This window comes from Thermodesulfobacteriota bacterium, from assembly GCA_040754335.1.
In the GTDB taxonomy this organism is placed as follows: domain Bacteria; phylum Desulfobacterota_D; class UBA1144; order Nemesobacterales; family UBA2774; genus 2-12-FULL-53-21.
Map to the genome: position 1 here is coordinate 57672 of JBFMCV010000004.1, position 57671 is coordinate 115342.

A 57671-nucleotide genomic window follows, 5' to 3' on the forward strand; every position below is an offset into this window, starting at 1 on the left:
TGCGCTCGGCATAGAGACCGCGCACATCGTAGGAAAATCCATGGGTGGAATGATAGGCCAGTGGCTCGCTATAAAGTATCCCGAAAAGGTCGGTAAGCTGGTCATGGGCTGCTCCTCCGCTTCGAGAGACGAAGTCGGGAACCTTATATTGAGGATGGGCAGGGAGATCGCGTCCAAGGTCGGGATGAAGGCCGTATGGATCATGGCCCTCTATCTCGGCTACACGCGTGAATACATAGAGAAGAACATAGGCTCGCTCGGCGGCGTAGTCGACGCCATAGCCGAGAACCCGGATGCGCTGAAGGGATATATCGGTCAGAGTTACGCCGTGGAAGGGCACGATACGACCGACTTACTTCACAAGATAAAAGCCCCGACGCTGGTAATGATGGGGGAGTCTGACATGACCACTTCGCCCAAGCGCACGAGGGAGCTTGCCGCGCTCATCAGGGGGTCGAAATTAAAAGGGTTTGAAGGGGTCGGCCACGGTTTCTGGAGGGAGAGACAGGAAGAGGCCGACAGTCTCGTCCTCGGGTTTCTGCTCGACGAGTAGCCTCAGTTGAGGTTCCTCTTGTCGATTATCCCGTTTCTTCTTCTAGATGTCACTGAAATTATATCGAGCCTCGTCTGCAGGTCTTTAATGATTACCTCGGCTCTCTTCCTTACGTCGGGCTCCTCGAGGAGCGACTGCTTGTCGAAGACGTTCGGGAAGATGAGCGTCGCGAGCGCGTCCGTCAGGCTTTCGAGAGGGAGCCTCGTGTTGATGTTTATCCTGTGGGCCTTCTGCTTCTCGCCGAGTCCGAAATTCCATCTTGTTATCAGCTCTTCGATTTTGCTTCTGTACGTTTCTTCGCGTGCGCAGAGCATGTTCTCGACTATCTCGACCCGGGCGGTCCTGTAGGGTATCTCTTTCGTTATCTCGAGGATCTTCACCCTCTTCAGCCCGTAGAGGACTATGTTGATCCTGCCGTCCTTGAAGGTCTCCGAGCTTACTATCCTCCCCATCCCCACGACGTCGAACACCTCCGGATTGCCGTAGTAGTTCGACTCCCATCCGGGCTTAAGTAACGCCATACCTATGATCCTTTCCGACCGGCTCACGTCATGTACCATCTGCTTGTATCTGGGCTCGAATACGTGTAGGGGAAGGAGGGTATTGGGGAAGAATACGACCGTCGACAACGGGAAGAGCGGTATCGTTCCCGAAAATTCCGTGAGGTTGCATACGTCTTTAAGGTCGAGTGAGGACAGGTCCATAACACTAAATTCCGGGCATGGAATAAACGCCTTTTATTTAGTATAGCATATGCGTCCCGGTTTTATTCGGCGCACTCTCTTCCGGCCCGGGGCCCCGTTTTGTGGGCACGGTTTTCAGGGAGCCGAATCTTTTTTACGGTAAGCTTATCTAATATGGTGTTATGTTTACATTTTGACAGGAGGCTCGAATATGGGAAAAACGGTGCATATTACAGATGACAATTTCGAGGAAGAGGTGCTTAAATCTGAGCTGCCGGTTCTCGTCGATTTCTGGGCCGAGTGGTGCGGTCCGTGCCGCGCAATCGCGCCGACCCTAGAAGAGATCGCGGCCGACTACGAGGGCCGGGTGAAAATCGCCAAGCTCAACGTCGACGAGAATCCCAAACAGGCTCACGCCTTCGGGATAAGGGCCATCCCCACCATGATAATTTTCAAGGAAGGGAGCCCCGCTGAGAGGCTTATGGGGGCCCTCCCCAAAAAGCACATCACCGACGTGATCGAGAGCGCGCTTTAGCTGGCCCCCCTCCGGGTCCCGCCCGTCCGTAACCCGCGGTGCGTATATCTACATATATAATGACAATCGCAAGATGATCCGTCTCTTCCCGGTTTGAACCGCCCCGGCCGGTCGGTTAGAATTTCAGCGTGGCGAAGAAGAGGATAACCAAGGTCTACACAAAAACAGGCGATGATGGGCTTACATCGCTCGTGGGCGGTATGAGAGTGAGCAAGGCTTCCCCGAGGGTGGACGCCTACGGGGACGTGGACGAGCTCAATGCGGCGCTCGGGCTTGCCCGTACCGTCGTGCTCAACAAGAGGCTCGGCGGTATTCTCGAAACCCTTCAGAAGGACCTCTTTATCGTGGGCGCCGATCTCGCAAGTCCTCCCGGCCTCGACGTTCCGAGGATAAACGATGACAGGATATCGGCGCTCGAGTCTGCGATAGACGAGCTGTTGTCGGGCCTCGAGCCGCTTAAGGAATTCATACTTCCGGGCGGGAAGCCCGGCGGCGCGCACCTCCATTTCGCGAGGACCGTGGCGAGGAGGGCCGAAAGGAAGGTCGCCAGACTTATTGAGGAGGAAGGGGCCGAGGCGGGGAAGAATGTCCTCATTTATCTGAACAGGTTATCTGACCTGCTTTTCGTTATGGCTAGGATAGAGAACAGGGAGAACGAGTTCAGCGAAACGTACGCAGAGTTCGGGAGAAAATGAAACGGGCATCGGATAGGGATTCATACATAGTCAACCCTGAAATAGAAGCATACATCGAGTCCCTGACGCCCGCCGGGGATAAGGTTCTGGAAGAGATGGAGGAGCGTGCGAGGCTGAGCGAATTCCCCATAGTCGGGCCTCTCGTCGGCAGGCTCCTCTTCCAGCTCGCGGTTATGATAAATGCGAAAAGAGTGCTCGAGCTCGGCTCGGGTTTCGGTTATTCGGCTTACTGGTTCGCGAAAGCCGTGGGCGAAGGCGGGTCGGTCGTATATACTGATATGTCGGTTGAGAACGCTCGCGCGGCCGATGACTTCTTCGCAAGGGCCGGCTTGAGACACAGGCTTGATATACGGACGGGTGACGCGGTCAGGATACTCGATGAATCAAAGGGCGAGTTCGACATTATATTCAACGATATAGACAAGGAGTATTATCCGCTTGTCGTTGACACCGCATATGAAAAATTACGGAAGGGCGGTATTTTCATAACCGACAACGTGCTCTGGTCGGGGAGGGTGTTATCTGGTGACAGCTCCCCCGGTACGGAAGGCGTTAGGGAATTTACACGGCTCCTCCTGTCCAAGACCGGTTTCTTCACCGCGATTATTCCGCTCAGGGACGGTATTTCCGTCAGCTTGAAAACGCAGTGATACCGGGATACTTAAATATAGGTGTAATATAACGATAGAGGTAACGGCATGAGCAAAGCTGCAGACATAGTTATGGGAAAGAGCGCTCTCGTGAGGACGCTCAAGGACAGGCTCGCCAGGAAGAACATGGAGCTCATGGCGTACCATGAGCAGAAGGCGAAGCACAACAAGGCCCTGTCCGGGAGCATGCTTGCGAAAAAGAGATCGGATATCGTGGACAAGCTGATAAAACAGGCGCTTTCCGAGCTGGGGTTCAACGATTTCAGGAACGTCTGCGTCGCGGCGCTCGGAGGTTACGGCAGGAACGAGCTCTGTCCGTATTCCGACGTGGACATCATGTTCCTCTATAAGCCGCGCAACAAGACTCTCGCGAAAGAGGCCACGGAGAAGCTCCTGTACCTCCTCTGGGACCTGGGTATCGAGGTAGGCCATTCGGTGAGGACGATCGACGAGTGCATAGAGCTCTCCCAGGAAGACGATACTACTATACTTACGTCGCTCCTCGACAGCAGGTTCGTATGCGGCGACGAGCAGCTCTACATGGACCTGGATAAAAAACTCTACTGTCAGCTCCTCCCCACGATCTCGCATAAGTTTATCCAGAGCAAGATCAGGGAGAACGAGCAGAGGATAAACAGGTTCGGACGGTCGGTGTATCTCCTCGAGCCCAACGTGAAAGAAGGCGAAGGCGGTCTCCGGGATATTCATTACGCCCTCTGGATCGCTCAGGCAAAGTTCAAGGTCAAGAATTTTTCCGACCTTCTTCCCAAGGGGATACTGATGGAGAACGAGATCAGGATATTCGAGAAGAGCCTGAATTTTCTCCTCCTCATCAGGTCCGAGCTCCATTACCTCGCCGGCAGGAGGGAAGACAGGCTCGGCTTCGAATTTCAGGAAAAGGTCGCCAGGTTCCTGGGCTTCAAGGACGGCGAGCTCCCGGCTGTAGAGAGGTTCATGAGGATATACTACCTACGCGGGAACGAGCTCAGGGAGCAGTCGAAGAGGCTCATAGAAAAATGCATCATGGGGCATAAGTCCGGTCTCAGGAGCGCGAAAACGGTCGCTCTCGATAACGGCTTTATCATACAGGGCGGAATGCTTTCGGCATCCAACATCAACATTTTCAAGGACAACCCGGCTAACCTGATGAGGGCATTCGAGTATGCCGACAAGTATCAGGTTAAGCTCAGCAATTATCTGCTCGACCTCATAAGGGAGAACGTGAGCGTCACCAGCATGGACGAGAGCGTGAGGGCCAACCCCGAGTTAAACGCTTCGTTCCTGAGGCTCCTCAAGAAGGGTAAGAACGTCGCCGATACGCTTTTTGAAATGAACAGGCTCCGTTTTCTGGGCTATTATATCCCGGAGTTCGGAAAGATAGTATGCATGGTCCAGCACGACGCCTACCATGTCTACACCGTCGATGTCCACTCCATATTCATGGTGAGGGAGATCGAGAACCTGCTCAACTATAAATACGAGAAAGAGCACCCCCTCCTCACGAAAACAGCCGAATCATTATTGAGCAGACACGTGCTCTACCTCGCGTGCCTCTTTCACGACATGGGCAAGGGGGAAGGGAAGGACCACGCGGAGAAAGGGGCGGCGATGATTCCCAAGATCGCGAAAAGGATGGGGCTTAATGCGACCGAGACCGAGCAGCTCGAGTTCCTCGTCAAAAACCACCTTTTGATGTCTCACTTCTCGCAGAGGAGGGACATACACGACTACAGCCTCATAGTGAGGTTCGCGAAGGCCGTGAAAACGCTCGAAACCCTCTCTCTCATCTATCTGCTGACGTTCGCCGATATAAAGTCGGTCGGCCCCGACGTGTGGACTAACTGGAAGGGGATGCTGCTTAAGGAGCTTTTCATCAGGACCGCAAAGGTCCTCGAAAGAGGAGACTTCAAAGGGGAAGACCCGCTCGCGAGGCAGAAGAGGGTGATCGACGAGGTCGTGAGGATTCTCGGCAGCAAGGTATCGAGGAAGAGCGTAAAGGCTATACTCGAGACCATGCCCGAATCCTATTTCCTCGGATTCTCAGCGAGGAAGATCGCCTACCACGTCGGCCTCATCGAGAAATCGAGGGACGCGGTGGGGATGGACGTGCTTTTTTACCCTCACGAGGAGTACAACGAATTTACCTTCTGGGGATTCGACGAGCCCGGGATTTTCTCCAAGCTCTGCGGGGTCATCAGGGCGACGGGACTTAACGTGCTCGGAGCGCGCATAACGACGAGGAAGGACGGCAGGATTCTCGACGTCTTCTACGTGAACAAGCTCGGCCAGTCCGTGAAAGAAGGGGAGGAGGTATGGGACAAGCTGAGGGATAATCTGGATCAGGTGCTCACCGGGAAGACGGACGTCGAGGTGCTCGTCGCCAGAAGGAGACAGGAGAAGCCCCTTTACAGCAAGGCGATACCGCAGTATCCGACGAGGGTCATGATCGACAACGAATCTTCCGACGCCGCTACCGTAATAGACGTGATTACGTACGACAGGGCGGGGCTCCTCTACGATATAACGAAGACTATAAAGAACCTCGGCCTCTCGATCGAATACGCGAAGATCTCGACCAAGGTCGATCAGGTGGTCGACGCTTTTTACGTGGTCGATTTGAATCACAAGAAAATTACCGATCCGGACAGGATAGAAGAAATAAAAACCGCTTTGCTGGAATCGATGACTTCCGGGTAAGGGTCTGTTCATATATCATTTCAGAAGAAACAAGGGCCGGATATGAGCATATCTCGAGCGGACGCTCAGGACATAAGGGAGATACATTCGGATTTTCTCGTAATAGGGAGCGGTCTCGCGGGCCTGTATGCTGCCCTTTACGCTTCCGGCTTCGGGAGCGTCACCCTCCTCACGAAATCGACGGTCGAGGAGAGTAATTCCTACTGGGCCCAGGGGGGGATAGCGGCCGTGGTCGATCCCGAAGATTCGACGTGGTTCCATATAGAAGACACGCTCAGGGCCGGCAGGGGGCTGAACGACACGGACGCCGTCACGGTTCTGGTTAATGAGGGCAAGGACCGCGTGACAGACCTCATGAAGCTCGGTATGAAGTTCGATACGGGAGAGAAAGGGCTCGAGCTCGGGCTCGAGGGCGGGCATACCAGAAGGCGCGTGCTCCACGCGGGCGGCAGCTCGACCGGTCGGGAGATGGTCAAATTCCTGATCGCCGCGGTCGAGAGCAACAAATCCATAAGAAAGTTCGAAAGCACGGGTGTCATGGGGTTTTTCTCGGACGGGTCCCGGTGCGGGGGAGCGCTGGCTATAGACGGCAATATGAGCCCCGTCGCGTTTATATCGAAGTCCACGATACTCGCGACAGGAGGGGCATGCGCCCTTTACGAGAGGACGACAAACCCCGAAGGCGCGACAGGCGAGGGTATAGCGCTTGCTTACGAAGCCGGGGCGGAGATCGCCGATATGGAATTCGTTCAGTTCCACCCGACGGCTTTTTACAACGAGAGCGGAGCGAGCTTCCTCATATCGGAAGCCGTGCGGGGGGAAGGGGCGCACCTGCTTGACTACGGGGGAAAGCGGTTCATGCATAACTACAGCGAGCTCGGGGAGCTCGCGCCTAGGGACGTCGTATCGCGCGCTATATACATGGAGATGAAAAAGTCGGGCAGGGATTACGTCTATCTCGACGTGAGGCACCTCGATCCGGACTACATCAAAGCACGGTTTTCGAATATCTACTATGCCTGCCTGGCATACGGGACGGACATGACCTCGGACCTCGTCCCGGTCGCCCCTGCCGCTCATTACACGATCGGTGGGGTGAGGACGGGGCTCTCGGGGGAGACGAACATAAAAGGCCTCTTCGCCTGCGGCGAGGTCGCCTGCACCGGCGTGCACGGCGCCAACAGGCTCGCGAGCAATTCGCTCCTCGAATGCGTGGTATTCGCCAGGCGCGCGGTTGACGGCGCAAGGGGTATGCCTCAAGCCCGCTACAGTGCGCCTGCCGCCGATATCGACCCCGCGATCTACCGGGTTTCAGTTTCGGAGGAGGGATTGTTCGGGGAGCTAAAGACCCGGGCTTCGCGTATAATGAACAGACGCGTCGGCATAGTGAGGAACAAGGAAAACCTTGATAAAGCCCTCGCGGAGCTCGGTATGCTGACGGCGGGTCTCGACAAGCTCTCAGGCTACCACAGGCTGAAATTAAAGATGATTCTCGATGTCTCTACGATCATCACACGGTTTTCTCTCCTGAGGGAGGAATCGAGGGGCGTGCATATAAGAGAGGACTTTCCCGCTGAGGACCCCGGATGGAGGAAGCACATTATATTGAGGAAGGGAGAGGAGCCTGCCGCTATACCGGTATGAAAGGTATAGTATGTTACCGGGGGATGATCCGGCGCAGACGTTCGACGCATGAAAAGAATAGAGCTTGATTTCAGCCGCGTAGACCGCATCATAGAATACGCACTCAGGGAAGACCTTGGTGACGGCGACATCACCACGAACTCGCTCGCAACGGAGAAGGAGGACTCGAGGGCTGTCATTCGCGCCAAGGCAAAGGGGGTGATCGCCGGGCTCCCGATAGCCAAGCGCGTCTTTCAGAAACTCGACCCGACGGTCGTGTGCGTGGACAACATCAGCGACGGCGAGGACATAAAGCCGGGCGATATCCTCTCGGAAATAAACGGGGGCACGAGGGCGCTGCTGTCGGGCGAGCGGCTCGCACTCAATATACTTCAAAGGCTCTCCGGTATAGCGACCCTCACGTCGAAATACGTGAAAGCGGTCGAGGGTCTCCCAGTGAAGGTTCTCGACACGCGGAAGACGGCTCCCGGCCTCCGCATACTCGATAAATACGCGGTTTCCGCGGGGGGCGGATACAACCACCGCTTCGGTCTCTTCGACGGGGTCTTGATAAAGGACAACCACATAAAGATCGCGGGCGGTATAGGGGACGCGGTCGCGGCCGTACGCAAGAAGTACAGGCAGAAATACAAGATAGAGGTCGAAACCTCGGATATCGAGCAGGTGAAGGAAGCGCTCATAGCCGGCGCAGATATAATTATGCTCGACAATATGAACCCTGCCGAGATGAGAAAGGCGGTCCGTCTCATAGACAGGAATGCGCTCGTCGAGGCCTCGGGCGGGATTACCCTCAGGAACGTGAGGGAAGTGGCGGAGACAGGGGTGGATTTTATATCGGTGGGGGCCCTTACCCACTCGGCCTCGGCTTTAGATATAGGGCTCTATGTGGTATAATTAATTTTATTAATGATGTAGGTAAGTTGAGGTATGAATGGAAGGCTACGACCAAATATCTGAAGAGATAAAAAGACTTAAGGAAGAAAAGAACGCCGTTATACTCGCGCACAACTACCAGGTGCCCGAGGTGCAGGACGTTGCGGATTTTACGGCCGATTCGCTCGCGCTCTCGCAGATGGCCGCCAAAACAGAGGCGGATATCATCGTATTCTGCGGGGTGCATTTCATGGCGGAGACCGCCTCCATAATCTCCCCGCAAAAGAAAGTGCTCCTCCCCGATCTCGGCGCGGGCTGCTCTCTTGCGGATACGATAAATGCCGACCAGCTCCGGGAATGGAAGAAGGAGCATCCCGGCGCTGTCGTTGTTTCTTACGTTAATACGACTGCAGAGGTGAAAGCCGAGAGCGACTACTGCTGCACGTCTTCAAACGCCGTCAAAGTAGTGAGCGCCGTCCCCGAGGATAAAGAGATACTCTTCCTCCCGGACATGTTCTTAGGCGCTTATGCGGCCAAGGTCACGGGGAGGAAAATCCACGTCTGGCCGGGCGAATGTCACGTGCATGCGGGAATTAGGACCGAGGATTTGAAAGAAATGAAGCACACGCATCCGGACGCCGAGCTCGTCGTCCACCCCGAGTGCGGATGCACGACGAATCTTCTTTACCAGGGCCTGAACGGCTCTTCTGCCAACGGGAACGGCCACATTAAATTCTTATCGACGGGCGGCATGATAAAATTCGCGAAGGAGTCTCAGGCAAAAGAGTTCATCATCGCGACCGAAACCGGGATGCTCTACAAGCTTAGGAAAGACAATCCCGACAAGACGTTCCTACCGGCGAGGGAAAACGCGGTCTGCAAGTACATGAAGATGATTACGCTTGAAAAAGTTCTCAGGTCGCTCAGGGAAGAAGTCTACGAAGTGAAAGTTCCCGAGCACGTCGCTTTAAAAGCTAAGAAGTCCATAGATCGTATGCTAGAGATAACGGCCTAATACCCCTCCGCAAGCCCTCCGGGCCTCCTCGGGTCGGTCGCTCCGTATAGAAAATCCCCTGACTTCATTATGCTCTGCGCGCTCCCCATCGTATCGCCCGTCACCACCTTGTGGCCAATCTCCGTGAGCAATCTTACGGTATCCGCGCTCAGCCCTTTCTCAATTCTCAACTCGTCGGGCAGCCACTGGTGATGCACTCTCACTGCATTTGTCGCTTCTGATACGTTCATCCCGAAATCGATCACGTTCGTCAGTATCTGCAGGACGGTCGTGATGATGAGGCTGCCCCCGACGCTGCCGGTGATCAAAAACGGCTTCCCGCCTTTGAGCACTATCGTCGGAGTCATCGAGCTCAGCATCCTCTTTCCCGGAGCGAGCGCGTTATATTCGCCTCCCGTCAGGCCGTATGCGTTAGGAGTGCCGGGCGTGATCGAGAAATCGTCCATTTCGTTGTTGAGCAGTATGCCCGTCCCCGGAACCATGATCCCGGAGCCGTAATTGAAGTTGAGCGTGTAGGTGTTCGAGACGGTGTTCCCCCATTTATCTATCACGGAGAAGTGTGTAGTGCTACCTCCCTCGCGGGGAGCATGACTGCCCGGGGAGATTTCGCCGCTCGGAGTCGCCCTTTCCGGGTCTATCCTCGCGCTCATGCTACGGGCGTATTCTTTCGAAGTGAGGCGTGAAACCGGAATTTCGTAAAAGTCCGGGTCGCCCAGATAAACCGAGCGGTCTGCGAAGGCAAGCTTCATGCACTCTGCCATTATATGTATCGCCCTTGCGGAATTGTTGCCGTATGTGCCGAGCGGGAACCTTTCGAGCATGTTCAGCATTTCTATTAAGAGCACTCCGCCCGAGCTCGGAGGCGGCATGGAATATATCTCGTACCCTCTGTAACTTCCCCGGACGGGTTTTCTGACGACGGCCTCGTAGGACGCGAGGTCTTCCTTCGTTATGAGGCCGTCTTCCGCTTTCATGAACCCGGTTATCTTTTCAGCCACCTCTCCTTCATAAAACGCGTCCGGGCCCGATTCGGCTATTTGCCTGAGGGTACGCGCCAGGTCCTTTTGCTCGAGCGGCTCGCCCTGGGCATAGCTCACGCCGCCGTCCTTAAAAAATACTTTCATACTTTCGGGAGACGCATTAATCCTGTCCCTGGCGCCGGAAAGCGACCTCACGAGCTCTTCGTCAGCAGGGAACCCCTTTTCGGCAAGCTCTATAGCGGGTCTGAGGGCCCTTTCGAGCGATATAGTGCCGTACTTCTCAAGCGCAAGCGCGAGTCCCGCTACGGTGCCCGGCACGCCCGAGGCGATTATGCTGCGGCGTGACTTCTCCTCGTCGACCTCCCCTTTGTCATTGATATACATCTCCCTCCGCGCCGCGAGAGGGGCTTTCTCCCTGTAGTCTATCGCCGCCGCTTCCTTCGCTCCAGTGAGATAAATCAGCATGAAGCCTCCCCCGCCGAGGTTCCCCGCCCTCGGGTAGGTGACCGCCATCGTAAAACCGACCGTAACGGCTGCGTCAACGGCGTTCCCACCTTCCCTCAGCACCTCTAGTCCCGCCTTTGTCGCGTATTCGCTCTCCGACACGACCATTCCCTCCAGCGCGTACGCGGGATGGAACCGCGCCTCCGGGTCGAACGCCGGATGCGTCTCACCTGCGGCGACCGGCGCATGGTATAAAAAAAGAATCGTCAGGAATATCAGGCCCGGTAAATGAAACAAGCGAGCCTGTGAAAATTTTTCCTTCAGGCTTATCATCGGTTCACGGGCCCTCTCGATGAAGGAATATCCATCCGCAAAAGAGTGCGGCATGCCCCTTCCATTTTCAATAGAGTTTATTCAGTCTGGTTGCTGAAGATGAATTACGGCGGCTGTGCAGACCAAGCCGGAATTACTGGTTCATCATGTTGAAGAATTCCTTGTTCGACTTCGTTCCGCTCATCTTGTCGAGGAGGAATTCCATAGCTTCGACGGTGTTCATCGGGCTCAAGACTTTTCTGAGCAGCCATACCTTGTTGAGCACGTCTGCCGGAAGCAGGAGCTCTTCTTTCCTCGTGCCCGAGCGCTGGAGGTCGAGCGCAGGGAATACTCTCTTGTCGGCGAGCCTCCTGTCGAGGTAGGCCTCCATGTTGCCTGTTCCCTTGAATTCTTCGAATATGACCTCGTCCATCCTGCTGCCCGTATCTATCAGGGCCGTGGCGATGATAGTCAGGCTTCCGCCCTCCTCGGTGTTCCTGGCGGCGCCGAAGAACCTCTTCGGCCTCTGGAGCGCGTTCGCCTCCATACCTCCCGAGAGCACCCTGCCGCTCGCGGGCGTAACGGTATTGCTCGCGCGGGCGAGCCTCGTCAAGCTGTCGAGCAGGATTACGACGTCCTTACCGTGCTCCACGAGCCTCTTCGCTTTTTCGAGCACCATATCGGCCACCTGGATGTGTCTCTGTGGCGGCTCGTCGAACGTCGAGCTGACTACTTCCCCGTTGACCGAACGCTCCATATCCGTTACTTCCTCCGGGCGCTCGTCGATAAGGAGCACTATGAGGGCGACGTCGGGGTGGTTCCTGGTTATAGCGTTAGCTATCCTCTGGAGCAGTATCGTTTTACCCGTCCTCGGCGGGGCCACGATCAAACCCCTCTGGCCCATACCGATAGGGATGAACAGGTCGAGCACCCTCGTGCAGAAATCGTTTGCGTCGTATTCGAGCATCAGCTTCTGGTCGGGGTGAAGGGGGACACGGTTTTCGAAAGCGACTCTTTCCCTGCATACTTCGGGAGAATCGAAGTTCACCTCTTCTATCTTGAGGAGCGCCAGGTTCTTCTCGCCTTCTCTGGGCAGCCTTACCTGCCCGCCCACGGTGTCTCCGGTCTTCAAGTTGAAAGAGCGTATCTGGGATTTCGAAACGTAGATGTCGTCGGGTCCGGGCAGATAGCTGTACTTGGGAGACCTGAGGAACCCGTACCCCTCGGACAGAATTTCTAGCACGCCCTCGGCATATATGACCCCTTCTTTTTCGCTCTGGGCCTTGAGGATAGCGTAGATGATGTCCTGCTTCGTCATGCGCGAGGTCTCGTCGATCTCGAGGTCCCTCGCCATCTTCATGAGCTCCGCGCTCTTCTTGTTTCTGATGTCGTTCAGGTGGAGGAAATGACTTTCTTCCGACAAAACTTCCTTCTCTTCGGGTTTTTCCCGTAATTTGGTTGCTCTAGCCATGTGTTATAAGTCCTTGACTCATTATTTTTTTAGGAATTTACAGCAATTGTCACTTTACGAATTTATGGAAATGAGTGTAAGTTCTCGTTGAGTTGCTATAAAAGTATTAGACAACATTATTATGCCAGTCAAACGTGTGTTTTGTCAAGTGAGATTTTTCGGTAATAATAAATCCCGCGGCCTGGTTTGTTGTCACGCTTATGTTAAACAAACCCGGCTCTTTATGCTATAATCAAAATTTGACGGGGCGGCTCCGGATTCCGCAAATAGAGAAAAATATGTTTTGAACAGAGGGTGTTATGAAACGCATATCTAATTTTACAGTATTTTTGGCGCTCGCTCTGCTTGCGGCATATTACGCGGGGCCTGATGCGCTCTCGGCTGGAGGCTTCAGTGCCGGTAAGGCCCGCGACGGCAGGGGCGATGCGCTCCTGGCCCAAGGCGGAGACGACTCCGACAACGCCACATCGAAGACGCCGCCCAGGTACACGGAAGTCGAGCTCACGTCGCTTGACGGCGAGATATTCATAAACCCCCTCTATACGGGAAAGGTCTCCACGGTGAGGACGATAGACAAGAACGGGCTCATAGGGCAGAAGGTGGACATAGAGGTCAGGATCATGACCGACGGCTGGAGGAAGTTCAGCCTCCCCGGGACTGCCGCGGGCGCCTACGGGGTGATAGTGTCCGGCGACGAGGGCATACTGAAGATTTCGAAACCCGCCGAAACTCCCGCACCCTCGGGAGGAGAGTTGAAATCCATAAAGAAGCTCGTCATAGAGTTCGGGTATCTGAGCACTGTTTTTTCCTTCCCGAGCATGAACATACTCGAGCCGAGCAAGGTCGAGTTGGGCGTTCTCAACAACGCGGATAACAAGTTCATAAACGGAAGCATCGTCGCCATGAAGCCTGACCAGGCCGCGGTCGAGTTCCAGGACCTCCCGGCTACCGTCGTAAATAAAGAAGGGACGATGAGGGTGAGCCTCAAGGAGCCGGGCGGCACTTTTATAAATTCCGATATTCAGGCTTGGGGGTATAACATAATCGTATCCGAAACGGATATAGACACGCCCGCTCCTATCACGGCCGAGGTGTTCGGTCTTCCGGACGACGCGGAAATAAGGTTCGACTTCAGCTCACTCACGGGTCAGGTGATAGACCCGTCTACCAAGATATTGACCGTGGGGGAGATTAACAAGGGGGCTACCGTCTCGACGATTACGACAAAAATCGGAGGCGCTCAGCCCCTTACGGTTACGGTCAGGAGGGTCAGATAGCGGAGTTTAGAGATGCTCTTGCCAATCATTATCCAATGTCTTAGAATTCTTATATACTATATTTAAACACTCGGAAGAGAGGTGATGTAATCATGTCCGGCCATTCAAAATGGGCGAATATCAAGCACAGAAAGGCGGCGGTCGATGCGAAAAGGGGTAAGGTCTTCACGAAGCTTATCCGCGAGCTGACCGTTGCCGCAAAGCACGGGGGAGGGGACCCCGAAGCAAACCCCCGTCTCAGGACCGCCATTGCGGCTGCCAAGAGCCAGAACATGTCTAACGATACGATAGACCGGGCTATAAAGCGGGGTACGGGCGAAATGGGCGGGGAAGAGTACCATGAGCTGTCCTACGAGGGGTACGGGCCCGGCGGAAGCGCGGTTCTGGTCAAGACACTCACCGACAACAAGAACAGGACGGTCTCCGATATCAGGAGGATTTTCACGAAGTACGGCGGGAGCCTCGGGGAATCGGGATGCGTCTCGTGGATGTTCCACATGAAGGGAAGGATCGCGTTCGATAAAAACAAGGTCGACGAGGACAAGGTATTCGAGATCGCCCTCGACGCCGGAGCGGACGACGTCGTTACCGAAGAGAGCGAGCTCGTCGTCATCACCCCGCCCGACGCGTTCGAAACGGTCAAGTCCGCGATACAGAGCGCGGGCCTCGGCTACGAGACCGCGGAGGTCACTATGATCCCTCAGAACAGCATCAAGATAGAAGGCAGGGAAGCCGAGAACATGATCCGCCTCATGGAGGCGCTTGAAGACAGCGACGACGTCCAGAACGTATATTCGAACTTCGACGTTTCCGAAGAGCTCATGCTGAGCCTGGCGTCCTGATATGAAGGTGATCGGAATCGACCCCGGCTCGAGGGTTTGCGGTTACGGGGTCCTCGAGTCCCGGAGCGGGGATATAAGGCATCTGGCGAGCGGGAGCATAACGCCGGGGCACGGCCTTCCCCTCTACCAAAGGTTAAAGATAATATACGAGTCTCTTATAAAAGTGATAGGCGAGCATTCGCCCGAGGCGATGTCCGTCGAGGATATATTCTTTGCGAAAAACGCCAAGAGCGCGATAAAGCTCGGGGAGGCGAGAGGTGTTGCGCTGCTCGCGGCTTCGAATTCCGGGATATCGATATTCGAATACACCCCGACAAAGGTCAAGCTCGCGCTCACCGGGAGCGGGAGGGCGAACAAGAGTGAGGTGCAGAGTATGCTCTCCATGATACTCGGCGTATCCGAATTCGAAACGGAGGACGCTTCCGACGCGCTCGCGGTAGCGCTCTGCCATATAAATCTCTCACGCATCGAGTCCAGGCTGGGCAAGGAGTTCACAGAGCCGCGGAAGAGGAGGAGGCGGTTTACACTAAATGATCTCCCTTCTAAGGGGTAAGGTTGCACATAAGTCTCTCGGGAAGGTGGTAGTCGACGTGAACGGCGTCGGCTACGGCGTCACGGTGCCGCTATCCACTTATTACAGGCTCCCCGAGACGGGGGGCGAAACCGAATTGAAGATCCATACAAGCATGAAGGACTCGTCGATCGAGCTCTTCGGCTTCCATACTGAGGACGAGCGCGCCGTGTTCACGCTCCTTATAAGCGTCGCGGGGGTAGGTCCGAGGGTGGCCACCAATATACTTTCCTACATCACGCCTGCCGAGTTCGCCTCCGCTCTTTCTTCCGGGGAGCTCGACAGGAAGAAAATACCGGGCATAGGGCCCAAGCTCGCTTCGAGACTGACGACGGAGCTCAAGGACAAGGTCTCGGAGCTCGGCGCACACGAAGAATCGGTGAAGAGAACCGGCATACTCGAAGACGTCGTATCCGCCCTCCTCAATCTCGGCTATAAAAGGGCCGAGATCGACGAGCGCGTCTCCGAGATCGAGCGCATCGCCTCAGGCGAGAGCGATATCGAGACTGCGCTGAGGGAATCGCTCAAGGTGATGAGGAAGGTCTGAACTTGTATTTCCAGGCCGGATTTCTATGGAGCTTCTGTTCATTTATAATTAGAAAGACTCTCGATTGACGGAGCATGTAATGGCGGAGAGGCTTCTGAGCCCGAAAGACAGGGAAGACGAATCGCTCCTCGACAGGAACCTCAGGCCCGAGCGGCTTAAAGACTATCTCGGCCAGGCCAAGGTCAAGGAAAAGGTCGAGATCTTCATCGAAGCCGCAAGGAGACGAAGCGAAGCTCTCGACCACGTGCTCCTCTACGGCCCGCCCGGCCTCGGGAAAACGACACTCGCTCACGTCGTCTCGAACGAGCTGGGGGTCAGGATTTACGCCACGTCCGGCCCCGTTATAGAGAGGGTGGGCGACCTCGCTTCAATCCTTACCAACCTCGAGGACAGGGACGTGCTCTTCATAGACGAGATACACCGTCTCAACCGCATAGTCGAGGAATACCTCTATTCGGCGATGGAGGACTACAAGATAGACATCATGATAGGCGACGGGCCTACTGCGAAGTCCATGAAGGTCTCTGTGAACAGGTTTACGCTCGTAGGTGCCACGACCAGGACTGGCTTATTGACGTCCCCTCTACGGTCGAGGTTCGGCGTCGATCTAAGGCTCGATTATTATACCTCGAGCGAAATCGAGGAGATACTTAAAAGGTCTGCAGGCATACTGGGAGTGGAGATTACGCCCGAAGGTGTGGCCGAGCTCGCCTGCCGCGCGCGCGGCACCCCCCGCATAGCGAACAGGCTCCTGAAAAGGGTCAGAGACTTCGCCGAGGTCAGGGCGGACGGGGTGATCGACACCGGCGTAGCGGCCTCGGCGCTCCAGATGCTCGAGGTGGACCCCCTCGGGCTGGATAACCTGGACAGGGCAATCCTCGAGACCATAATCGGGAAGTTCAGGGGAGGGCCCGTAGGCATAGATTCAATAGCGGCCGCCGTGAGCGAGGACAAGGACACGATCGAAGACGTCTATGAACCCTTCTTAATACGGCAGGGACTAATAGCCAAGACTCCCAGGGGGAGGGTCGTCACGCCGCTTGCGTATTCCCACTTGAACATTGCTGCGCCGCGCATGCAGAAAGGGCTCTTCGGGGATTAATTCACCTTATTGAGCGGCAGCTCCCTTATGAACTCGTCCCAGTGCTCTTCCGTGATGAGATCGAGCTCTTTCCTCGGCTTTTCATATCCTCCGCCCCCGGGAAAGAGCTCGTTATAGACCTCGTCCCTGAGCTCGAGCCACATGTCTATCGACTCGTAGTTCTTGAATCTGACGACCGTCTTATACGTCCAGAGCGGCTCGAGCGTATGCACGCGCTGCGTGTAGAGCCTGTACTCGTCGACTATGATCCCCCGCTTCTGCATCTCGCTCCAGAACGGATAGAGCTTCTCCCTGTAAATCTCGAGGAACTTTTCCCTGTTCTCGGGTTTCACCACATAATAGCTCTCCTCGATCACGACCCTGTACCTCTCCTCCGCGGCTCCTGCGAAAGAAGCCGTTACAATCAGCAGCGCCGCCGTGAGGCACATGGACATCGCTCCCTTTTTCATTGTTTTATACGGCCTCCCTTTGAATTCAGGGGGTTTCAACTCCCCCTTTGTTATCGAGACTACCATTATACACTCCGGGCCGAAGCTCCGGCAAACTCCCGGATATGAGGATTTTGTCGCGAATATTATTTGATTTTAGTTTGTAAGTATGGAAAACTTAATACGGAATCTTAAATGCAGCTCATTCGTAATAATCAGAAGCATTGATTTTCATTCAAACCCTAAATCCAACTTATCAGCGGGTCAGCACAGATGACAAACTGGATATATCTATTGTTAGAGGCTCAGACATATAACGGGTCCGGTCAGATAAAAATCACGAACCTAATCACGGACGCGGGTCCTGTCGTGAAGGTCGTGCTGCTTCTCCTCTTGATCATGTCGGTGATCTCGTGGACGATAATATTTTCCAAGGCCTTTGTCCTGAAAAGGGCGGCAAAGAGGTCGGAGAAGTTCCTCGAGCTCTATAATGCGAGCGGCAACTTCGGGAACCTCTACTCCTCGACCAAGCACATCGGAGGGCCGATAGCGGAGGTATTCAGGGCCGGGTATACGGAGATTTTGAAGCTGAGACGGGCGAGCGGGGCGGCTCAGAGCCCCGAGTCGAGGACTAACCCGGAAGTGATCGTGAACGAGTTAGGCGTGGTGGAGCTCGTCGAAAGGGCGCTAAAGAGGACCATGGCTTCCGAGACGGCCAAGCTCGAAAGCTCGCTCATATTCCTCGCGACGACTGGAAGCGCGGCGCCGTTTATAGGCCTCTTCGGCACTGTCTGGGGGATAATGACCTCCTTCATAGGGCTCGCGGGGAGCCAGGGCGTCCCAACGCTTCAGGCAGTCGCCCCCGGCATCGCCGAGGCGCTCGTAGCCACCGCAATAGGTCTTGCGGCGGCTATACCGGCCGTTATCGCGTACAATTATTTCATCAGCAGGGTGAAGAGGATAGACATAGAAATGGAAAACTTTTCGTCGGAGTTCCTCAACATCGTGGACAGGTATATTAAGAAGGTGTAAGACGCATGGGAATGCAGACCGGCAAGAATAACGGACGCTCGGTGATGTCGGAGATAAACGTGACGCCCTTTGTGGACGTGATGCTCGTTCTCCTCGTCATATTCATGGTCACGACCCCGATACTCTACCAGGGGGTGGACGTGAACCTGCCGAAGACCGAGTCCCGTCCCATGCCTTCGCTCGACCGTGAGAGGAAGGTCGTCGTCACGCTCGACGCGAGCGGGGAGATATTCATCGAAAAGGAGCGGTACTCGCTCGACCAGCTCCGGATAGAGGTAAGGAAGCTCATGGCCGAGAGGGGTAAGAGTTTAACGGACGAGGACGTCTTCCTGAGAGCCGATTCAAGCGTCCCTTACGGCACGGTCGTCGAAGTGATGTCGGAGATAAGAAACGCGGGGGTACAGAAGATCGGGCTCATCACGGAGCCTGTTCCGAAGCAATGACCAGCGGTGAGAGGGGAAATGAAACCGGAAGATAAGGATACATCGAGCGGCACGTCTTTTTGGGGAATATTTTTTTCGGTCGCCCTCCACGCTGCCGTGCTTATACTGGTGCTGTTCTGGGGTTTCAGCGGCACGTCAAACCATTCGAGCTCAAGCGGCCCCATTCAGGTATCTCTTTCGGGCATAGGACCCGGAGGAGGGCAGGACTCGGATCCTGCGTCCCGGCCGAAGGCGCCTGAGGCCCCGAAGAAGCCTGAGCCTGTCAAAGAGAATCCCCCCGAGGTCAAGAAGAAGGAAGTTAAAGCCGCCCCCGAGCCTGAAAAAAAAGAGCCGCCTAAAGAACCCGAGAAGGAAGAGGTAAAGAAGGTGGAGGTCAAGAAGGAAGAGCCTAAAGTAGAGCCCAAAGAGGAAGAGAAGCCCAAAGAGGTCGTGAAAGAAGAGCCCGAGAAGAAGGAAGTCATACCTCTCGAGACGGAGAAAAAAGAGGAAGTAAAGAAAGAAGAAAAGAAAGAAGAGCCGAAAAAAGAAGAGAAGAAGGAAGTAGCCGAAAAACCCAAGCCGACGGAAAAACCCAAGACGGAAACTAAGAAGACGACCGCCAGCAAGAAGAAAGACCTTGAGAGTGAAAAGAGCAAGGTCCTTCAGGATATAAAGAGACAGAAGGTGCTCGAGGAGTTAAAGAGCGGATCGCAGGAGAGTACCCAGCCCCAGGAGGAGATAGGGGAGGAGCAGAGGCTCGCCATGGCCGATTCCGGGGAGATGCCCGGGGAATCGGAGCCGGGCCCCGGCGAACCGTCGGAGGGTTCGTCTCTAAGCAGGGAGGGTTCCGGAAGCGGCTCGTCCATTAATCCGGTCTTATTGAACATATATAAAGATAAAGTCCATCAGAGGATAAGCAGGAACTGGAGGATACCGCCTGGAGTGCCTACCGACGGCAGCCTTACGACTATGATATTGTTCAAGGTCGACCAGAGCGGAAGAGTATTCGATGTGAGGGTGAACCAGTCCTCGGGCAACCCGGCGTTCGACGAATACAGCGTCAGCGCGATCTATAAGTCCGCCCCGCTCCCGCCGCCACCTTCGGAGTTCGCCAAAGAGGCGGAGACGAGCGGCGTGCTCGTACCGTTTAAGAACGTGACATACTGATGGTCGTCGATATGGTTCTTGCCGCAAAATTCGTTTCAGAAGTTCAATTGGGTGGTCATTATTGAATCTTATCCTCGTACGTCACGGCGAAACTGAATGGAACAGGACAGGCAGGTGTCAGGGTGTCGCGGATATAGACCTCAACGACACCGGCATGAGGCAGGTAGGGGAGCTCGCGCATTCATTGAAAGACGCCGAGATTTCAGCCGTGTATTCGAGCGACTTGGTTCGGGCGCTCCGCACGGCAACGGAGATCGCGTCCCTCCATAACCTCGACGTCAATATAGACAAGGACCTGAGGGAAATGAACCAGGGGGACCTCGAAGGGCTCCTCTTTGAAGACATAAGGGAGAGGTATGCGGATATTCTCCGGGAATGGAGGGAGAGTCCCGAGACCCTAAGGCTCCCGGGCGGGGAGTCTCTCCTACAGGTGGAGCAGAGGGCATGGAATGTTTTCGAGAAGCTCAACAGTCTCCATGCGGGCGAAACCGTCGTCGCCGTGAGTCACAACCTCACGATCACCGCGCTCCTCTGCAGGATTACGGGCGTGGGCTTGAAGGGCTTCCGTAATTTCAACCTCCGTGCCGCTTCGAAGAATCTTATCGTCTCCGTTAACGGGAATATAGAGGTCAAAGTACTGAACGATGTCTCCCACCTGTCCCCTGCAGAGTCGCTCCCCCCGTTGTGATTCTCACCGTCAATCGCTGTCAGAGGGATCACGGCTCAGGAGGGTTTCTTGTAACTCCCCGCGATTTATGGTGTAATTTCCTGATAACGCTATGAAAGAAGAAATAGAGAGAGTCGTTTTACGGTCTGTAGAAAGCATAGGAAAGAAAATCAACCTTACCGATCTCCCTGTCGAAGTGGAGGTCGACATCCCCAAACGCAAGGAGTTCGGTGATTTTTCCATCAATACCGCAATGGTGCTCGCGAGGAAGATGGGCAAGAACCCGAGGCAGGTGGCGGAGCTCATCATCGAGAACCTGCCTGGAGAGAAAGACAAGCTTTTCAGAAAGGTCGAGATCGCGGGCGCGGGCTTCATAAACTTCTTCGTCAGGGAAGATGCAATAGTAAATAAGCTTGAAGATATAGCGAGGCTCGGAGAGAAGTTCGGCGCCTCAGGCTTCGGGAGCGGTCACAGCGTCCTTGTGGAATTCGTGAGCGCCAACCCCACCGGTTTCCTCCACATGGGGCACGCCAGGAACGCGGTCGTCGGGGACACGATTTCGAATATCCTATCTGCCTCCGGCTACAGGGTCACGCGGGAGTTCTACATAAACGACGCCGGAAGGCAAATGCAACTCCTAGGCGAATCCGTGTTCGCGAGATACAGGGAGCTCTTCGGCGAGGCGGCTGAGATACCGGAGGACGGCTACAAGGGCGACTACGTAAAGGAGATCGCTTCGGAGATAAAAGAGCTCGAAGGCTATTCGCTGCTCAATAAACCGAGGGAGGAATCCCTCGCGTTCTCGAGGGAATTCGCGCGCGAGAGGCTGCTAGCCGCCGTAGGAAATGACCTCGAGGACATAGGCGTACGCTTCGACGTCTGGTACAGCGAAAAGGAAAATATACACGGCTTAGGCAAGAACGGCGGCGCGCCGGATAAGCTAGGCGAGATCAAAAAACGCCTCGCGGACGGAGGCGCGCTCGAGGAAAGGGACGGCGCCTTATGGTTCTCTGCAACTAAATACGGCGACACGCAGGACTGGGTGCTCGTGAAGAGCGACGGGAGCCCGACATACTTTCTCTCGGACATCGCGTACCACGCGGATAAGCTCGAAAGGGGTTTTGAAAGTCTCATCAACGTCTGGGGGGCTGATCATCACGGGCACGTCTCCAGGCTAAGGGCAGCTCTAAGGGCGCTCGGCTTCGACGATAAGAGGTTCAACGTCGTACTCATCCAGTTCGTACGCCTGATGAGGCGCGGCGAGGAAGTATCCATGTCGAAAAGGGCCGGGAGCTACGTTACGATGCGCGACGTGGTAAAAGAAGTCGGGGCCGACGTGATGCGCTTCTTCCTCCTGATGCGGAGCTCGGAGAGCCACCTCGATTTCGACCTCGACCTGGCCAGGAAAGAATCGAGCGAGAACCCCGTTTATTACATCCAGTACGCCTATGCGCGTATAAGGAGTCTGTTCAGAAAGGCGGAGGAGGAAGGCGCCTCGGAATCCGCTTCCTCGCTTCACCTTCTTTCCCGGCCGGAGGAGGTGGACCTCGTCAAGAAGCTCCTTCTATACCCCGATATAGTCAAGGATTCGGCGGAGTCGCTCGCGCCCCACAAGGTTGCATATTATCTCCAGGAGCTGGCCTCTGACTTCCACGGATACTATAATAAATTCAGGATAGTCGACGACGACCGCGATTTGAGCGGAGCGAGGCTTTACCTGGTCAGGTGCGTGCAGACGGTCCTCAGCAACGGACTGAAACTGCTGGGGATATCGGCGCCCGAGAGGATGTGACCTTATGAGCAGGGATAGTTCACAGGGAAGCGGCCGAATACTTTCGTTCCTGTTCGCTTTTACCGTGCTGTTCGTCCTGGTTTTCGGCCTGGGCGTATTCGTAGGCAAGAGACTGAGCCGGCAGGACCTCAGTATAACCAGGAGTTTCGAAGAAGCCCCTCCCGAGCCGTCTCCGACGCCTGTCGAAGAGACTCCGGATGCGGGATTCGAGCAAATGGCTGAAAGCCCTGCTCCCGCCGTAGAGGAAGCGGTTGAGGAGAACGCTCCCCCACCTACTCTACCTCCTACCGAGGAAGACGAAAAAGTTGAAACGGAAACGGGGTCAAAGACTGTAACGGCCCCCGAAAGCGCCAAGCCCCCCGCTCCGGCCAAGCAGGACGATGAAAGGTTGGCCGAGATCACGCGTGAAATAGAGCGCGAGCTCGAGAAAAAACGGCCTCAGGAAACGAAGGAGCCCGAGGCCGCCAAACCTTCATTGCCTCATGTGGATCCCGAAGGTGCATATACAGTCCAGATAGGGTCTTTTCAGGACCAGAAGCAGGCGAACAGCCTTGCGAGCGCACTCCAGTCGAAGGGATACCCGGTGTTTATAAAATCCATGACGTCCCCCGATAATAAAATCTGGTACAGGGTAAGAGTGGGAACTTTCAAGGATCTCGAAACTGCCAAGGCATACGGGGAATCGCTGAAGAGTTCGGAGCCTGGCGTAAAATTGGTTTTTATTACTATTAACAACTGACGCCGCGATGAAGAAGTCCGTACCAGGAATGAGGATCATGATTACAGGACACCCGGTCGTTCGGTTTATAACACGTTTCGCCCCCCTTCTCGTTTTTCTCGTGCTCTCAGGCACCGCGCCGTCATTCCCGGAAAACACGGCGAAGGGCGTGCACATAGTGGAGTTAAAAACGCAGGCGGGGCTCGTAAAGGTGTTCCTGCCCGACGATATATCCGCGGGTGACACAGTTTCAGCCTCCGTAGCGCTTTACCCCGGAGGCGTCACGGCGGAGGCTGTGAACCGTAACCTCGCGATGCTTAAAAGCTGCATTATCGAAACGAGCTTTTTCAAGGTCCCTGCCTCTCAAAAATCCATAAAAATAAACGTCCCCAGGAACTCAGCCGGGACCGAGATGAAATTCACTCTGAGAAACGCTTCGATGAAGGTCCTCGACAGCGTGTCAGTGCCTATAAGTCTTTCCGCAGCCTCGCGCGGGAGCTCGGAGGCGCCGTCGCCATATGACTACCAGTGCCCTCTCGTCGGCCAGGCAGGGAGGGTCGTGGAAATAAAAGGCCCCTTCGACGGTGATTTCGCGACGACTGATTTCAAGATCGGGAATAAAAAGGCGAACGTCATCGCCGAGTCCCCGAGGAAGCTCGTTTTCGAGAGCCCTTCAGACGTAATAGGCTCGGTAGAGGTGGTGCTTGTCGAGCGGAACGTGGAGGTAAGGAGGCCGTTCACGTGCCTGCAGGTGCTGAAGATAGGCGAAGGGGACGCGGTGCCGGTCGTGAGCGGTTCCGCTGCCGGACCTGCGGTTCCGCAGGATAGAGAGATGAGGGCGACTGAGCCGGGAATTGCCGAAAGGGAGCTTCCCCCCGCCACACAGTCGCTCGAGTTCGGGAGCATTAAAGCTGAGGAAAACCTGCCTCCCCCGGAGCGGACTGCCGAAGCGCCGGCCCAAGCCTTGGTCCCGGGCTACAGGAATGAGGAGATGAGGATAATTCTCGCAAACCAGATGGAGTCCCCGGTCTCGCTCGAGGGCTCTCTAAGCGCGGCGCCCGCCGAATCCGAAGTGGCGGAGCCGGCCGCGGAGGAAGAAAGCGCCCCGTCAGCGAGAGAAGGTGAATCTATAGTAGAGGCGCCGATCGAAACGGCGCCTGTAAAAAAACCGGAGCAGGATTCTCAGATTCTCACCCCCACCGGGAGCGATGGCGAAAACGCTTCCGGTATCGTTCCGGGCGGCTCGACGGCTGCCGTGCTCGAAGGTCAGCTCCTGGCCTCGTTCACTGGCGGCGCATTAGAGGACGGCGTTTCTGATGCGGTCAAACAGCCGGAAGCGCAGCCCCCGGCCGAGGCAGAGCCCCGCGGGAAGTTCACCGTGCAGGTAGCGTCCTACAGGGAAAAGCAGGACGCCTATGTACTGGCGGACCGGCTGACCCGGAAGGGGTATCAGGCTTTCGTTTCGGAAGCGAATCTCCCCGGAAAAGGCAAATGGTACAGGGTCAGGGTAGGCCGGTTCGGAACGCGGAAGGAGGCTTCTTCGTTCGGTGAAAGCTTGAAAAGGAATGAGAGCTTTATAAAATCAGTCTACGTAGCCGAGGACGAGTGACCCCGGTTTTATTACTGGGTGCTCTCCCGAAACATCTCTCCTTCTTGCCTGAAAAAGCCAAAACGGATATTGTTATTCCCGGATTTGCCGTATTATTTTAATTCTGGAACGGAGCATTATGACTCATCCCGAAGAAATAACGGAACGGTCTAAAAACAAAAGAAGACCTGAATCGACGACGCTTCTCGGAAGCGGGATCAAGACGTGGTGGCTCCTGCTGATGCTGCCTATCGAGGATTACCTCCTCAAGATCAGGGTACATCCGAACGTCCTTACTGTTTCCACGCTCGTAGTCGCCGTTATCACCGGTCTCTTCTATCATTATGGATGGATCTTTGCGGGGGGCATACTCGTGCTAGCCGGATCGACCTTCGACATATTCGACGGGCGCGTCGCCAGGGCCCAGGGTCTAAGCAGCCAGCACGGTGCCTTCTTCGATTCCTGCCTCGACAGGTTCTCGGAGGCCTTCATATACCTGGGACTGCTCAGCTTCTTCAGGGACTCGATTTTTTCGTACGTCGTTTTCCTCATACTCGTTTCGACTACCATGGTGAGCTATACGCGCGCGAGGGCGGAGGGTCTCGGCGTGAAATGCGAAGTCGGTGTCATGCAGAGGGCCGAGAGGGTCGTTTATCTGGGGGTGCTCTCGGTATTTAATTTCCTCGGCAACATCGTCGCCGGGGCGTTCGGATTCGGCCCCGACGACTATCTCCTCAAGCTTGCGTTGATCTTGATGCTCGTCTTTTCTTCCTACACCGCCGTCCAGCGCATGTTCCACGTGATGACCGAGCTCAGGAAACGGGAAGAGCAGAAGAAAATCGAGCCTGAGACGGTTCCCTAAACCGTCCTCACCACGCATATGCTGACTCGGGCGTGTTCAGACTCCCGGAAATCTGACGGAAACCACGGTATGCCGGGTGCGGATTCCCCGTTTTTATCCGGCTGTTTCTGGGATGCGGTTATTTGCTAGACGGCGATTTCACAGGTATAAATCAGGTGCTTCGGTGCGGGGGCTCAGCCGTCTTAGCCGGATCCCGATATACTCGTTTTTCGAAAATTGACTTAAACTCCGCAATACTTATATGCCTAAACGGAATGACATAAAAACCATACTGCTCGTAGGGTCGGGTCCGATAGTAATAGGGCAGGCCTGCGAGTTCGACTATTCGGGCACCCAGGCCTGCAAGGCGCTCAAGGAAGAGGGATTCAGGATCGTGCTCGTGAACTCCAACCCGGCCACCATAATGACTGACCCAGCTTTCGCCGACAGAACATATATAGAGCCTCTCGTTCCGGATGTAGTCGAAAAGATAATAGAAAAGGAGAGACCCGACGCGCTCCTCCCGACGCTCGGCGGACAGACCGCCCTCAATATCGCCGTCGATCTCGCCGAGTCGGGCGTCCTCGACAAGTACGGCGTCGAGCTGATCGGGGCCAAGCTGCATGCGATTAAGAAGGCCGAGAACAGGGAGCTCTTCAAGGAGGCAATGCTCAGTATAGGTCTCGATGTCCCCAAGAGCGGGATCGCTCACACGATGGCGGAGGCATGGAAGGTAATGGAAGGGCTCGGGTTCCCCGTGATAATCCGCCCTTCGTTCACTCTGGGAGGCTCGGGCGGAAGCGTCGCGTACAACATAGAAGAATTCGAGGAGTTCGCCAAGTCGGGACTCGACCTTAGCCCTGTATCCGAGATACTGATAGAAGAATCGGTCCTCGGATGGAAGGAATACGAGCTCGAGGTCATGCGCGACGGGATGGACAACGTCGTGATAATATGCTCGATCGAGAACTTCGATCCCATGGGCGTGCATACCGGGGACAGCATAACCGTAGCGCCCGCCCAGACGCTAACTGACAAGGAATATCAGAGGATGCGCGACGCGTCGATAGCCATAATCAGGGAGATAGGCGTCGACACCGGGGGCTCGAATATTCAGTTCGGGCTCAACCCGGACGACGGGCGGATGGTGGTCATAGAGATGAACCCGAGGGTATCGAGGAGCTCTGCGCTCGCGTCTAAAGCGACGGGATTCCCTATTGCGAAGATCGCGGCCAAGCTCGCCGTCGGCTACACGCTCGACGAGATACCGAACGATATCACCCGCTACACGCCCGCATCTTTCGAGCCCTCCATAGACTACGTCGTCGTCAAGATACCCAGGTTTACTTTCGAGAAGTTCCCGCAGACGGACCCCTCCCTCACGACGCAGATGAAATCGGTCGGCGAGGTCATGGCGATAGGAAGGACGTTCAAGGAATCGCTCCAGAAGGCCATGAGGTCCCTCGAGATAGATTCCGCGGGCTTCGAGCCCAGGTCATCGGATACGTCTGTCATTACCGATAAATTGAGGACGCCTAATCCGGAAAGGCTCTGGTATATCGCCGACGCGCTCAGGTGCGGGATGAGCATCGAGGAAGTATTCAGTCTCACGTATATAGACAGGTGGTTCCTCCGGAATATAAAGCAGATAGTACAAATGGAAGAGGAGCTCAGATCCACTGCTCGTAAGATGAACGGGAGCCTCTTGAGGAAAGCGAAGGAATTCGGATTCTCCGATATCCGTATAGCCGAGCTCACGAGAAAATCGGAAGACGATATAAGAGAATCGAGGCTCAGGAACAAGATCGGCTCCGTATACAAAATGGTCGACACGTGCGCCGCGGAGTTCGAAGCCTATACCCCTTACCTCTACTCGACCTACGAGCGGGAAGACGAGGCCCCGCCTACGGACAGGTCCAAAGTCGTGATTCTCGGCGGCGGGCCTAACAGGATCGGACAGGGCATCGAATTCGATTACTGCTGCGTGCATGCCTCCTTCTCTCTCCGGGAGGAGGGTTACGAAGCCATAATGGTGAACTGCAACCCCGAAACAGTGAGCACCGATTACGATACGTCGGACAGGCTTTACTTCGAGCCCCTCACGCTCGAGGATACACTCTCAATAGTCGGGAGGGAGAATCCGGACGGGGTTATCGTGCACCTTGGGGGGCAGACGCCTCTCAAGCTCGCCATACCGCTCGAGGAGAGGGGTGTAAAAATCATCGGCACGTCGCCCGATAGTATCGACCTCGCTGAGGACAGGGAGAGGTTCAGGGACCTCGTAGAGGAGCTCGGGCTGAGACAGCCCGAGAGCGGGATCGCGAGGAGTCAGGAAGAGGCTGTCAGGATAGCGAACGATATAGGCTATCCTATCGTCGTCAGGCCTTCCTATGTCCTGGGAGGACGCGCCATGGAGATCGTTTACACCGAGGATTCGCTCAGGCGCTATATAAGAGAAGCAGTGAGAGTCTCGCCCAACCTCCCGGTGCTTATAGACAAGTTTTTAAAGGACGCCAAGGAAGTCGACGTGGATGCGGTGTCCGACGGTAAAACAGTCGTCATCGGAGGGGTGCTCGAGCACATAGAAGAAGCGGGCGTACACTCAGGCGACAGCGCCATGGTGCTTCCCCCTTTCTCGATCGAGGCCCGCGTGATAAAGGAGATAAAGCGTCAGACAAAGGAGCTCGCTCTCGCGCTCAGGGTCAAGGGTCTCGTCAATATTCAGTTCGCGGTTAAAGACAATGTCGTTTATATACTGGAAGTGAACCCCCGCGCGAGCAGGACAGTCCCCTTCGTCAGCAAGGCCATCGGCGTCCCTCTCGCCAAGCTCGGGACCAAGGTCATGATAGGGAAAACTCTCAGGCAGCTCGGGTTTACGAAAGAGATAGTGCCCGCGCACTACTGCGTCAAGGAATCCGTTTTCCCGTTCATCAAATTCCACGGCGTCGACACGATCCTCGGGCCCGAGATGAAATCCACAGGGGAAGTGATGGGAATAGATGCCGACATAAGGATGGCCTTCGCAAAAGCGCAGATAGCCGCTGGAAGCGACCTCCCGCTCTCGGGCACGGCGTTCATAAGCGTGAAGGACGAGGACAAGCCCAAGCTATCGGAGTTTATAAGGGATCTCGAAGGGCTCGGCTTTAAAATTATGGCTACGGCAGGCACGGCGGCGTATCTAAAGGGGATCGGCGTCGGCTGCACGGTCGTGAAGAAGGTTATCGAAGGCCGCCCTCATGTGGTGGATCATATAAAGAACGGCGAGGTGCAGCTCGTCGTGAACACGACTTTCGGGCAGAAGGAGGTGGAGCAGTCCTACTCCATCAGGAGGACGGCGCTTGTACACAGGGTCCCCTACTTTACGACTATTTCGGCTGCAAGGGCCGCCGTAGGAGCGATAGAGGTGCTTATAGGTAAAGGCCTCGACGTAAAGGCTATTCAGGACTATTATTAACTATTGTATAATTGGATACCATGTTTATCTTATCCGTATACGGTTTAATCCGCTTGAAAAGGTTTCCTTTCCCGCCCCTTTAACAGCTCCAGGAGGAATTCTATATGACCATAGAAAGAGTGCCGATGACTCCGCAGGGATTTAAGAAGCTTCAGGAAGAGCTCCGGAGGCTCAAGACCGTGGACAGGCAGGAAGTGATAAAACTGATCGAATACGCGAGGTCTCTAGGGGACCTGTCCGAGAACGCCGAGTATGAAACAGCGAAGCAGAGACAGTCGTTCGTGGAGGGCAGGATTCAGGAGCTCGAGAGCAAGATAGGGAGGGCAGAGATCATCGACCCCGCCGAGCTCAGGGATAAGGACCGGGTCACTTTCGGGGTCAGGGTCAAGCTCGAGAATCTCGATACCGGGGAAACCGTTACGTATCAGCTAGTGGGCCCCGACGAGTCGGAGCCCGATAACGGCCTCATTTCGATCACTTCGCCCATCGGCAAAGCGCTCATAGGAAAGCGAGTAGACGACGACGTACAGGTGCATGCCCCGGGCGGGATCAGGGAGTTCGTCGTTCTCGAGATAAGCTGACCGGCTGCCCGACGGCTCCTCAAGGGTTTCACTCGATCACGACCGACGATTCCACTTTACCCGTCTCCGGGTCGTAAATGTATTCCTCTCCCAGGGGATGAGCGGGGAAATCAGCCGTGGTCTCGAGCTCGATGAACTCTCTCAGCTCGTCCAGACTCTTCGGATAATCTCCGTATAGGCTCTTGTATCTCGCGGCTTTCGCTTGTAATAAAGCTGTGCTTTGGTTTATTTGCTGATCTACGAGAACCGTATTTTTTACGGATTCGATTTTTGGCGCAATAATGAACTTGCCGCCTACAGGCGAGGCCGGGATTCCTCCCTTTATCATCCCCGCCTTTACCATGTCTTCCATGGAGTCTGGAAATTTGCCGTATGCCCTGACGTACTCCTTCAGCGATTCGGTAAGCTCGTCCTCGATTGCCATTGTGTCTATCTCTTTGATATTCCTGAGTGCAAAATCTCTTCTGCCCTCGCTGGGGCTGGTTTCATAGATTATCTCCCAGATCTTTCTCGAGAGCTCGCTGTTCCCTCCTCTGGCATGAGCGGATGCCGCCATGCCTTTCATCGATGCCTTCCTCAACGGAGAGATACCCGGTTTATCTGCGGCTTCCCCGAACAGCTCGGCCGCTTTATCGTAGTTCTTGGGATAGAAATAGTAAATGAAAGCCTCTTCGAGAGGCAGGCGGTAGTTCTCGGGGTTGTTCTTCCTGCCTTTATCGAATAGCTCTATCCCCTTCATTGTTTCACCTAGACCGAAAGGCGGCGGCTCCGCGAGGAACGTACCTCCGTACCGGTATGCGCTTACGAACTTCGGGTCTAGGTCCGTGATAATATCGAAGTAGTGGTAGAGTAGGTCGGGATTCTGCTCTTCGAGTTTTTTACTTCCAAAGTACTGAAGCGCTCTCAGCCAATATATATCCGCGAGCAGCTCGTGGTAACCCATCGAGATTTTCTTGAGTGACGAGGACGAGAGATAAAGGCTTTCGTCCACCGAACGGAACTTTCCTCTTATGTCATCGATCTTGTTCTGGAAGGGGACCGATGCGGCGATTAACAAAGCCAGGATTACTATGGCGAACATAGGCTTTTTCGCGATATATGCTGACATCGGTTATTTAAACTCTTTTCTCTCGAAAATAACTGTCGCGAGTATGAGGAGGGCGAGCGTATATATGACGGCGTATACGGTTGTGTATAGAATCAGGTCGGGGTTGATTACGCCTCCGTACACGGCTTCGCTCCTCACGTCGAATTTCTCGAGGTTCGGAATGATCCTGTAAACCGCCTCTGAAAATAGTGCACTTACCGGACTTTTTACTTCCTCTGCGAATAATCTGACGTCGCTCGAGAAGCGCCCAATCGCGATTGCGAAAAAGGTGAATAACGCGCTCAGCACCGGGGTCGTGAAGCTCGAAAAGACGAGCGCTATGCCGATTACGACCAGGAATTCGAGGTACTCGAAATATACGGCGTTAAAGAACTCGGCGTAGTAATGTCCCCCGTAATAAAAACTTATTAGACCCTCGTATTTGATTTCTATTAACAATACTAGCAGAAAAAGTATAAGCGCCATGCCGAGCGTGATAACGAATAGTGTAAATCCGAGGCCGAGATACTTGCCGAATATGAATTCGTATCTCTTTATGGGTTTCGAGAAAATGTTGTACACGGTTTTTCTCTCCACCTCTTTATAAACGAGGCCTATGCCGAGGAAGACCGAGATCAGTATCCCGATTACGGATATGGCGGTGAGACCCAGGTCCTTGACAATCTTGTTATACTGCTCAGCCGATATGCTCGCGAATATGAGCGAGCTCAGGATCATTATTATCGCGAACAGTATCAGGCTGTAGAGCACCCTGTCCCTGATTGCCTCTATGAACGTATTGTGCGCGACGCTCAGTATTCTTCTCATCACGTTTTGATAGCCTCGATCAAACCGCGGCCTTTTACTTTTCCTTTTGCGGGCTCCCTTTTTTGGCTTCCTCCACGAAAAGCCCTTCGAGGGACTTCCTCAGCGGGTGTATGGACACTATCTCCGCAGACGTGCGCGTGACGGCTTCGAGGACCCTCCGTTTTATGTCTTCGTCGAATTTCAGCACTATGTATCCTGCTCTATGCTCCATCTCGACACTCAGGTCTTTTACGCATTGCTTGATTTCGTCGCCCGCTCCTTCGAGGTGCATTTCGTAGTTAGTGTGTATCTCTTTAAGCAGCTCCCCTATCTTTCCGATCTTTATCACCACACCCTCCATGATTATCCCCACCCTGTCGCAGAGCGCTTCCACGTCCGAGAGCATATGCGAGCTGAGGAGAATTGTCTTTCCCTTTCTTTTCTCTTCGAGTATCAGGTCTTTTATTTCCCTCCGTCCTATAGGGTCGAGCCCGCTCATCGGCTCGTCGAGTATCAGGAACTCCGGGTCGTTAATGAGCGCTTGGGCGATGCCGATTCGCTGCATCATGCCCTTCGAATATTTCCTCATCTGTACTTTTCTTGCATGATCCATCCTGACTTTCCCGAGCAGCTCGTCTATTTTTTCGTGGAGGTGTTTCCGTCTGAGTCCGTGGAGCTCGCCCATGTAATAAAGGAGCTCTTCTCCCGTGAGGTAATCGTAGAAATAAGGGTTCTCGGGCAGATAGCCTATCCTGCTTTTTGCGTCGGAGTTAGAATGCTCTTTGCCGAGCAGCTCTATCTTTCCTTCGGTAGGAGTGACGAATCCCAGGATCGATTTGAATGTCGTCGTCTTTCCGGCGCCGTTAGGCCCGACGAAGCCGAACACCTCGCCCTTGGAGACGTCGAAGGATACGTTCTTGAGGACGCGCGTCTTCTTGCCCGTGAATCCGGTTTTGTAGTCTTTGACGAGGTTCGTGATATTGAGAATCGCTTCTGACATCATCGGACATCTAAATATATGTCAATGAATACGTGGAGGCAATATGTTTAATGGGGTTTTGGAAGGGAGAATGATGAATCTTATCCGTCGCAAGCGGGATCGTTACGCCCGGATTCGAAAGTACCGGTTGTTCCCGACGCTTGGGATGAAACTGTACATTTCGTAACTTTATCTGCAAAGGCTGAAAAATCTTTCCTGCCGTTTACCCGTGCGCTCGTCATCGAGGCTTCCCAACCGAAATCCCCTTGTAATGATTGCACGTCGCTTCCAGCGTCGTCGCTCCATGAGAGACAGTATCCGGCTTTGGGGTCGACGCAATCAGCGGAGGCTGCGGGACTGCCGTCGCTTGAGACCGCATCTTCAAAAGTGGAGTCTATTAGCGCATCCTCTGGATTGTTCGTTCCTGCAGGGTCCCTGAGAGTGCCTGCAGTGCCGAGTACACCGATAAAATTTGTAAAATTTCTGTCACCGTTATTATCCAGATCCTGTTCGAAATACTCGTATTCGGCGTCTTTAAGGGTCTGTAGTGCTTTTCTTGCATTAGCCTCGTTTGAGGAGATACGGGCTTTTAAGAGGTTGGGGATCGCGATTGCCAGAAGAATACCTATTATCGCCGCGACTACAAGAAGCTCGATGAGTGTAAAACCGTTTTCGTCTTTTTTATTTTCCTCTTGGTTCATAGACGATGTCCTCTAATAGATTATTAGCAATATCCATACCATATTGGCCCTAATCTTAACAGCCTAAATAAGCTTGTAATCCACCGAAATCATTGCACAAATCTATACTGAGGCATGGGTCGAAGATGGAACTACACATGAAATCCATTTCGTAGACCGATGACCTTACAATATTTGTCATCGTGATGCAGTTTTTGTTATTCCAGTAATTCTAATAGGGATGTAGCACTTGGCGTTTTTGATCGGATCGATTTTATATTTACTTAGAAATATATAACGGCGGGTTGTTAATAAACCCGCCGTTATAAGTTTTGTCTTGTGAATTGTTAGGGTATTAATCGCAGCCGGGGCTGGTACGATCTGCTTGAAATGTTCCTGCCGCTCCAACTCCTGATGTGCTAAGCGTACACCTTATTGCACCGTCGCCATATACAGAGAAGTCTCTTCTACCAGTCTTGTTGAAGCTTGTCATACTGGTTTGCCAGCCGAAGTCATCAAAATTACCGGCGCCGTTGGCTACTATTGCCGTATCCCACTGAATACAGTATCCGGCCTTCGGATCAATGCAACCCGCACCGACTGCACCTTCGAAGCTGCTGTCAACAAGTGCATCCTCTTCTGTTCCAGTTCCCTCTGGGTCTCGTAGTGACGGAACTGTTCCAAAAGCTCCTATATCATCGATAAAATCCCTTTCACCGTTGTTGTCCAGGTCCTGCTCGAAATACTCGCCCTCTGCATCTCTCAAGGTCTGCATGGACTTCCTGGCATTTGCCTCGTTCGCCGACATTCTCGCCTTGATAAGGTTAGGAATCGCGATCGCGAGCAGTATGCCTATGATTGCCGCTACTACGAGAAGCTCGATAAGGGTGAAACCCTTCTCTCCCCTCTTTACATTCTTTAACGTGCTTAACATAGAAATAACCTCCTTTTCGGAAATGAGTCTTGCGAAGATAGGTTGCAAAGCCCGTGCCACGTGCCGGGGTTTCAGCATATCCCGAGCATAATCTGCCTGAATTTAATGGAAAACGGTCGATTATACTCTTTTGTTATATGTGATGAGGAACTTCAGCTCTGGCCGCTGACTATGAAAATTGTGACACTTTTTGTCGTTGCCTTGACAATGTGACAAAAATTGTCAGCCCGTCTGCTATGACGACGGTTAATCCGGGTATAATGAATGAATATTTATCAATCCGGGGAAGTATGCTATTTTATACTACCAATTTAAAAGGAGGCGGTTCGAATCATGCATAGAGATAAGCATTTAGTTTTCCCGCTGGTGGTTTTCCTCGCTGTCTTCGCCCTGCTTGCCGCGGGATGTACTACAATAAAGACTACTTCCTACTTTACTCCGACCAAGACGAAGCTGCGCGACTATCAGGCAATGCAGTTCGAAACCTTCGAGACCCAGATCGAGGACTTCCCGAAAGCCGCGCTTACGAAGATACCGGATCAGGCAGCCGCTCTCCTCGAATCCGAGAAAAAGTTCAAAGAAGTAAAATTCGGGGAAATTGAAAATATCCCAGCCGAGGATACTATAGTATTGTTAGGGGAGATAAGCGAGTACAGGCCTAGCTCGGATGTTTCATACGAAGGCGGGGCGCTTAAATTCGGCGAAGTCTCTATAGCCATCAAGCTCGCTCTTGTCAATAAAGCGACAGGTGACGAGATCGCGACTGGCGAGGTGAACGGTTTCAGCTCGACGGGCTTTATGGCGAAGGACATATTCGAAAGCATGGCCGAGGAAATCGTCAAGTACATCAACGAGACCTATTGAGTAACCCGTACAGTCTTGTTTAAAATTACATAGGGAGGATGATATGAGAAAATTTGTTCTTTATGTTTTGCTGCTGGCTGTAGCCATAGGCGCATTCAACTTAACGGAGTCCCGCGCGTTAGCACAGAATGCCGCAGGCGCCGCGGGACTATATAAACAGGGCAGGGAGGAGTTCCTGAAATTTACGCCCGAGGGGTTTGACAAGGCGATATCCCTCTACAACCATGCAATAAAGGCTGACCCTAATTACGCGCAGGCTTACGCGGGCCTGGCTGAAGTTTATTCATTCATGGGTTACTACAGGTATCAGGTAAGGGAGGAATACGAAAAGTTCTATAACGACTCGTACGTGAACATGGCGAAGGCGCTTCAGATAAACCCGAACCTCGAGGAGGTGCAGCTCGCGCTCGCCTACAGCTACCTACAGCTGAGCAGGGAAAAAGACGCGAAGGCAGCAGCGCAGAAGATACTCGCCAAGAACCCTAATAACGCGGAAGCCATGTATATTCTCTGGTCGGCAAGCGGGGAGAACCCCGACTCGCCCGAGATAAGAAAGGTGCTCCAGCTAAGTCCGAAGTTCGTCCCGGCGTATGTGGGCCTCGGGAACGCGCTCTTCTTCAAGAAGAGGGCTTACGGGCAGGCGACGGAGAACTTCAGAAAAGCCGCCGAGATCGCACCCTCCGCGCAGATACATAACCTCTTCGGCACGGCGCTCAGGACTCAGGGTCACTACAATGAAGCGATCGACGAGTACGAGAAGGCTATAAAGGAGAATCCGAATTACGCGCCTGCCTACATGAACCTTGGCATCACGTATTACTATCTCAACAAGTTTAACCAGAACATCGAGAACCAGAAAAAAGCTATTTCGCTTAACCCGAATTATCCCGATGCGTACTTCTTTATCGCGCAGGGATACGAGAAAGCCAATAACCCGCAGCAGGCGGTCGTTTACTACAAGAAATTCCTGGATGTGTCCCTGGAACAGGAGATGTACGCGGGCTACGCCGCGCAGGCCAAACAGAGGATCTCCGCTCTCGGCGGCGCGGGCAAGTAGGTGTTACAGACCGGCTCACGCTGAAAAACGGGTGAGCACTGCTTGTAAAGTCTGAGCCGGTGTCGAAATAAATAAAGCGGCGGGGTTTCATTATATGCGGCGGGATGCGGACAGGCCCGAATTAATAGCGCTCTCCTTCGGCATGGAATCGAGCGCGAGCCTCTGGAATGTCGTATTCGAGGGGTTCGATCAGGAGGTCGTGCTGGTGTCGAGGTTCGCAGGCAAGGACGACAGTGTCGTGGGCACGCTCTATGAGTTCGGCGATATAATAGGCAGGAATTACAGGGAATGCAAAGTCAGGGCGACGCGCACGGGAATCGAGATTAAAAAACCGTTCCCGAGGAACGATGTCTCGCTCGTGAACGAATGGACGGGTCTAATGGAAAGCATCCGGGAGGAGATGACCCAGATTCATGCCGGACGCGTTGATACCGGATGCGGCCGCTAAATAACTGTGACGTCCCCGGTTATTATCCTGACTATGCTCCCGTCATCTTTTTTGAGAAGCAGGTGGCCCTCGCCGTCTATTCCCGTCGCGGTTCCTTCGATCATGCTCCCGTCTTCAGTCACGACCCTGACGCGTTTATTATATCCGCCCCACCTCTCTGTCCATTCCTTGATTATGGATGACTTCCCGCGCCTCTTGAATGTCTGATACCACGATTCGAGCTCGAGCAAAAGGTCTCCTGTGAATTTGGCCCTGTCGATGTCCTCCCCGAGGCTCTCTTTTAGAGACGTTGCGTGTTTTGCAATCTCTCCCATCTCGCGTTTGATCTCTGACCGCGTCATGTTTATATTCACGCCGATTCCGACTACTATGTAGTCGACCCTATCCCCCCTGGGCACCATTTCCGTAAGCACGCCGGCAGCCTTTTTACCGTCTATCTGCACGTCGTTCGGCCATTTTATAACCGTGTTCCGTATCCCGGTCTTCTTTATCGTATCAAACAGTGCTATGGAAGCGAGGAAGGTGAGCAGTGGCGATTCCCATGCCGGCATAGACGGCCTGAACAGCACGGACATGTACAGGTTCACGCCGGCCGGGGAGATCCACTTCCGGCCGAGCCTCCCCTTTCCGCTCGTCTGCTTGTCCGCGATGACGGCGGTCCCTTCGGACGCGCCTTGCTCCGCGAGTCTCGACAGGACGGTATTCGTCGACCCCGTTTCGTCGAAGTAGTGTATGACTTTCCCAATAGTCTCGGTCTTGAGGAGACCGTTCAGTTTGCGGATCATCGGTGATGTCATTGTTATTTGCCCCCCACGCTTCCAGGACGTATTCTAACTGTTTTATCGCCTTTGTAGAATCTCCCATCGTGTATATAGTGAGACCGGATTCGGCTATTGCGGACGGCGGTGGAAAATAACCGGAATGTACTTATAATATCTATCGATGAATATTACAAAGATTTATCTCTACTTCACGGTATCGTTTGCGCTCCTGTTTGTTATCTATACCCTTGCCCGGGCCGAGCAGACGGCAGCGCCGAAAGATAGCCCCGTGCTCGAGGTCAGAATAAAGGACGTGGTCTCAAACCCCGGCGAATACAACGGCAAGAAGGTCTCCCTCGAGGGCAAGGTCGCGAAGGTCGACTACAGGAAATCGAGCAAGGGGGAGCCGTTCACTATATTCAAGCTGAAGGATGCCGAGAACAACGAAGTCGGGGTCTATTACGAAGACGAGCGCCTCCCGCTCTCGAAAGGCGACACGGTGAAGATCATGGGAAGGTTCTGGAAGGAGAAGAGTTACTTCCTCTATAAAATCAAGAACGTTATCAAAGCCCGGACAGTCGATATCATATAGAAACAGACGTAATTTCACGCAGTCGCTTTAGTCGGCGTGTTTTCCGTGGCGTGAGTCCGCCCGTTTAAATTCCACTTTCAAACGAACGATTCGTCATATAATATCTTTTTCATGACCCTCCGCGGGAACGGGTTGGCGAGAGCGCTCTTTTTTGTATTCCTCATTCTTTGCGCGAGCCTCGTTTTCCTCAACTTTTACCTGAACGGGAAGTTAAAACAGCTCGCCCCGGCTTACCTCAAACAGTTCTCCAATCTGAGCGGCTTCGATCTTTATGCGGATGAGGCCGGCCTCGATCCACTTTTCAGGATCAGGCTTAACGGTGTGAGAGTCTCGGACCAGTCCCTCCCGCAAAAAGTGCTTGCCGAGATCCAAGCTTTGACGATCGATCCCGGCATAATGTCCTCGCTCCTGTCCGGGAGCATTACTGTGAGGGAGATCGTGATCGACGGCCCGGTTATCAGATACGACGTCGCGAGCGCGGGTAAGATCCGGGGCTTGATCGAAAGGGGCGGGGACGGAAGTAAGGGGACATCCGTCGGGATCGAAAAGATAAGGTTGAACGGCGCGCGTTTCGAGATCAGCCCTCAAGTAGTTTTCACGTCCGGAGCCCTCAAAATTCTGATCGATAAGTCACGCGGCGAATCGAGAGTCGATATAGACGGCGACGTCGCCGTATTCGGGAACGGCATGGACGTTTCGGGGACCGTGAATGTAAAGCCCGGTGAGACGAGCGGGCAAGTAAAGCTCGTGACTGACAAATCCCGGCCGGGCTCGGCTCCTGAATCGTTTGTCTCGTCTCATAACCTGAAGGGAGTCGCCGAGATAACGTTCAAGGCCGCCGACACCATAGATTCGCACGGGCGAATATCGATCCTCTCAGGCGATGCGGTGAGCGCTTCTTCGGACGGAAAGATTGCGGCCCTCGAATACGGGCTCGTATACGACAGGAGCGTAGACACCGCTCATATAAGCAAGTTGAGTTTCGACATATTGAATATAATCTGCGGCGCTCTGGGGGGAGATGTAAAAGACGTGACGGGTGGACTCGCAATCGATCTCGAAGGCTCCGCGTCTTCAGGCGATATGAAACAGCTCTCAAAATGGTTTCCGGATATAAACGCGGAAACGCTCGCTGGAAATATCAGGTCCGATAATTTATCGATCGGCGGCTCGGTGGGAAAGAACGACATCGCGCTCACGGGGAAATTTGTGCTTGACGGCATTGGCTTCACTTATACGGATGAAAGCCTCCGGGTTTCGGGCCTCGGCTGCGAAATGGAAGTAATACAGCATATAAGCGGCAAAGCCGGCTTCTCGTTCACGTCGCGGGGGCCGTGTTCTGCCGAAGAATTCTCCGAGAAAGATGCGGGCATTATAAAAAGCCTGACCGCGGGAGTCGATATCAAGAGCGCCGGATTCTGGAATAGTATAGAAGTCTCGTTCTCTAACCTGGACGGCCAATACATGGACGGAACGGTTTCGGGCTCGCTGAATATATCATCGAGAGACGGGAAGAGTGAAATCAAGGGAAATCTCAAAGGTGCGGGTCTTAATCTCGAGAGAGCGCCTAAATCTATAACTCCTTTCGACCTCGCCGGAACCGCGGAGTCCGTATCGGCTGATATAGAAGGGAATCCGGGGATGTATAAGGCCGGGATTACGTTTGCAGTGAACGATTTTACAGTCAGGTCGAAGACCGGCAGGGAATTCAAGGTGTCGAAGGCCGTATCATCGGTGCCTCTCGCTCTCGAGTACTCGGAGAGCGAACAAGATGGAGAAGCGGGAATTTCTCCCGGGGAGAAGGCGAGAAAAATTATTATCAGGGACAAAGGTCTTTCTTATGAGAATCTCTCGTTCGGCGAGTATTTTATCGAGGGCGGCAAGGTCGATGAGCTCACGTTCTCGCTCGCACTCGGCGGCGACTGGACGCTCGGCATGGCGTCGCGGGGCAGGGGATTTCAGGTGCTCGGCATCGATGTGCACTTGGGGGAGTTTAAAGAGCACATCGACATAGGAGTGAGCGGAAGGAGGGGTTTCAGCGGGACGATCGACGGAACGGGCGGCAGGTTCAAGAGCGTCGACTTCCCCGCGCTCTCGGCCGAATACGTCTTCAACGGGAACTCGATAGATGTACGCAAACTGAGCGCTCGGGTGAGCACGATAGGCGAGCTCAGGAGCGATAATCTCAGGGTCGAATTCGGCGGGGAGGAAGGGGGCTATCCGTATAAAGTCATATTGAAAGACGGGACGTTCTCGGGATACGGGAATAAACTGACTTCGGAAGGCATTGCCGGAAGCTTTACGGTGAATAACCCGAAAGCTGGTACAACGTTCTGGGAGGGCACTGCGGCGGCTGCGAAATCGAACATTTTCTCTCAGGTCGTAGAAGGTCTTAAATTGAATATAACTCCTTCTCCTGACGGGATTATTTTAAAGGATATCGCGGGTAAATTCATGAACGGTGACCTCCGCGGCAGTATAGATATAATCACCTCAGGCGCGGCCGCCCGCATCGCGGCCGACCTCGGACTCGTGAACGCTTCAGTCAAATCGGGCGGCCTCGATATAGCCCTGGGCAGGGGGGGTTTTGATTTCTCGGGCACCCTTCCCGACAACTCCCTCCCAGAAGGCACCGGGAGATTCGGGTTCGATAACCTCAACATAAAAAGAGAGGGTCTCGACGTGGCTTACAGCGGGGGTGCAAACACACGGACGGGCGGTGAAACATTATTCATCGAAGACGGGTTTATAAGGAATAAGGACAAGAGTGAGTTGAGGTTCTCCGGAGAGATGGAAAATGCCCTTGGTAGCGAGAGGAAGCTCGGGATCAATTTCCAGGACTTTCCGCTGACGAGCGCAATTAAATTCCTGTCCCCGTTCATCCCGCTGACGGTCAGGGAAGATCGGATAGCCGGCACCGTTGGTTTCAGCGTCGAATTTTACAGGCCTTTCGATACCGGGGGCGGCTGGAACGGCAGCCTTTCGTTTAAAGGGGCCTCGCTCGCGGCGTTCATGGGCGGCGCCGATCTTTCTTTACGGGGCATAAACGGGACCATAACCGTAAAGGACGAAGGGGAGGCTAAGAACGCCCTCGCGTCTCTCCTGGATGGAGAGTTAAAGCTCGATAGAGCGCTTTATAAAAAGTACCATCAGACATTCAGGGAATCCGACCCCGACGCCGGAGCCGACCATATAAAGATCGACGAGATAGAATACGGCATACTTAAATTCGAGAACGTCGAATGCGCCCTCGAAGCCGATGGAAACAAGGTCGGAATTATAAAGCTCTCGTCCGGTTTCTTCGGAGGGAGCCTCTACGCAAGCGGCGCACTTGAATTCGATAAGCCGGGCGGCTCCTATAATTTCTCGTTCCTGTTTAACGACATCAGCTTAGGCGCTATTTCCAAGCGGCTGTCGCCGTCCCAGGAGTATATAACGGGGAGAGTTAACGGCCTCGTGTGGCTCACCGGCGAGGGCGCCGAGCTCGGCACGATCGACGGCCCGTTCGAGTTCTGGTCCGTGAGCTCCGCTAAAGAGCCGCGTTCCATAGGAAAGGCGCTCCTCGACCAGCTCGGCGCCAAGGAGAGGCTCATACTGGGCTCGTCGCGGAGCTATGATAACGGTGAGATTTCAGGTTATATTAGTGACGGAGTAATTACGTTCAGAAAGTTCAATATTTCTAATTCCATTCTGGGTATTAAGAACTTATCGATTCAGGCGGACCCGGTGAAGAATTCTATTTCCATAGCGCATCTGGTGTCCGTGATAAGAGAGATAGCCAGAAGGTCGCAGTCGGGCGGTCCGACAATTGAAACTCAATAGGCGAGGTGAGATCATGAATAGAAATATATTAAGGGCGCTGCAGTCTTCTCTTTTAATTTTACTGTTCTACACCGTATCCTGCGCGACTATAACCGTAAACGTCTACTTCCCGGCGGAAGAGGTCAGGGAGGCTTATTCAAATCTCGAGGAAGAGTTCCTGGAGCAGGGTCCCAAGGGTGATTCAGGTTCCGAAAAGAAGCAGCCGGAGGGTCCTAAACCCGCGCCATCGCCTGCGCCGCAGAGTATGAAAAAGTACCAGGACGAACCTACGCTTTCTTCCGAGAAGAAATATCTTGTCATAAAGAGAGAGATTTCCCTCGATTTCAGCGAATATGCGTGGGCCCAGGGGAACGTCGCCCAGCAGATAACCCAGAAAATAAGGAGCATGCCCGACGTCATCCAGGCTTATAAGAGGAGATCCCAGCGTCTCGGCGAAATAAACCAGATGCTGTCCCAGGGTCTGGTCGTTGAAGGCAGCCAGGGGTTACTCGTACAGAATGGGAGCCTTACCCCGCAGCAGATGCAGGCGTTTAATGCCGAGAACTCCGACCGTCAGATAATAATCAGAGGCATGGCCAAGGCTATCGTCGAGATCAACAACATGGACCCGACGCCCGAGAATATCGAAAAGGTGCTGCCCGAGGCCGCAAGGCAGTTCGCGAGCGTCAGGCAGAGCGAGAGGTAAGGGCATGGCTGACCGTCGGACGTTAGGTCCGAACGTGCGCCGACGGTCGTAATACAGCTCGCGAAAAAATTCCGGGAGAGGGGGCAGCTCTCCTCTCCCGCTCCGATCCGCAAAATAAATTTCACACATATTGAAGTTCCTCCTCGATTGTTGTCTAATTATTGGTGCCAAGACGGCCCTCTTACCAAAATGCGCCGTCCGGAGGATGAGACATGAGTCCGAGAATTATCCTGCTGTCGTTAGCGGCAGTGTTTATGGTTTTTATGCCGCTCACGGCCGATGCCAATAAATTGTTTATTGCCAATATAGAGGTTGACGACGATGTAGTATTCGAAGGCACCGACAGCTTGTTCAAGGTAGTCGATTTTTTCGACAACAAATCCCTTCATGAATTCTTTCCCGATTACACGGCTGATTCCGCGGTGCTTGCGCGGGTCGATCTTAGAGGCATAGATCTGGAAATAGAGTATCGCCGGAATTCGTCGGAGCTTATCGTCAGGATACCGTCCAAAAATTTCGAGGTAAGCTTCGACGGAGGTAACCGCAACGAGAGCCAGGAACAGTTCGAGGACTGGCTTAAAGGCGATTTCGAATCCCCGGCGGCTCCGGGCCGGAAGCTCACCACGCTCCTGCATATAGTAGTGGCCAACTCCCCCGTGGAACCCGTCGCCGGGAATCCGAACAGCCTGCTGACGAGGATGTTCCTCTCCGATTTCGATGCGGGGATAACGGGGCCGTTCATCAGCTCGAGGACACGCGTCCCCGGGAACCGAAACTTCCTCACGCTCGGCGGAGAGTTCGGGTTTTTCAACGCGGGTCCATACGACGGTCAGGTGCTGAATTTCCCCATAAATTACAAATGGAACTTCAAGGGGTGGCCCAAGCTCTCCTGGATATTCGATCTTCCAATCACTCTCACCCGGACGGAGACGGCCTGGTCTTACATGGGCTCTTTCGGCACGGGCTTCCAGTTCAGGCCTTACAGGTGGTGGGCCCTTACTCCGATGGGCCGTATTGGCGGGGTCGGGTCGTTCGATGTCGGGGCGCTCGCCGTACTGGTCTCGGGGAGCCTGACGAATTATTTCCAGGGCAGCATAGGCTCCACCAACCTCGGCTTCGGAACGATGACCGGGATATCCACCACGATAGACGGGATCAAGGTCGGCGGATACGACCTCAGCTACGAGCTCACGAATTACGTGCTCCGTAACGGCGGAAACCTGACACAGAAGCTCGATTTCAAGGTTCTCGGGAACCCTGCGGCGTTCAAGCTCTTTCTCAACCACACGAAGTTCTGGGGCAACGAGCTCTATCTGGACTCCTTTTTCGACATTGGAGTCGCATTCGTGACGATAAAGAAGGTCGCGGATTCGTTCGTTGAGGCGCTCGACCTCTCCTTCACATTCTCCGCGGGCGTAGATAACGATTACAATAACTACAGCTTCAAGCTGACATGGCGTTTCTGACGCGCGGAACTTGCGCTCTTGTGTAGTTTCATCGAACCCCCTCTCCTCAACACAACAACTGCGGCAAGATCGTATTTTCTTCTATTTCCCTCCTTAGAAAAAGAACGAATGCGAACAAGCGAGCATTCGGACTCAACACCAACAAAGGCGACTGAGTAAATTAACTTCAGACTCATCGCGGCATAAGACAAAATAGGTTAGGGAGGATTTAGTTCTAATCCCGTTCGTACTACCTGTCCGGCGTAGCTTTAGCGCTCGTCTCGGCGTAGGCCGAGCCGTAGCCGGGAAGCCGGAAGCTTGTCGAAGCACACAATGTGCTGATATACGACCCTACCCACTCTTCCGTTTAAGCCGGCAGCAATCCCAAACCGTTCGTCCTGAGCTTGTCGAAGGACGCGCACATATAGCGCGATTCCACGATCCCTTCCAACCCCTTAGCTCAAACCGACAACAGAGACAATTTCGTGTGTCCGCGGCGACGCGCTGCCTTCCCCTATCGGTTCTCTTCAAAATCTACTATTATTTGATCATGGTCTACACAGATAATCCAGCAGGAGGTCAACTGCATGACTGAGAGCGTCAAACCGGGCTTCACACGTTTTATGATAAGCTCGACTCAATACAAGATGTTCAACTTCATGGTGTCGATATTGCTGCTGCTCATCCTCTCCGCCGTGCTCGAGGGCACGGAATACGGATTTATCATCGTCAATACGATGAGCAGCATCGTATTCTTCCTCGGCGTCTACGCCGTCGGCAGGAGCAGGCGCACGCTCATAGTCCTGATAATTCTCGGGCTTCCGTGGTTTTTATCCGAGTGGGCTTTTACGAAGTCTACCCGGACTATTTTCACTAGCATGCTTTTCTTCATTTTCGTTACGATCACGATACTCGAGCATATTCTGAAATCGGATGAGGTGACGACCGATACGCTCTACGGGGCCGTCTGTGTCTATCTGCTACTCGGGATAATGTGGGCGTCGATCTACGGGTTTCTCGAATACGTATCGCCCGGGGCCGTCTTCGAGGGGTATGACAAAGAAATAACTACTAAGATGAGCACTAACGAGCTCATATATTACAGCTACACGACGCTCGCCACAATCGGATACGGCGACATTACTTCCGTGACGCCGGTCGGGAGGATCATCTCCGTGCTCGAGGGGATATTCGGCCAGCTCTACATCGCGTTCCTCGTCGCGAGACTGATAAGCATATATACGACGAACGCGATAAGGAGAAAGGGCTGAATAACGCTTCTAGTCCAGTATCGCTAGGTTGCTTATAAATTTGATCCCCATGACCAGAGCGCCCATCCTGATCCACCAGCCTAGGAACACTATCGGAATAAATAACGCGGCCGGGTAGCGCATCATCCCGCATGCGGCGTACAACGGGTGTACAGGTATCGGAGACAAGGCGCCTCCGAAGAGAATCAGGCTCACTACCCGGAGCGAGCGTCCCTTCGTCCACTTGTGGTTTTGAACATCCGGGAATCTCTTCCTCACGAACTGCCTGTCCCCGAAGCACCTGCCGAGGAAGTAAGATACGGAGGAGCCCGTCACTGCCCCGAGAGCGATCAGAGTAACGAGCCTCCCGGGCTCGTATCCCAGGAGCGTCCCGAGTACGGCGTAGGCCGAAACCGGGAGCGTCAGGGGCGAGCTGCTGGCCGCCGTAATGAGATATAGCATGACGTCGGCGTTCCTCTGCCCGTAGCTTGTGATGAGATTCTCCCCGAAATAAAGCAGCCTCTCCCCGAACAGGAACGATACCGCGGAGCTTGCCAGGAGCATCAATAACGTGATTCCGATGGCGATCCTTATTGAGCCCGGGACCGCCCGGAGCCTGAGAGGGATAATCACGGATTATAAATCAAACATAGCAATCTTTGATTTCGGTTAAGCGGGAGTAAACGTTTGATGAAGGTCGAAATGCGCACAGCGGTAATATTTTCAAAAAATATGGCTCCTGAGAATTGATAAGCTCGTAAAATCAGGGTTCAATATCCCTCATGGGCAAACGTAATATCGTAATAATACCGGGGGATGGCATCGGTCCCGAGATAACGGAGGCGGTAATCAGGATCATGGACGCGTCAGGCGCCGGGGTAACATGGGTGGAACACGCTGCCGGTCTTGCCGCGCTCGAGAAGGGAATGGACGTGCTCCCGGACGAGACACTGGAAGCCATAAAAGAGCACAAGGTCGCCTTGAAAGGTCCCTGCACCACCCCGATAGGCGAAGGGTTCACGTCCGTGAACGTGAAGCTCAGGAAAACGCTCGACCTGTACGCGGCCGTGAGGCCGGTAAGGAACCTTCCGGGGGTGATCACGCGCTTCAGGAACGTGGACATAGTGATCATACGCGAGAATACGGAGGGACTCTACAGCGGCGTTGAGAACGTAGTCTCGCCGGGCGTCGTCATGAGCATGAAAGTCGCGACCGAGAAGGCGTGCAGCCGCATCTCGCACTGGGCGTTCGACTACGCACGCCACAGACACAGGAAAAAGGTCACGGTATTCCACAAAGCAAATATAATGAAGTTGACCGACGGTCTCTTTATCAGGAAATCGAAGGAGGCGAGCAAAGAGTACTGCGATATACAGTATGAGGAGATGATAATCGACGCGGGATGCATGAAGCTCGTCCAGGACCCTGCCCTCTTCGACGTGCTCCTTCTCGAGAACCTCTACGGTGACCTCATAAGCGACCTCTGCGCGGGCCTTGTGGGCGGGTTAGGGGTCGTGCCCGGGGCCAACATCGGAGACAGGGAGGCGGTATTCGAGGCCGTCCACGGCTCGGCTCCCGATATAGCGGGCAAGGGCGTCGCTAACCCGCTCGCGCTCCTCATGTCTGGCGTAATGATGCTCAACCACCTTGCCGACACGGAGGGGCGGGAGGACTTACGCGCATGCGCGGACAAGATTAAAAACGCCTATAACAGCGCTCTTCAGGACGGCGACAGGACGCGCGACCTGGGCGGGAAGCTCGGCACCATGGAGTTCGCCGACGCGCTGATAAAGCGGCTTTGAACCGGGTTCGCTCGGTTTTGGATGTAATTTAATGGAAGCGCGGATGAAGGCAGGGTCACAGGTTCTCCCCGATTACCCTCAGGAAGTTCCCGCCCATTATCTTTCTCACCCTTTCCTCGGAGTACCCTTTCTCAAGGAAGTATTCCGCTATCTTCGGGAGGTCTGAGATCTTTCTCAGGTCTTCGGGAAAGTCCTCCACCCTGGCTCCGTCCATATCGCTCCCTATCCCGACGTGATCCTCGCCGCAGAGCGTTAAGATGTAATCCGTGTGCGCGAATACGTCTTCGAGTGTAGGCATATTATCGCCCGTCCTCAGGAACTGGTTATATAGCACGATCCCGACGACGCCCCCCCTCTCCGATATTGCAAGCAGCTGGTCGTCTTTCAGGTTCCTGGGGTGGTCGGTGAGCGACCTCGCGTTCGAATGGGACGCTATCGGTATGAGTGTGGTCAGCCCTATCGCTTCCCAGAACCCCTTTTCGTTTATGTGAGAAAGGTCGAGAGTGATACGTAGCTCGTTCATCCTTTTTATAAGCTCCCTCCCCTCGTCCGAGAGACCTTCTTCGGTGTTGTTCCCGGACGCAAAACGGTTCTTGTCGTTCCATGTAAGCCCTATTATCCTCACCCCCCGCTCGTAGAATTCCCCGAGCTTATCGGGGCTCTCAATCGGGTCTGCGCCCTCCATCAGCGTAAGGAAACCTATCCTTCCCTCCTTGCCTATCCTCCCCATATCATTCTTTGTCTTTATCTGAAATATTTCGCCTTCATGCTCCCTGTAAATCCTGTCGTATATGCCGAATTGCTCGAGCGCCGCCTCGAGCGTCTTTTCCGGCTTGTGTTTCGGGTGAACGAATACGGTATTGAACACGAGGCCTATGCCGGCTTCCCTCAGCCAGGGAAGAGTTATCATGCAGGGGACCGAAGGGCTTACGAAATCCCTCCCGTAGTGGTTCAGATGGAACGCAATATCCTCGTGAGCGTCGAGAATAAATAAATCCTCAATCATAGTTTTTCGCTCGTTTCTTACACGTTCATCGCTATCCATACGTGGGCCCTTTTCTGTAATTCCGGTTTTCTCCGCGCTTTTCCGCCCTCAGGCTATATATAAAAACCCATGCTCGCGTAGCTGACGACCGATCCGGTATCGGGCTCGAGCGCCTGCCCGTAATCGAGCAGCTTTCCGCGCCGCGCATCGATAGTGGCGAGCGTAGCGTATATAGGGGAAAGCCCGCAGACCTTCCGCCAGTCCTTCTCCTCCTCGACCGACCTGTAAAACCCCTCGGCGTCCATCTTTTCTCCGAAAGACAGGCTCAGCATGTCTCTCTCTCTAATAGTGCCGAGCGTGAGTTCGTTCACAGGCTCCTTATCCCCGAACTTGAGCCCCACGTGTGCCATGTCGGCCCCGGCGATAATAAAGACATCATCCCCCATATCCCTTACGATGCCACCGACCGCTCCGAGGAAGCGGGATATCGTTTCGTCATCTTTAGGCGATCTGCCCTCCCTCACCAGCCTGTGAAATGAATTGCAGAGTATGGGGACGATCCTGAATTTCTTTTTCCCGTTCATTATGTGCTGGAGGAACGCGACCTGGAACTCTATCGAATGCTCGGTGCGGTGAGAGATCTCGCCCTCGTATAAATCCCATCCGCATGCGCTTTCAAGCTCCCCGATTATCTTGCTGTCCGTCTCGGCTTCGCCGAGCGGCGTCCTGAAGCTCTTCCTCGTCAGGATGAACGGGTTTTCCACCTCCGCGTAGTGAGACGTGCCGAAGATTATGAACGTATCGGCTTCGCTTTCACAGAGCAATTCCCTGTAGGCGAGCGCGTATGAGACGCCGCCCCTCCCGTAGTCTATATGCGGGGATATAAGCCCCCTCAATTTCCCTGGCCCGGCTTCATGTGGTATCGTCTCCTCCGCTTTGCTGAAAAACGCCTTGAACCACCTGTCGAGCTCCTTCGGGTCGCCGGGATAAGCCAGACCCGCATGGCTCGAGTCCCTCGCGTCCGAACTGCGGAAATCCGACTCGATGCGGTTCTTATAGTCCCTGAAGTTTTCGCTGTCGAGAAAAAGCGCTTCGTCGAGCTGCCTGATCAGGTTCTCGATATCGTCCGACATGACCAGCTCCCCGAACCTCTCCATCACGAGTGATTGTATGTCCCGCACCGTCCTCGTGCCGTCGAACAGGCTCAATATCTTGAGAGTCTCTATAGAGACGGCGAGTATGTTTTCAGATAAGTTCTGAGGGTCCCTCAGGCATATGATCCTTTCCCCGTCGACCTCGGCGGGGATTACTTCGATATATCTCAGCTTCGGGTATTCACTGGTTTTATTGTTCATGTGTTTTTGGGTTTTCCCCACCCGCCTCCGCCGGGCGTCCTGATTTCGAGAACGTCTCCTTTCCTTACGGTGAACGTGGACTTGGGAGGAATGACCGTCGCCTTTCCCTTGCTCAAGAGTATGTTCCTGCCTTTTTTCCCACACTTGCCGCCTTGGATACCGTAGGGTGCCGACTTCCTCCGCTCCGTTATCAGGGAGACAGTCGCGTCCGTCAGGAACCTGTACTTCCTGACTATACCGTCTCCACCCCTGAACCTGCCTCTGCCCCCGCTCCGTTTCCGCACGGAATATGCGTCGATCATCACGGGTAGTTCCCTCTCGATGGCCTCGACAGGGGTATTGAGCGTGTTTGTCATGTGTGTCTGGACCGCGTTGACCCCGTCCTTGCCTGACCTCCCGCCCATCCCGCCGGCGATAGTTTCGTAGTATGCGAAGCTCCTTCCGTTCCCCGGGTGCACGCCCCCGAAGGTGGTGTTGCTCATCGTGCCCGCGCTCGCGGCGGGGACCATTTCGGGAATCGCTTTTGAGAGGGCGCCGAAAACTATATCGACCACGCGCTGGGATGTCTCGACGTTCCCGCCCACTACGGCCGCGGGGTATTCGGCGTTCAGTATGGAGCCCTTTTCGGTCCTGATGTCTATCACCCTCAGCGGGCCCGAGTTGAGCGGCATACCATCCGGGGCGAGGCACTGGAATACGTAAACCGTCGCCGCGGTGGTCACGCTCAAAGGCGCGTTCAGGCAGCCCTTAACCTTTCCCGACGAGCCCCTGAAATCCACGACCGCCTTATCGCCTTCGATAGTTACCGAAACCCTGAGAGGAATATTCCTGGTTCCCGCCCCGTCGTCGTCGAGTACGTCCTCGAACCTGTAAACTCCGTCGGGGATTTTCCTTATCACCCCTCTCATCATTTTTTCACTGTACCTGAGAAGCTCGTCTCCCGCATCCCTGACCTTTTTAAGCGAGTACTTCGCGATGACCTCTTTCAATCTCCTTATCCCGAGATCGAGCGAGCCCGTCTGGGCCCTCAGGTCTCCTTCCCTCTCCTCCGGGTCGCGCGTCGAGGAGAGTATCCTCCGGAAGAGCCCTCTGTTCAGTCTCCCTTTTCTGTACATTCTCGAGGGGGGGATCAATATCCCTTCCTCGTGTATCGAGGTGGAGAGCGGCATAGAGCCCGGCGTGAGTCCGCCCATGTCCGCGTGGTGCGCGCGGGAGGCGACGAAGAATTCGAGCCCGCCCTCGGCGAATACCGGGGCTATGCAGGTAACGTCAGGCAGGTGAGTCCCTCCCCTGAACGGGTCGTTCAATATGAACACGTCGCCCTCCGATGTGTCGGGTTCCCCTATTATCGCCTTCACCGCGAAGCTCATGGAGCCCAGGTGCACGGGAATGTGGGCAGCCTGCGCGATCATTTCGCCCGAGGCCTTGAATATCGCGCAGGACAGGTCCCTCCGCTCCTTTATATTGGGCGAGAAGCCCGCGCGTATGAGGACGCCCCCCATTTCCTCGGCGATCGAGCTGAGCGCGTTCTGAAATATTTCGAGTTCGAACGGGCTAAGAGGCATCGGATGATCTCAACACTGCGTTTCCCGGCAGTGATTACGGGTTTGTAGCCGGGGAGTCGATTATTGTTCCGGCTCGGGCGCTGAAGGAGTCAGGGTTTCCAGGTTCGAGTACCTGCATAGCCCGGAGTTGTAATATCTCACATACATATTTTCTTTGAGATCGGCCTTCGGGCCTCCCGGAATTATGTGACTGCCGTTTCTGCATTCCTCGACTACTTTCAAAAACGGCACGGGGGCCAGGTCTCCCGTCCCGTATTTGCCCTTTATACTCTTCTCCACTTTCACGGCGGCCGTGCATTTCGATACCGTCTCTGGAGTATAACCGGAGGAGCTTTCGTCGGCAGGCCTGCATTCGCCTGAATCGTAAGGATTCCCGCATTCGATTTTCAAGACTGTGCCCTCGACGGCGTAATCCGAGCCGTTGAGGAGCTCTTCCTCGGAGCATGGGGGAGGGACGGCGCGGACGCTCGCCCCCGTTAAGGCGAACACAGTGAAAATGAGTGGTATTATTATCTTGTTTTTCACGCTGATTATACTAATGTATTGTGGTTTTATTCGTTGTCAAACTTAATCTTCAGAGCCGAATGATCGGCCATGCGAGAGGATAACAGATAGAATGAAAATTCTGGTCACAGGTGCTGCCGGGTTTATAGGCTCTCACCTTGCCGAGAGACTTATAAAAGAAGGTTATGAAGTCAAGGGAGTGGACTCTTTTCTCGATTACTACCCGCGCAGGATTAAAGAGCACAACCTGAAGGGCTTGGCAGGGGAAAAAGGGTTCGAGTTCATCGAAGGGGATATACTCGGCCTGGAACTCGATAAGCTCCTGGACGGTGTCGAAGCCGTTTTCCATCAAGCTGCTATCGCCGGCGTGAGGTCGAGCTGGGGTGTGAGGTTCGACGAGTACGTCAGGAACAACATATCGGGCACACAGCTCCTTCTCGAGGCCTTCAAGGATAGACGCCGTCTCAAAAAATTCGTCTACGCCTCGTCATCGTCCGTTTACGGCGATTCCGACGAGCTCCCGATCAAGGAGACCTCTCCCTTAAAGCCCGTCTCGCCTTACGGTGTCACGAAGCTCTCGGGCGAGCAGCTCGCCTACCTCTATTACAAGGGCTACGGCGTCCCGGTCGTCTCTCTCAGGTACTTCACCGTCTACGGTCCCAGGCAGCGCCCGGACATGGCTTTCCACAAGTTCCTTAAAGCGGTCCTGACGGGCGGGGGAATAGAGGTCTACGGTACGGGGGAGCAGACGAGGGACTTCACCTTCATAGGGGACGCTGTCGACGCCAACCTCGCCGCATTCTCAAAAGGGATTGACGGCGAGGCTTACAACGTGGGCGGCGGAAGCAGAATAAAGCTCATCGAATGCATAAGGATTATCGAGGAAATATCCGGGAAAAAAGCGAATCTCGAATTCGGTGATCCCCAGAGGGGCGACGCCCGGCACACATACGCTGACGTCTCCAAGGCTGAAAAAGATTTCGGGTATTCTCCCCGGGTCGGTATACGCGAAGGACTCACCGAGCACTACGACTGGCTTAAGGACAATTTAGAGCTTTACCGCTGAATCAGCCAATTGCTTCTTTGAGGGTCTCACCCATCTCGGCGGGGCTCGGACATACCCTGACCCCGGCCCTTTCGAGCGCCGCTACCTTGTCCTTGGCGCTTCCGGAGCTTCCCGATATGATAGCACCCGCGTGACCCATCCTTTTCCCTTTGGGGGCGGTGGCCCCGGCTATGAACGCTACAACGGGTTTCGACAAGTGGCTCTTTATGAACTCGGCCGCTTCCTCTTCCGCGCTCCCACCGATCTCGCCTATCATCACGATAGCGTCCGTGTCCTTGTCCTTCTCGAAAAGCTTGAGTATGTCTATGAACGTCGAGCCGATTATAGGGTCTCCCCCTATTCCGACACAAGTGGACTGTCCAATGCCGAGGTTCGAGAGCTGCCATACGGCTTCATATGTCAGCGTGCCGCTCCTCGATATTATGCCGATCCTTCCGGGCGTGTGGATGTATCCCGGCATGATTCCGACTTTCGCTTCCCCCGGCGTCATCACCCCGGGGCAGTTGGGTCCCACGAGACGCGCCTTCTTACCTTTCATGTACTCCTTTACTTTTATCATGTCCTGAGTCGGGACGCCTTCGGTGATGCATATTACGAGCTCGATCCCCGCGTCTATCGCCTCCACCATCGAATCCATCGCGAACGGGGCGGGTACGAAAATGAGCGACGTGTTGGCCCCGGTCTTCTTGACCGCGGCCGCAACTGTATCGAACACAGGGAATCCCTCGACCTCCGTCCCGCCTTTGCCGGGGGTGACTCCGCCCACGACCTTGGTGCCGTATTCCTGGCACTGGGTCGCGTGGAACAGGCCCGCGCTTCCCGTGATACCCTGAACGATTACTTTGGAATTTTTATTCACCAGGATGCTCATTCTTCAGTACTCCTTTTCGGCAGCTCCATATTCAAAACCGTAACGGCGGAGAGGAATCATAACACAGTGTTTTACAGGTTGCAAACACGGGGTCCTCGTGTAATAAATCAGCGCGTATGAGTCATGGATTGTTACATTTTCGTGCTGGCGGGTGCCGTCCGGACCGCCGACGCCGGCTATTCGATGTTCTGGAGCTGCTCCCTGATTTTTTCGAGTTCCGAGCGGAGATCGATCGTGAAGTGGGAGATTTCGGCGTCCTTCGCCTTGGCCGCTATGGTGCCTGCCTCCCGGTTCATCTCCTGGAGAAGGAAATCTAGCTCCTTTCCGATCGACCCCTTCCGCTTCAGGGTCTCCCTGAATTTGCCTATGTGCGCCTTCAGTCTTACAAGCTCTTCGGTAATATCGCTTCGTTCCGTTAGAAAAGCCGCTTCCTGGTATAGTCTCGCCTCGTCTATCTGGCTGTCCTCGAGGATCTTCGATATCCTCTCCTTGAGCTTGGCCGAAGCGGTCTCCATGAAATCCTTTCGCTTTACCGATATCGTGCGCGTGAGACTCTCTATTTTATCGAGCCTCTCCCTGAAGTCCTTCTCGAGCTTCCTCCCCTCGGATTTTCTTGCATCGTCCAGCTTCTGTATCGCCTTCGAGAGAATTTTCTCGATTTCGATAATATCGTTTCCGGTGAGCTGGTCCCCGGTTTTCGCCGTGAATATGTCCTTGACCGTCAGGAAATGCTCGATCCGTATATCTTCCTTAATGCCGAACTCCTTTTTCAGTGTCTCGATGCTCTTCCTCAGCTGCTTTGCGAGATCGAGGTTAAGTACAGGGGGAGCGGCCTTTACTCCTTCGAGTGAAACGGTGATCCTCAGTTTCCCGCGCAGTATCAGTTTCTTCACACTTTCAGTGAGCTCGGGCTCGATCGATGAAACTGATTCCGGGAGCAGGAACTTCAGGTCGAGGAACCTGTGGTTCTCGGACCTCACCTCGACTGTCAGCCTGCCGTGCCTCGTTTCGCCTTCGCTCTTTCCGAATCCCGTCATGCTTTTCATTTCTTTGTCACCTCTTTCAGCTGGCTTACGTAGTCGTGCCTTAGCTTCCTGAACAGTTCCGTCATGCCGGCGCTCCCGTAATCTGGATAAGTCCATTCGAGACTCTTGAAGTCGTCTTTTATATATTTAAGAGTGAGATCGGCATAGACGCCTCTTCCGAGGTAAGGGCGGTGGGAATAACCCTTTCCTGTGGCGAGTATGACGTGCTCCTGCGCTATGTATCCGGGGTCGATGTTTATGGTCCTTTTATTCTCATATGAAAATACCTTTTCCAGTTTATTTGTAAATATCTTAATATCCACGATCTCTTCCCTCTTTATGAGCTCTTTGAACGTGATGATTACCCTCCTCAGGCCGGGCCCCATTTCCTCCTCGTAGTAGCCGGTGTAATCGAAGGGCATTTCAGGGCTCCTGAACTCTGTTTCGCCGATCCCTTCCCCGAGACTCCTCACGCATTCTTCGAGAAGGGAGGACGGGCCGTAAATGACCCCGGTAAAGAGTTTTACAGGCGGAGGTTCGAGTAAGCGGCTCATATCGTCCAGAATCCGAAGGATAGTTTAAACGCATCGCGGTTTCAAGGCCATTTGAGGCCCCGCGCCCTGGGTGTTAGAATCCGTAGACATCGGGCGGAGGGAGCTGCCCCTGCCTCTTTGTCATCGACGCGCGCTCTTTTCTCCGCCCGGCATTGCCTGAAGCCGGCATTACCGCATAAACTGCTCTATATGACCAAGCGGAAATCGATAGTACTCCTGACTTTGCTCGTCATAGCCTCGGTCTCGCTGAGCCTCGGGTTCAAGCGGAATTTCCGCAAGGACATCGGTTTTATAAATGATTACTGTGACAAAATAGTTTACGCGGTGAGGGGCTCCTGGTACCCGTATTCCGGGATTCCTTATGTCGATGTGCCGAGCGAATACCCTCAGGTCGCTACCTACTTCTTCGCGCTGCCTTATGTAATAATAGGCTTTCCGGGCCCTCTCGACACGCGCATGATCGGCGAGCTCGAGACCTTCGTAGAGAGCGGTTTCCCGACAAACCCCAATATACACTCCTCTCCTTATTTGAGGAATAAGCTTTTCATGCGCTATGCCCTGGTCTTTTCGCTCCTTATGGTGCCGTTCCTTTTTTTTTCGATTCTTATAATCTACGAATTAAGGCCGGACAGGAAATATCTCGCCTTCCTCATGCTCCTTCCCGCGGGGATATTTTTTACACACAACAGGTTCGATATTATTCCCGCGTTCCTGGGACTCCTTGCCATATATCTGCTTTCGAAGAACAGGTTCGGGCTTTCGGCGTTCGTTATAGCGATCGGGTTCCTCACGAAGTGGTACCTCGTCCTGCTTATGCCCGTGTTTCTCGCCTACTACTACACTCGAAGAAGAAAAATAAGCTGGCGGATGATGCTCGTGTTCCTTGCAACCTGTTTTGCCTTGATTCTCCCTACTCTCTTCTCGGGCGGCGCCCGGGCTCTTTTCGCCCCTTATATAACGCATCTCTCCCGCGGCTTCGATCAGCCTTCCTTCCTCTACCTCGTATCCCTTTTTCTCGACCGCTGCTTCGGTCTCGGCATCGACAACGTCTATTTCGCGGGAGCGGCGCTCGCGCTTCAGTTCTCCATGGTCCCCGTGTGCGTGACGAGCGGGGTCGATTCCGTGGACAAGGTGGTCAGATGGTCCCTGCTCTCAATTCTCGTGTTTATCGTATTCGCCAAAATAAACTCCCCGCAGTGGATCCTGTGGGTCGGTCCACTGCTGATACTGACGGCCCGCGGCAGGCTGTTCGTCGCGGGAATTATACTCCTCGACCTCCTGACTTACCTCCAGTTCCCTATACTCTATTATTTCCGCGCTTACGGTGATCTGTATTACGATCTTTTTCTCCTTGCGTTTGCACTCAAGCTCGCCCTGCTGATGCTGTTCGCGGCATATATATTCCGCGGCCTGATTGGCGATAATCCGGTCATTTCCCGTTTGAGGGGCCGGAAGGAGAGGCAGGGTGGAACCGGGGGGTATGCTATCTGAATGTGTTAAATTTCTTGATATATCCACTCCGACTACTTATTCTAATTGCTTGGTGGCTGGGAGTGTTTTAGATACGCCTATGAGAAATGTATGTTTCGCGGTGATCACCGCGGCGATGCTGACAGTATTTATTTCCTGCGCGCGGAGGCCCGAGCCCGAAATCCCCGAGAGGAAGGCGCTCGACCCTTCCCCGACGGAGGTCGTCGAAGAGCTGCTCAAGGCCTGGCAGAAAGAGGATTTCAAGAGGGCGTTCAAATACGTCTACGCTCCTTTCACGGACGAGGACGGTTACGTGATACAGATGAAGAACTATTTCAAGGTAAGTCAGATTTCAATTCTCGATTTTCACATACTGGGGACGCAGATATACGACAGGACGGCGATAGTCGTGGTGGAGCTGAAACAAAAACTCAAGTCTCCCAAGACGGGGAGCGTCATGGAGCTCAGTCAGAAAAGCCAGTACGACCTGGGAATTTTCGACGACAAATGGAAAGTTACCTCAGGGATGTGTATCGAGAACTGTGTTGAGAGAGAGCAGGAACTGAAGGTGAATCAGTAGACCATGATAAAGGTATCCGTAGCGGGCGCCGCCGGGAGGATGGGGCAGAGGATAATTTACTGCCTGTCGAGGGACGAAGGCGTAAAGATAGTCGGGGCGGGGGAAGCCGAAAGGCACCCGTCGCTCGGCATAGACGCCGGAATAATAGCAGGCGCGGGGGAGATAGGGGTGCCTATAACGAGCGATATAGCCCGGTCCTCTCTCGATGCGGATGTCATAGTGGATTTCTCGTCGCCGAAATCGACGCTTCGGAACGCGTCTTATGCTTTGGGCGAGGGCAAATCAATGGTGATAGGGACAACAGGGTTCACTGAAAAAGAGGATGCCGAGCTCAAGGAGCTCTGCCGCGGCTTTCCATGCGTGCTGTCGTCCAATATGAGCATCGGCGTAAACGTGATGATAGAAGCGACGAGGATGCTCGCGCGCGCGCTCGGGGACGAGTACGACGTAGAGATCGTCGAGGCCCACCACAGGCATAAAGTCGACTCCCCGAGCGGGACGGCGCTTATGATCGGACAGGCGGCTTCCGAGGGCCTGGGCAGGGACTTCCATAAAGTCGCCAGGTTCGAGAGGCACGGGAGGATAGGCGAACGGAAGCGGCACGAGATAGGCATACAGTCCTTGAGGGGCGGCGACGTGGTCGGAGAGCATACCGTCATGTTCCTGGGCGAGGGGGAGAGGATCGAGCTCGCTCACAGGGCTTTGAGCCGAGATAATTTCGCAAAGGGAGCCATCCGGGCCGTTAAATGGATATACGGCAAACCGCCGGGAATCTATACGATGAAGGACGTGCTCGCGCTCTGATCGTTTTCCGATTAACTCCCACGGAGTGACCCGAAGTCGGCGGCCCCGATATGTTCAGATTCGAAATCCTGAAGAAAGACGGCGTAACAGGCGCAAGG

55 protein-coding genes (2 of these 55 cut by a window edge) are annotated in these 57671 nt (G+C 54.2%); 37 read left to right on the plus strand and 18 right to left on the minus strand.

Going from position 1 to position 57671, the window contains the following annotated elements; genetic code table 11:
• A protein-coding gene (locus tag AB1598_09225; protein MEW6145184.1) for an alpha/beta fold hydrolase crosses the window boundary here: on the plus strand, window positions 1–553 show its 3' portion. Its footprint begins 239 nt before the window's first position; only the last 553 of its 792 coding nucleotides appear in the window; the start codon falls outside the window, past its left edge; the stop codon is at window positions 551–553.
• Window positions 554–555: 2 nt separating this feature from the next.
• Here the strand turns inward: AB1598_09225 and AB1598_09230 are convergent, their stop codons facing one another.
• Window positions 556–1257: an LON peptidase substrate-binding domain-containing protein gene (locus AB1598_09230; GenBank protein ID MEW6145185.1), complete on the minus strand. Its 702-nt coding sequence runs from the start codon at window positions 1255–1257 to the stop codon at window positions 556–558.
• A 190-nt stretch (window positions 1258–1447) separates the two neighbouring features.
• Here AB1598_09230 and trxA point away from each other — a divergent pair, with 190 nt between their 5' ends.
• The 7 genes from trxA (at window position 1448) to nadA (ending at window position 9345) form a co-directional block, all read left to right on the plus strand.
• A complete protein-coding gene (gene trxA / locus AB1598_09235) occupies window positions 1448–1771 on the plus strand; it encodes a thioredoxin (GenBank protein ID MEW6145186.1) in 324 nt (107 codons plus the stop codon).
• A gap of 128 nt (window positions 1772–1899) precedes the next feature.
• Window positions 1900–2466, plus strand: a complete 567-nt coding sequence (locus AB1598_09240; protein ID MEW6145187.1) for a cob(I)yrinic acid a,c-diamide adenosyltransferase — start codon at window positions 1900–1902, stop codon at window positions 2464–2466.
• Window positions 2463–3116 (plus strand): O-methyltransferase, encoded by a 654-nt coding sequence (locus AB1598_09245; GenBank protein ID MEW6145188.1) that lies wholly within the window; start codon window positions 2463–2465, stop codon window positions 3114–3116. The genes AB1598_09240 and AB1598_09245 overlap by 4 nt, the downstream gene beginning before the upstream one ends.
• Window positions 3117–3164: 48 nt before the next feature.
• Entirely contained in the window at window positions 3165–5813 is a 2649-nt protein-coding gene (gene glnD / locus AB1598_09250; GenBank protein MEW6145189.1) for a [protein-PII] uridylyltransferase, read from the plus strand.
• Window positions 5814–5855: 42 nt separating this feature from the next.
• Complete coding sequence (gene nadB / locus AB1598_09255; protein ID MEW6145190.1) at window positions 5856–7457, plus strand: L-aspartate oxidase; 1602 nt, start codon at window positions 5856–5858, stop codon at window positions 7455–7457.
• 48 nt (window positions 7458–7505) lie between these two features.
• A complete protein-coding gene (nadC, locus tag AB1598_09260; protein ID MEW6145191.1) occupies window positions 7506–8351 on the plus strand; it encodes a carboxylating nicotinate-nucleotide diphosphorylase in 846 nt (281 codons plus the stop codon).
• A gap of 37 nt (window positions 8352–8388) precedes the next feature.
• The gene (nadA, locus tag AB1598_09265; protein ID MEW6145192.1) at window positions 8389–9345 is read left to right on the plus strand and encodes a quinolinate synthase NadA; all 957 of its coding nucleotides are present in this window, start codon (window positions 8389–8391) and stop codon (window positions 9343–9345) included.
• On the opposite strand, the gene ggt is transcribed toward nadA, so the two are convergent.
• Window positions 9342–11066 (minus strand): gamma-glutamyltransferase, encoded by a 1725-nt coding sequence (ggt, locus tag AB1598_09270; protein ID MEW6145193.1) that lies wholly within the window; start codon window positions 11064–11066, stop codon window positions 9342–9344. The genes nadA and ggt overlap by 4 nt on opposite strands.
• Before the next feature lie 169 nt (window positions 11067–11235).
• Window positions 11236–12552: a transcription termination factor Rho gene (gene rho / locus AB1598_09275; protein MEW6145194.1), complete on the minus strand. Its 1317-nt coding sequence runs from the start codon at window positions 12550–12552 to the stop codon at window positions 11236–11238.
• A gap of 299 nt (window positions 12553–12851) precedes the next feature.
• On the opposite strand from rho, the gene AB1598_09280 reads away from it, so the two are divergent.
• The 5 genes from AB1598_09280 to ruvB all read left to right on the plus strand — a co-directional run bounded on the left by AB1598_09280 (window position 12852) and on the right by ruvB (window position 16891).
• Complete coding sequence (locus AB1598_09280; protein MEW6145195.1) at window positions 12852–13829, plus strand: hypothetical protein; 978 nt, start codon at window positions 12852–12854, stop codon at window positions 13827–13829.
• A gap of 92 nt (window positions 13830–13921) precedes the next feature.
• Window positions 13922–14671, plus strand: coding sequence for a YebC/PmpR family DNA-binding transcriptional regulator (locus tag AB1598_09285; protein MEW6145196.1), 750 nt, complete (start codon window positions 13922–13924; stop codon window positions 14669–14671).
• Window position 14672: 1 nt separating this feature from the next.
• Entirely contained in the window at window positions 14673–15224 is a 552-nt protein-coding gene (gene ruvC / locus AB1598_09290; protein ID MEW6145197.1) for a crossover junction endodeoxyribonuclease RuvC, read from the plus strand.
• Window positions 15202–15789: a Holliday junction branch migration protein RuvA gene (gene ruvA / locus AB1598_09295; GenBank protein ID MEW6145198.1), complete on the plus strand. Its 588-nt coding sequence runs from the start codon at window positions 15202–15204 to the stop codon at window positions 15787–15789. The genes ruvC and ruvA overlap by 23 nt, the downstream gene beginning before the upstream one ends.
• A gap of 79 nt (window positions 15790–15868) precedes the next feature.
• Window positions 15869–16891, plus strand: coding sequence for a Holliday junction branch migration DNA helicase RuvB (ruvB, locus tag AB1598_09300; protein ID MEW6145199.1), 1023 nt, complete (start codon window positions 15869–15871; stop codon window positions 16889–16891).
• On the opposite strand, the gene AB1598_09305 is transcribed toward ruvB, so the two are convergent.
• Entirely contained in the window at window positions 16888–17406 is a 519-nt protein-coding gene (locus AB1598_09305) for a hypothetical protein (protein MEW6145200.1), read from the minus strand. The two genes, ruvB and AB1598_09305, sit on opposite strands and share 4 nt — an antisense overlap.
• A gap of 186 nt (window positions 17407–17592) precedes the next feature.
• On the opposite strand from AB1598_09305, the gene tolQ reads away from it, so the two are divergent.
• The 10 genes from tolQ to greA all read left to right on the plus strand — a co-directional run bounded on the left by tolQ (window position 17593) and on the right by greA (window position 29581).
• Complete coding sequence (tolQ, locus tag AB1598_09310) at window positions 17593–18351, plus strand: protein TolQ (GenBank protein ID MEW6145201.1); 759 nt, start codon at window positions 17593–17595, stop codon at window positions 18349–18351.
• Window positions 18352–18356: 5 nt separating this feature from the next.
• Window positions 18357–18794 (plus strand): protein TolR, encoded by a 438-nt coding sequence (tolR, locus tag AB1598_09315; protein ID MEW6145202.1) that lies wholly within the window; start codon window positions 18357–18359, stop codon window positions 18792–18794.
• Between the two features lie 18 nt (window positions 18795–18812).
• The gene (gene tolA, locus AB1598_09320; protein MEW6145203.1) at window positions 18813–19940 is read left to right on the plus strand and encodes a cell envelope integrity protein TolA; all 1128 of its coding nucleotides are present in this window, start codon (window positions 18813–18815) and stop codon (window positions 19938–19940) included.
• Between the two features lie 61 nt (window positions 19941–20001).
• A complete protein-coding gene (locus tag AB1598_09325; protein ID MEW6145204.1) occupies window positions 20002–20628 on the plus strand; it encodes a histidine phosphatase family protein in 627 nt (208 codons plus the stop codon).
• Between the two features lie 91 nt (window positions 20629–20719).
• The gene (gene argS / locus AB1598_09330; protein MEW6145205.1) at window positions 20720–22399 is read left to right on the plus strand and encodes an arginine--tRNA ligase; all 1680 of its coding nucleotides are present in this window, start codon (window positions 20720–20722) and stop codon (window positions 22397–22399) included.
• Between the two features lie 4 nt (window positions 22400–22403).
• The gene (locus AB1598_09335; GenBank protein MEW6145206.1) at window positions 22404–23138 is read left to right on the plus strand and encodes an SPOR domain-containing protein; all 735 of its coding nucleotides are present in this window, start codon (window positions 22404–22406) and stop codon (window positions 23136–23138) included.
• 7 nt (window positions 23139–23145) lie between these two features.
• On the plus strand, window positions 23146–24726 hold the full coding sequence (locus tag AB1598_09340) for an SPOR domain-containing protein (GenBank protein ID MEW6145207.1): 1581 nt from the start codon (window positions 23146–23148) through the stop codon (window positions 24724–24726).
• 118 nt (window positions 24727–24844) lie between these two features.
• Window positions 24845–25567 carry a CDP-alcohol phosphatidyltransferase family protein gene (locus AB1598_09345; GenBank protein ID MEW6145208.1) on the plus strand — a complete coding sequence of 241 codons (723 nt, stop codon included), beginning with the start codon at window positions 24845–24847 and terminating at the stop codon, window positions 25565–25567.
• A 241-nt stretch (window positions 25568–25808) separates the two neighbouring features.
• Window positions 25809–29000 (plus strand): carbamoyl-phosphate synthase large subunit, encoded by a 3192-nt coding sequence (carB, locus tag AB1598_09350; protein ID MEW6145209.1) that lies wholly within the window; start codon window positions 25809–25811, stop codon window positions 28998–29000.
• A 110-nt stretch (window positions 29001–29110) separates the two neighbouring features.
• Window positions 29111–29581 (plus strand): transcription elongation factor GreA, encoded by a 471-nt coding sequence (gene greA, locus AB1598_09355; protein ID MEW6145210.1) that lies wholly within the window; start codon window positions 29111–29113, stop codon window positions 29579–29581.
• Window positions 29582–29609: 28 nt separating this feature from the next.
• Here greA and AB1598_09360 read toward each other — a convergent pair whose 3' ends face one another.
• The 5 genes from AB1598_09360 to AB1598_09380 all read right to left on the minus strand — a co-directional run bounded on the left by AB1598_09360 (window position 29610) and on the right by AB1598_09380 (window position 34068).
• Complete coding sequence (locus AB1598_09360) at window positions 29610–30689, minus strand: hypothetical protein (GenBank protein MEW6145211.1); 1080 nt, start codon at window positions 30687–30689, stop codon at window positions 29610–29612.
• A gap of 3 nt (window positions 30690–30692) precedes the next feature.
• Window positions 30693–31496 carry an ABC transporter permease gene (locus AB1598_09365; GenBank protein MEW6145212.1) on the minus strand — a complete coding sequence of 268 codons (804 nt, stop codon included), beginning with the start codon at window positions 31494–31496 and terminating at the stop codon, window positions 30693–30695.
• 34 nt (window positions 31497–31530) lie between these two features.
• A complete protein-coding gene (locus AB1598_09370) occupies window positions 31531–32475 on the minus strand; it encodes an ABC transporter ATP-binding protein (GenBank protein ID MEW6145213.1) in 945 nt (314 codons plus the stop codon).
• An 80-nt stretch (window positions 32476–32555) separates the two neighbouring features.
• Window positions 32556–33155 carry a prepilin-type N-terminal cleavage/methylation domain-containing protein gene (locus tag AB1598_09375; GenBank protein ID MEW6145214.1) on the minus strand — a complete coding sequence of 200 codons (600 nt, stop codon included), beginning with the start codon at window positions 33153–33155 and terminating at the stop codon, window positions 32556–32558.
• Between the two features lie 334 nt (window positions 33156–33489).
• Window positions 33490–34068, minus strand: coding sequence for a prepilin-type N-terminal cleavage/methylation domain-containing protein (locus AB1598_09380; protein MEW6145215.1), 579 nt, complete (start codon window positions 34066–34068; stop codon window positions 33490–33492).
• A 333-nt stretch (window positions 34069–34401) separates the two neighbouring features.
• Between AB1598_09380 and AB1598_09385 the strand changes: the two genes are divergently transcribed.
• From AB1598_09385 to AB1598_09395, 3 genes are all read left to right on the plus strand, one after another.
• On the plus strand, window positions 34402–34932 hold the full coding sequence (locus AB1598_09385; protein ID MEW6145216.1) for a hypothetical protein: 531 nt from the start codon (window positions 34402–34404) through the stop codon (window positions 34930–34932).
• A gap of 43 nt (window positions 34933–34975) precedes the next feature.
• Window positions 34976–35989 (plus strand): tetratricopeptide repeat protein, encoded by a 1014-nt coding sequence (locus AB1598_09390; GenBank protein MEW6145217.1) that lies wholly within the window; start codon window positions 34976–34978, stop codon window positions 35987–35989.
• A 94-nt stretch (window positions 35990–36083) separates the two neighbouring features.
• Window positions 36084–36437, plus strand: coding sequence for a hypothetical protein (locus AB1598_09395; GenBank protein MEW6145218.1), 354 nt, complete (start codon window positions 36084–36086; stop codon window positions 36435–36437).
• On the opposite strand, the gene AB1598_09400 is transcribed toward AB1598_09395, so the two are convergent.
• Complete coding sequence (locus tag AB1598_09400; protein MEW6145219.1) at window positions 36434–37234, minus strand: biotin--[acetyl-CoA-carboxylase] ligase; 801 nt, start codon at window positions 37232–37234, stop codon at window positions 36434–36436. The two genes, AB1598_09395 and AB1598_09400, sit on opposite strands and share 4 nt — an antisense overlap.
• Window positions 37235–37379: 145 nt before the next feature.
• On the opposite strand from AB1598_09400, the gene AB1598_09405 reads away from it, so the two are divergent.
• The 5 genes from AB1598_09405 to AB1598_09425 all read left to right on the plus strand — a co-directional run bounded on the left by AB1598_09405 (window position 37380) and on the right by AB1598_09425 (window position 45013).
• On the plus strand, window positions 37380–37790 hold the full coding sequence (locus tag AB1598_09405; GenBank protein ID MEW6145220.1) for a hypothetical protein: 411 nt from the start codon (window positions 37380–37382) through the stop codon (window positions 37788–37790).
• Between the two features lie 132 nt (window positions 37791–37922).
• Window positions 37923–41612, plus strand: a complete 3690-nt coding sequence (locus tag AB1598_09410) for a hypothetical protein (GenBank protein MEW6145221.1) — start codon at window positions 37923–37925, stop codon at window positions 41610–41612.
• A gap of 13 nt (window positions 41613–41625) precedes the next feature.
• Window positions 41626–42297: a hypothetical protein gene (locus tag AB1598_09415; protein ID MEW6145222.1), complete on the plus strand. Its 672-nt coding sequence runs from the start codon at window positions 41626–41628 to the stop codon at window positions 42295–42297.
• A gap of 212 nt (window positions 42298–42509) precedes the next feature.
• Complete coding sequence (locus AB1598_09420; protein MEW6145223.1) at window positions 42510–43763, plus strand: hypothetical protein; 1254 nt, start codon at window positions 42510–42512, stop codon at window positions 43761–43763.
• Between the two features lie 566 nt (window positions 43764–44329).
• Window positions 44330–45013: a potassium channel family protein gene (locus tag AB1598_09425; protein ID MEW6145224.1), complete on the plus strand. Its 684-nt coding sequence runs from the start codon at window positions 44330–44332 to the stop codon at window positions 45011–45013.
• Window positions 45014–45022: 9 nt separating this feature from the next.
• On the opposite strand, the gene AB1598_09430 is transcribed toward AB1598_09425, so the two are convergent.
• Window positions 45023–45625, minus strand: a complete 603-nt coding sequence (locus tag AB1598_09430) for a VTT domain-containing protein (GenBank protein ID MEW6145225.1) — start codon at window positions 45623–45625, stop codon at window positions 45023–45025.
• 149 nt (window positions 45626–45774) lie between these two features.
• Here AB1598_09430 and AB1598_09435 point away from each other — a divergent pair, with 149 nt between their 5' ends.
• Window positions 45775–46794, plus strand: coding sequence for an isocitrate/isopropylmalate family dehydrogenase (locus tag AB1598_09435; protein MEW6145226.1), 1020 nt, complete (start codon window positions 45775–45777; stop codon window positions 46792–46794).
• A gap of 55 nt (window positions 46795–46849) precedes the next feature.
• Here AB1598_09435 and AB1598_09440 read toward each other — a convergent pair whose 3' ends face one another.
• The 4 genes from AB1598_09440 to AB1598_09455 form a co-directional block, all read right to left on the minus strand.
• Window positions 46850–47800, minus strand: coding sequence for a dipeptidase (locus AB1598_09440; GenBank protein ID MEW6145227.1), 951 nt, complete (start codon window positions 47798–47800; stop codon window positions 46850–46852).
• Between the two features lie 92 nt (window positions 47801–47892).
• The gene (gene amrB / locus AB1598_09445) at window positions 47893–49134 is read right to left on the minus strand and encodes an AmmeMemoRadiSam system protein B (GenBank protein ID MEW6145228.1); all 1242 of its coding nucleotides are present in this window, start codon (window positions 49132–49134) and stop codon (window positions 47893–47895) included.
• Window positions 49131–50699, minus strand: coding sequence for a hydantoinase B/oxoprolinase family protein (locus AB1598_09450; protein ID MEW6145229.1), 1569 nt, complete (start codon window positions 50697–50699; stop codon window positions 49131–49133). Before AB1598_09450 ends, amrB begins: the two co-directional genes overlap by 4 nt.
• A gap of 60 nt (window positions 50700–50759) precedes the next feature.
• Window positions 50760–51224, minus strand: coding sequence for a hypothetical protein (locus tag AB1598_09455; GenBank protein ID MEW6145230.1), 465 nt, complete (start codon window positions 51222–51224; stop codon window positions 50760–50762).
• A 91-nt stretch (window positions 51225–51315) separates the two neighbouring features.
• Here AB1598_09455 and AB1598_09460 point away from each other — a divergent pair, with 91 nt between their 5' ends.
• On the plus strand, window positions 51316–52269 hold the full coding sequence (locus AB1598_09460) for an NAD-dependent epimerase/dehydratase family protein (protein MEW6145231.1): 954 nt from the start codon (window positions 51316–51318) through the stop codon (window positions 52267–52269).
• A gap of 1 nt (window position 52270) precedes the next feature.
• Here AB1598_09460 and sucD read toward each other — a convergent pair whose 3' ends face one another.
• The 3 genes from sucD to AB1598_09475 all read right to left on the minus strand — a co-directional run bounded on the left by sucD (window position 52271) and on the right by AB1598_09475 (window position 54719).
• Window positions 52271–53140 (minus strand): succinate--CoA ligase subunit alpha, encoded by an 870-nt coding sequence (sucD, locus tag AB1598_09465; GenBank protein ID MEW6145232.1) that lies wholly within the window; start codon window positions 53138–53140, stop codon window positions 52271–52273.
• 176 nt (window positions 53141–53316) lie between these two features.
• On the minus strand, window positions 53317–54186 hold the full coding sequence (locus AB1598_09470; GenBank protein ID MEW6145233.1) for a YicC/YloC family endoribonuclease: 870 nt from the start codon (window positions 54184–54186) through the stop codon (window positions 53317–53319).
• On the minus strand, window positions 54183–54719 hold the full coding sequence (locus AB1598_09475) for a DUF4416 family protein (GenBank protein MEW6145234.1): 537 nt from the start codon (window positions 54717–54719) through the stop codon (window positions 54183–54185). The genes AB1598_09470 and AB1598_09475 overlap by 4 nt, the downstream gene beginning before the upstream one ends.
• Window positions 54720–54908: 189 nt before the next feature.
• Between AB1598_09475 and AB1598_09480 the strand changes: the two genes are divergently transcribed.
• The 4 genes from AB1598_09480 to tgt all read left to right on the plus strand — a co-directional run.
• Complete coding sequence (locus AB1598_09480; GenBank protein ID MEW6145235.1) at window positions 54909–56210, plus strand: hypothetical protein; 1302 nt, start codon at window positions 54909–54911, stop codon at window positions 56208–56210.
• Between the two features lie 79 nt (window positions 56211–56289).
• Window positions 56290–56769, plus strand: coding sequence for a hypothetical protein (locus AB1598_09485; protein MEW6145236.1), 480 nt, complete (start codon window positions 56290–56292; stop codon window positions 56767–56769).
• A 3-nt stretch (window positions 56770–56772) separates the two neighbouring features.
• On the plus strand, window positions 56773–57573 hold the full coding sequence (gene dapB, locus AB1598_09490) for a 4-hydroxy-tetrahydrodipicolinate reductase (protein MEW6145237.1): 801 nt from the start codon (window positions 56773–56775) through the stop codon (window positions 57571–57573).
• Window positions 57574–57623: 50 nt separating this feature from the next.
• Window positions 57624–57671, plus strand: partial view of a tRNA guanosine(34) transglycosylase Tgt gene (gene tgt, locus AB1598_09495; protein ID MEW6145238.1) — the start only. Its footprint extends 1062 nt past the window's final position; only the first 48 of its 1110 coding nucleotides appear in the window; its start codon is at window positions 57624–57626; its stop codon lies beyond the right edge, outside the window.

Excerpts from the sequence above, each read along its gene's own strand:
- AB1598_09230 (MEW6145185.1), bottom strand. The coding sequence starts at position 1,257 with ATGGACCTGTCCTCACTCGACCTTAAAGACGTATGCAACCTCACGGAA.
- trxA (MEW6145186.1), top strand. The coding sequence starts at position 1,448 with ATGGGAAAAACGGTGCATATTACAGATGACAATTTCGAGGAAGAGGTG.
- AB1598_09245 (MEW6145188.1), top strand. The coding sequence starts at position 2,463 with ATGAAACGGGCATCGGATAGGGATTCATACATAGTCAACCCTGAAATA.
- glnD (MEW6145189.1), top strand. The coding sequence starts at position 3,165 with ATGAGCAAAGCTGCAGACATAGTTATGGGAAAGAGCGCTCTCGTGAGG.
- nadB (MEW6145190.1), top strand. The coding sequence starts at position 5,856 with ATGAGCATATCTCGAGCGGACGCTCAGGACATAAGGGAGATACATTCG.
- nadC (MEW6145191.1), top strand. The coding sequence starts at position 7,506 with ATGAAAAGAATAGAGCTTGATTTCAGCCGCGTAGACCGCATCATAGAA.
- nadA (MEW6145192.1), top strand. The coding sequence starts at position 8,389 with ATGGAAGGCTACGACCAAATATCTGAAGAGATAAAAAGACTTAAGGAA.
- rho (MEW6145194.1), bottom strand. The coding sequence starts at position 12,552 with ATGGCTAGAGCAACCAAATTACGGGAAAAACCCGAAGAGAAGGAAGTT.
- AB1598_09280 (MEW6145195.1), top strand. The coding sequence starts at position 12,852 with ATGAAACGCATATCTAATTTTACAGTATTTTTGGCGCTCGCTCTGCTT.
- AB1598_09285 (MEW6145196.1), top strand. The coding sequence starts at position 13,922 with ATGTCCGGCCATTCAAAATGGGCGAATATCAAGCACAGAAAGGCGGCG.
- ruvC (MEW6145197.1), top strand. The coding sequence starts at position 14,673 with ATGAAGGTGATCGGAATCGACCCCGGCTCGAGGGTTTGCGGTTACGGG.
- ruvA (MEW6145198.1), top strand. The coding sequence starts at position 15,202 with ATGATCTCCCTTCTAAGGGGTAAGGTTGCACATAAGTCTCTCGGGAAG.
- ruvB (MEW6145199.1), top strand. The coding sequence starts at position 15,869 with ATGGCGGAGAGGCTTCTGAGCCCGAAAGACAGGGAAGACGAATCGCTC.
- AB1598_09305 (MEW6145200.1), bottom strand. The coding sequence starts at position 17,406 with ATGGTAGTCTCGATAACAAAGGGGGAGTTGAAACCCCCTGAATTCAAA.
- tolQ (MEW6145201.1), top strand. The coding sequence starts at position 17,593 with ATGACAAACTGGATATATCTATTGTTAGAGGCTCAGACATATAACGGG.
- tolR (MEW6145202.1), top strand. The coding sequence starts at position 18,357 with ATGGGAATGCAGACCGGCAAGAATAACGGACGCTCGGTGATGTCGGAG.
- tolA (MEW6145203.1), top strand. The coding sequence starts at position 18,813 with ATGAAACCGGAAGATAAGGATACATCGAGCGGCACGTCTTTTTGGGGA.
- argS (MEW6145205.1), top strand. The coding sequence starts at position 20,720 with ATGAAAGAAGAAATAGAGAGAGTCGTTTTACGGTCTGTAGAAAGCATA.
- AB1598_09335 (MEW6145206.1), top strand. The coding sequence starts at position 22,404 with ATGAGCAGGGATAGTTCACAGGGAAGCGGCCGAATACTTTCGTTCCTG.
- AB1598_09340 (MEW6145207.1), top strand. The coding sequence starts at position 23,146 with ATGAAGAAGTCCGTACCAGGAATGAGGATCATGATTACAGGACACCCG.
- AB1598_09345 (MEW6145208.1), top strand. The coding sequence starts at position 24,845 with ATGACTCATCCCGAAGAAATAACGGAACGGTCTAAAAACAAAAGAAGA.
- carB (MEW6145209.1), top strand. The coding sequence starts at position 25,809 with ATGCCTAAACGGAATGACATAAAAACCATACTGCTCGTAGGGTCGGGT.
- AB1598_09360 (MEW6145211.1), bottom strand. The coding sequence starts at position 30,689 with ATGTCAGCATATATCGCGAAAAAGCCTATGTTCGCCATAGTAATCCTG.
- AB1598_09365 (MEW6145212.1), bottom strand. The coding sequence starts at position 31,496 with ATGAGAAGAATACTGAGCGTCGCGCACAATACGTTCATAGAGGCAATC.
- AB1598_09370 (MEW6145213.1), bottom strand. The coding sequence starts at position 32,475 with ATGTCAGAAGCGATTCTCAATATCACGAACCTCGTCAAAGACTACAAA.
- AB1598_09375 (MEW6145214.1), bottom strand. The coding sequence starts at position 33,155 with ATGAACCAAGAGGAAAATAAAAAAGACGAAAACGGTTTTACACTCATC.
- AB1598_09380 (MEW6145215.1), bottom strand. The coding sequence starts at position 34,068 with ATGTTAAGCACGTTAAAGAATGTAAAGAGGGGAGAGAAGGGTTTCACC.
- AB1598_09385 (MEW6145216.1), top strand. The coding sequence starts at position 34,402 with ATGCATAGAGATAAGCATTTAGTTTTCCCGCTGGTGGTTTTCCTCGCT.
- AB1598_09390 (MEW6145217.1), top strand. The coding sequence starts at position 34,976 with ATGAGAAAATTTGTTCTTTATGTTTTGCTGCTGGCTGTAGCCATAGGC.
- AB1598_09395 (MEW6145218.1), top strand. The coding sequence starts at position 36,084 with ATGCGGCGGGATGCGGACAGGCCCGAATTAATAGCGCTCTCCTTCGGC.
- AB1598_09400 (MEW6145219.1), bottom strand. The coding sequence starts at position 37,234 with ATGACATCACCGATGATCCGCAAACTGAACGGTCTCCTCAAGACCGAG.
- AB1598_09405 (MEW6145220.1), top strand. The coding sequence starts at position 37,380 with ATGAATATTACAAAGATTTATCTCTACTTCACGGTATCGTTTGCGCTC.
- AB1598_09415 (MEW6145222.1), top strand. The coding sequence starts at position 41,626 with ATGAATAGAAATATATTAAGGGCGCTGCAGTCTTCTCTTTTAATTTTA.
- AB1598_09420 (MEW6145223.1), top strand. The coding sequence starts at position 42,510 with ATGAGTCCGAGAATTATCCTGCTGTCGTTAGCGGCAGTGTTTATGGTT.
- AB1598_09425 (MEW6145224.1), top strand. The coding sequence starts at position 44,330 with ATGACTGAGAGCGTCAAACCGGGCTTCACACGTTTTATGATAAGCTCG.
- AB1598_09435 (MEW6145226.1), top strand. The coding sequence starts at position 45,775 with ATGGGCAAACGTAATATCGTAATAATACCGGGGGATGGCATCGGTCCC.
- AB1598_09440 (MEW6145227.1), bottom strand. The coding sequence starts at position 47,800 with ATGATTGAGGATTTATTTATTCTCGACGCTCACGAGGATATTGCGTTC.
- amrB (MEW6145228.1), bottom strand. The coding sequence starts at position 49,134 with ATGAACAATAAAACCAGTGAATACCCGAAGCTGAGATATATCGAAGTA.
- AB1598_09450 (MEW6145229.1), bottom strand. The coding sequence starts at position 50,699 with ATGCCTCTTAGCCCGTTCGAACTCGAAATATTTCAGAACGCGCTCAGC.
- AB1598_09460 (MEW6145231.1), top strand. The coding sequence starts at position 51,316 with ATGAAAATTCTGGTCACAGGTGCTGCCGGGTTTATAGGCTCTCACCTT.
- sucD (MEW6145232.1), bottom strand. The coding sequence starts at position 53,140 with ATGAGCATCCTGGTGAATAAAAATTCCAAAGTAATCGTTCAGGGTATC.
- AB1598_09470 (MEW6145233.1), bottom strand. The coding sequence starts at position 54,186 with ATGAAAAGCATGACGGGATTCGGAAAGAGCGAAGGCGAAACGAGGCAC.
- AB1598_09475 (MEW6145234.1), bottom strand. The coding sequence starts at position 54,719 with ATGAGCCGCTTACTCGAACCTCCGCCTGTAAAACTCTTTACCGGGGTC.
- AB1598_09480 (MEW6145235.1), top strand. The coding sequence starts at position 54,909 with ATGACCAAGCGGAAATCGATAGTACTCCTGACTTTGCTCGTCATAGCC.
- AB1598_09485 (MEW6145236.1), top strand. The coding sequence starts at position 56,290 with ATGAGAAATGTATGTTTCGCGGTGATCACCGCGGCGATGCTGACAGTA.
- dapB (MEW6145237.1), top strand. The coding sequence starts at position 56,773 with ATGATAAAGGTATCCGTAGCGGGCGCCGCCGGGAGGATGGGGCAGAGG.